Genomic DNA, 57,671 nt, shown 5'->3' with positions numbered 1-57,671 from the left:
TAAAGAGTTCGTAATGAACGCAAGAAAGGCTCAAAAAGGCGGTGCTGATAATTTTAAATTAGTTTGGGAACAACTCATTTTAAAATTAGAGGAGGTCGGTTATTTAAATATTCCGAATGCTCGAAGTGGTTACTTTCAAATTGAGCTGAATGAACAAGGAAATGGTCTAACGACAAGAACCTACCCAGGCGAGTACGGGGTTGGTAATTGGATTCAAGGGAAGAGTCGCTTTTATAATAAAACGCAGCTTTACAATATTTATCAAGGTAAACCGGGTGTCGAAAAGGGCGGTCATGATAATTATCGAAAGGCAATTGTCCAATATATGAAAGATAATTTGGGGCTAAAAGAGTATGTTGAAGTTCAACTGACGGCGCCTAAACCCTATGTTTTCATTATTGATGAAATCAACCGCGGTGAAATCTCTAAAATATTTGGTGAACTATTCTTCTCAATTGATCCGGGCTATCGTGGTGAAGAAGGGGCAGTTTCGACGCAATATACCAATTTACATGATGATCCGATGGAGAAGTTTTATATTCCGGAGAATGTTTATATTATTGGAACAATGAATGATATTGATCGATCGGTTGATAGTTTTGATTTTGCGATGCGCCGTCGATTCCGCTTTATTGAAGTTAAGGCTAATGAACATATTGGGATGTTGGCAGCTTTAGGGGATAAGCAAACCGAAGCGACCAACCGCATGTTTGCATTAAATCAGGCAATTATTGATGTGGACGAGTTGAATGAAAATTATCAAATTGGTGCAGCATACTTTCTAAAACTAGCAACAGTTTCCTTCGAACAATTGTGGTCAGATTATTTGGAACCGTTGTTACAGGACTATGTACGTGGACTCTATGATGAGGTGAAATATATGACTAACTTTAAGAGAGCGTATGATAATCCTAATAAAATGGCAGGATTGAATAATGATGCTGAAAACGACTAGGGATAATCAACGTGAATTAAAAGAACACTATAAGGATATCCCTAAACTTACAAATAAATTAGTTAATCAAACGCTAACGCAACTAAAGAATGATCACCTTTTTATTTTTCCAGAAATAATTGCCAATGCCGACGATCTTACTGCCGATCAAATGGTTCTTCGAAGTATTAATGAGGATTATCAAACCAGTAATTTAGCTGGTTTTATTGGTTATCAAGATGAGAGGCTGATTATTCAGTCTCGTTTTGAAAGATCGGCGAACAATTATTTTTTTCAGTATCTAATTGAGCGGGTGTTTGATATGCCTAACTTGATGGCGTTAAATACGGAGGCACAGCGGGATAGATTGGGGTTTGACTTATTGGCTTTTTTATTGCCACTTTATTTAAAAAAAGCGCTACGCAAAGGCCTTTTTAAAACTTATGGTCGGCGTCAATATAATGACAGTAATATACGTGGAACAATTGATGTGGCACGTCATATTAGGCAAAATAGCCCATTTATTGGAAATATTGCTTATAATCAACGTGAATTTTCATATGAGAATGAAGTAACATTGCTAATTCGCCATACGATTGAATTTATCAGAAATAAATCGTACGGGAAGGCTGTCTTAGGCAAGATATCTGATGAGGTAGCTACAATAGTTGTTGCAACAAAACATTATGAAGATTATGATCGTCGAACGATTATCACTAAAAATAAAGAAAATCCGATTCGACATGCTTATTATAGAGAATATCGAAGTTTACAACGGTTGTGTTTAATGATTTTGCAGTTTGAAAAACAACGAATTGGTGGCGGCAGTCAACAAGTACAAGGTATTCTATTTGACTGTGCGTGGCTCTGGGAAGAGTATATTAATCAATTGATTGGACCGTGGTTTTATCACCCAATGAATAAAAGTCGTGTGGGTGGACAATACTTATTCGACCGAGGCGGATTAATCTATCCTGATTTTATCAGTCGCGTCCAAGAACAGCGTATTATTGCTGATGCAAAGTATAAGCCACAAGGAAATATCGGTAACCAGGATTATTTGCAGTTAGTTGCATATATGGCACGCTTTGATGCTCAACAAGGCTATTACATCTATCCTAATCATACGGACGAACTCGTTACGCCATTGCATCTGAGACAAGGAGTAACCTATGAGGATAATGTATCAGTCCGTGAATCGGTGATGATTGCAAAATTAGGTTTGAAGATTCCTGAGGTACGGGCCGAAACAGATGATGCTGTAGGTTATCAAGCGTTTAAAGAAGCAATGAAGAAGAGTGAAGAAAACTTCCTAACGTCTTTTTTGAAGTAATATGATATGTAATGCTTTAAACTATGGAGCTATAAATTTGAATTCGCAAGTCATGGTTATTTTGGCCCGCATGAAGTATATAGTCTTGATTTAGAAACTGGTTTGATGATTGGCAGAATGGTAACGTATGAATTTATTCACCCTGAAGAAATTAGGTTTCAATTGGATGCAGATACTATCCGTCGGGTTCGTAATCGACTTTCAAGATTGCAACTTCCAAAGTGGGCTGACTATTATATTAACGAGTCTATCATTGATGGTGAGCAATGGTCAGTAACCGCGACCTATGCAGACGGAACAGTGATTGAGTCTGGTGGCTCTAATGATTATCCGCCTCGCTTTGGGACAGTTAGAAATTTGTTTAAACCAGTTCAACAACAGTTTTTAAAAGATTAGATGTGTAATGAATAAAGCCTTAGGGATTAGTTTTTCAAGCTAATCCCTAAGGCTTTATTTTTATGAGTGCTTTAGTTATTCTCGTAGTATCTTCTCCATCGTCTTCCCCTTAGCCAGTTCATCCACCAACTTATCCAGCCAGCGAATTTTTTGCATCAGTGGGTCTTCAATGGCTTCAACGCGGACGCCGCAAACCACGCCGGTGATTAGATTACAGTTTGGGTTCATCTGCGGTGCTTCTTCGAAGAACGTTTGGTAGGGGATGTCTTTTGAGAGTTGGGTTTCGAGTTCAGTTTGGGTGTAGCCGGCTAGCCAGCGGATAATCTGATTGACTTCGGCTTGGGTGCGGTTTTTGCGTTCGGCTTTTTGGACGAGCATGGGGTAGATTTTGGAAAGAGACATGTTGAAGATGCTTTGTCTGGGCATGAGAAGGCCTCCTTGGCAGTTTAGATAATTAATATATAGCATGTAATGAAAATGAATACAAAATTTAGGTCTGAGAAAGAGTGAAGTTATTTTTCACTCTTTTTCTTTTGCCCTATTTCTTTTCCGTTACTTTCTTGTTATAATCGATATCAGTTGTCCGTGTTGTAATACAGCGGACTAAATGTTATAACAGAGGAGAGTACAGATGAGTATTGGCGATATTTTAACGAAGACGTTTACGAACATGGATATTGTGAGTTCGATCACGTCGACAGTGTTTATTATTTTATTAGGATTCTACTGCCGCAAACGCGAGATCTTCACGGATAAATTTGGGAAGATTCTGTCAAAAGTCGTTTTAACGGTTGCTTTACCAGCTTTGGCATTCAACTCATTCATGCAAGATATTAATGGGAAGACTTTAAAAGAAGGCATCAACGTTTTAGTTTGGGGCTTCTTGATCTATATTATTTTAATTTTAATTTCAAAACCGTTATACTTACGCTTTAAGGGTGATCAACAAGATACATTGCGCGTGTTGACCATCTTTGGTTCAACAACGTTCTTCGGGATTCCAATTGTTGGGGCAGTTTTCGGAGCTAAAGGGGTTATGTATAGCTCAATTTTCAACATTGGTTATCGCGTGTTCTTATACTCATATGGGTACATCAAGATGAGTGGCTTGAAGATGGAATCGAAGAACTTGAAAAACATGTTCTTAAATCCAATCGTGATCGCCACATTTGCGGGGTTAATCATCTGGTTAATCCAAGGCGCATTACCACAAGTGGCGGTTGCTGGGCATTCAGTGGCTTTCTTACGAATTGATCAAACAGCGCCATGGTTGTTCAAACCAATGACGTACTTAGCTGGTTTATGTTCACCATTAGCTTGGTTAGCAATTGGGACAACGCTTGGCGAAATCAGCTTCAAAGAAGCTGCTTCGGACAAGACATCATGGATTTATAGTATTAACAAAGTGATTTTAGTACCTGCTTTAAACATCCTGTTATTGGCCATCTTAACAATGACCCACATTTTACCAGTTAGCTATATCAGTTTGGCAACGATTGTCATCATGATGGCAACGCCAACGGCAACGGTCGCCGCTGCTTACGCGATTAGTTTTGACAAGGATGCGGTCTTAGCATCGAACGCGTCATTACTATCAACGGTCTTAGCTGTTGTGATGACGCCAGTCTGGTTAGTGATTTTAGAAGTGATTAACCAAATCGGGATTTTCTAGGAAGAGGGAAATTAAATGTTTAAAATTGCTTGTTACGGCGTTCGTCCGAATGAAGTGGCGACGTTCAATAAATATAACAACTACGATTATGATTTAACGTTAATTGAAGACTTACTGACGCACGACAATATCGAAACGGCTAAGGGCCATGACGCAGTCTTGTTACGTGCCAACTGTACCGCTGATGCGCAAAACTTAGCGAAGTTGAATGAATACGGGATTCGTTACGTGTTTACCCGGACAGTCGGTTACGGTCATATCGATTTGGCCGCAGCAGGCAAGTACAACATGGAAGTTGCTCGCGTGCCAGCCTACTCGCCAAACGCGATTGCTGAATTGGCATTGACGCTAGGGATGTCATTGTTGCGTCACACCACTTACACAACGAATCGGACAGCCCATCATGATTTCCGTGTGAGCCCAGTGATGTTCAGTAAAGAAGTCCGCAACTGTACGGTTGGGATTATCGGGACTGGCAAGATTGGCTACACCGAAGCGAAGTTATACAAAGGCTTAGGTGCCAAGGTTGTGGGTTATGACTTATATCCATCAGAAATCGCTAAGGAAGTGCTTGATTTTGTCAGCTTGGATGAATTATTAGCCCAAAGTGACATTGTCAGCTTGCACATTCCATACTTCGCTGGTCAAAACGACCAATTCATCAATGCAGACTTAATCGCAAAGATGAAGAACGATGCAATCTTGGTGAATACAGCCCGCGGTCAATTGCAAGATAACCGTGCGATTATCGACGCCTTGAAAGCTAATCAACTGGGAGCTTTTGCCGCTGACGTATTACCAGCTGAAGGCGAAATCTTCTTCAAGCAATTCCCGGCAGACCAACCTGTGCCAGATGCAACCACCCAAGAATTGATTGATTTATACCCCCGTGTCTTGTTGACGCCACACGTTGGTTCAAATACTGACGAAGCACTCAAGAACATGGTCGAGATTAGTTTTGAAAACTTCCATGAAATCTTGACGACGGGTAAGACGCAAAATAGCGTCGCAACCACTGAAAATTAAAGCGGTTGTTTGTATTTTCATGAAAAATATGGTATATTGTTATCAGTAATTAGATACTTCAGAGCGAGTGAGCAGAAATGCTCACTCTTTTTATTGGAGCACGTCTAATCTGAAATATAAAAATGAATTGGAGGGAATCATTTGAGTACCGTTGTGGAAACAGTTCACGATCTGATCGTGCCGATTCTTGATCAACACCATTTTGAATTAGTGGACATTGAATTTGTTAAAGAAGGTAGCAGTTGGTATCTGCGCGTCTTCATTGACAAACCAAATGGCATTGACCTTGAAGATTGTGCCTTAGTAAACGATGCGTTAAGTGAGAAACTGGATTCAATCGACCCGGATCCAATTCCGCAGGCTTATTTCTTAGATGTTTCATCACCTGGTGCAGAGCGTCCTTTAAAGAAGGAAGCCGATTTCCAAAAAGCACTTGGCGAATACATTCATATCTCGTTATACCAAGCTGTTGATGGCGAGAAAATCTATCAAGGTACACTAAAAGCCCTTGATGATGACACTTTAACTTTAGTGATTAAAATTAAAACGCGTCAAAAAGAAGTAACGTTTAATCGTAAGGAAATTGCCAAAGCTCGCTTAGCAATTGAATTTTAGTAAAGGTAGGCTAGTTACATGAGCAAGGAAATGTTAGGTGCACTTGATGCGCTAGAACAAGAAAAAGGCGTTAAAAAAGAGATTGTTATTGAAGCCCTTGAAGCAGCACTTGTTTCTGCTTATAAGCGGAATTACGGTCAAGCACAAAACGTGGAAGTTGAATTCGATCAAAAGAAGGGGAACATCCACGTCTATGCTGTTAAAGAAGTCACTGAAGAAGTGTTTGATTCACGGCTTGAAGTGAGCTACCAAGATGCTTTGGAAATTAACAAGGCATACGAAGTGGGCGATACAATTCGTTTTGAAGTCACACCAAAAGACTTCGGCCGAATTGCAGCCCAAACTGCTAAACAAGTGATTATGCAACGGGTTCGTGAAGCTGAAAGAAGTATCATTTACAATGAATACAGTCAATACGAAAACGAAATTATGCAAGGGGTCGTTGAACGCCGCGATAACAAGTTCATCTATGTCAACTTAGGCAAGATCGAAGCTGTTTTAAGCAAGCAAGACCAAATTCCAAACGAGGAATACCAAGCACATGATCGGATTAAGGTTTACGTTTCAAAAGTGGAAAACACAACTAAAGGCCCACAAGTCTTTGTTAGTCGGACACACCCTGATTTAGTGAAACGTTTATTCGAACAAGAAGTTCCAGAAATTTATGACGGCACCGTTGAAATTGTCTCAATCGCTCGCGAAGCTGGCGATCGGACAAAGATGGCTGTTCGTTCAACAGACCCCAACGTCGACCCAGTCGGCACCTGTGTTGGGCCTAAGGGACAACGGGTTCAACTAGTTGTTAATGAATTACACGGCGAAAACATGGACATTGTGAAGTGGGAAGAAGATCCTTCAGACTACATCGCCAATGCCTTGAATCCTGCCGAAGTCATCGCTGTTCAATTTAACGGTGATAACGAACATACATGTACAGTCATCGTCCCTGATTATCAATTGTCATTGGCAATTGGTAAAAAAGGTCAAAATGCACGGTTAGCTGCGAAGCTAACGGGCTACAAGATTGACATCAAACCTGAATCTGAAGTCGAATTCGTTGATGAAGACGACAGTCAAGATGAAGGTGCAGTCGTTGAAGGTTTTGAAGAAGAAACAACAGAAGCTGTTGAAGGCTTCGAAGACCAAGCAACGGATTCTGCTGTTGATTCTGAAGAACAACCACAAGAATAAGTGAGGTGTTCATGATGAAACAAAGAAAAGTACCAATGAGAAAAGACGTTATTTCGCAAGAAATGAAGCCTAAAAAAGAAATGGTGCGGATTGTAAAGACTGCCGAAGGTGAGATTAGTATTGACCCAACTGGTAAGAAATCAGGTCGTGGCGCTTATGTTTCACTAGAACCTGATGCAATCAAGACCGCCCAAAGCAAGAAAATTTTAGAAAAGACGTTTGGGATTGACGTTGCAGAATCATTTTATACAGAATTATTCGAATATGTTGATCATCAAAAGGCTCGGCTAGAATTATTTGGAGAACGAAAATGAGTGAACAACCAGACCGTTTATTACAACTCTTAGGTATTTGCATGAGAGCACGGCAACTGGTCAGTGGTGAAGAACAAGTCCTAAAAGCCATTCAGCAGCAAAAAGCGAAATTGGTTTTTATCGGCTCAGACATTAGCCAACTGACACAGAAGAAATTGACTGACAAGAGTCATTTCTACGAAATCCCGGAAACAAAAGCGTATACCGCGGCCCAGCTAACCCAAGCAATTGGATTACATAGAGCCACCATCGCGGTTGTTGATGCCGGGTTTGCCAAAAAGATGATAACGCTACTGGGATAATAAAGGAGCGTGAAGATATGGGTAAAAAACGTATCTATGAATTAGCAAAAGAAATTAACGTTGCCAGCAAAGATCTTTTAGAAACTGCCGTTAAAAAAGGTTACGATCTAAAAAATCACATGGCAACTATCGATGACAATCAAGAAAAAGCTTTGAGAGCCATCTTCCATAAGGAAACAAAACCAGCTGCAACGACAACTGACAGCAAGCCAGCCGCAGCACCTGCTGCACCAAAGGCAAGCGAAAAAACAGATAACGGTAAGATTAAGATTAACAAAGCCGCTATCCGTCGTCGTCCAGAAGCTAGCAGCAAAACAGCACCTCGTTCAAACAACCAACGCCCACAAGGCAACCGGAATGGCCAAGTAGCAAATGGTCAAAACCGCAACAATGCCAATGGTCGTCCTAACAACAATAACGCTCGTCCTAATAATGGTCGCCCTAACAATAATGCGGCTAACCGGACAAACGGCAATGCGCGTCCAGCTGGGTCAAACCAACCATTGAGCTTGCAAGAACAAATCTCACAAGCTAATGCACGTCGTCAAAGAACACAAGAACGCATTCAACAACAACGTGAACAACGCGAAGCAGACGAAAAGAAACGCCGTCAACAAAGCAACCGCCCACGGCCAGCTGCTAAACCAAACGGTAATAACAGCAGTCGTCCAGCCGGCAACAAGCCAGCCGGCGCACGCCCAACGACAACAAATAATCGTCCTGCAAACAGCAATAACAACGGCCGTCCAGCAAACAATACAAACAGCCGTCCTAATAACAACTCGAACCAAAGTCGGCCAGTTTCGGCACAAGAAATGCAACAAAAAATGCAAGCTAATACGGTGAGTGCTGCTAAACCAGCATCAAACAATACAGCAAGCAAGCCAAAGAACTTTGGTCCAGATAAGAAACGTGGCGGCGGGTATAACAGATACGGTAACAATCAACAACGTTTCAATAAGAAACGTAAGAAGACCCGTAAGCAACAATTAGCTGAACAAAATGCAGCTAAGAAGGAAATGCCACAACGTAAAGAACGGCCATTACCAGAAGTATTAGTTTACTCTGAAGGCATGAACGTTGCGGACATCGCTAAGAAGATTCACCGTGAACCAGCTGAAATTATCAAGAAGTTATTCATGTTAGGGATTATGGTTAACATGAACCAATCACTTGATAAGGATACAATCGAATTATTAGCAACGGATTACGGCATCGAAGCAGAACAAAAAGTGGAAGTGGATATTGCTGATATCGATTCAGTATTTGAAACAGAAGCTAAGAGTGATGCTAACCTTGTGAGCCGTCCACCAGTTGTCACAATCATGGGGCACGTTGATCATGGTAAGACAACCCTATTGGATAACTTACGTAACAGTCACGTGACTGATGGTGAAGCCGGTGGGATTACGCAACATATCGGTGCTTATCAAACGAAGTTAAACGATCGGTTAATCACATTCTTGGATACACCTGGACATGCGGCCTTCAGTAACATGCGTGCGCGTGGTGCTGATATCACTGATATCATCATCTTAGTTGTTGCTGCTGATGACGGTGTGATGCCACAAACAATCGAAGCCATCAACCATGCCAAGGCTGCTAAAGCCCCAATCATCGTTGCGGTGAATAAGATTGATAAACCAGGCGCAAACCCAGATCACGTCATGGAACAATTGATGGGTTACGGCCTTGTTCCTGAAGACTGGGGTGGCGATACCATCTTTGTTAAGATCTCAGCTAAGACTGGTGAAAACATTGATGAATTACTTGAAATGGTGCTTCTTGAAGCCGACGTGCTTGAATTGAAGGCTAACCCAGATCAAAAAGCGGTTGGGACAGTTATCGAAGCCCGTCTTGATAAGGGTAAAGGACCTGTTGCATCACTCTTGATCCAACAAGGGACATTGAAGATTGGTGATCCAATCGTTGTTGGGAATACCTTTGGTCGTGTCCGTGTCATGACAAATGATCGCGGTCGTCGTGTGAAGGAAGTCTTCCCATCAGAACCAGTTGAAATTACTGGGTTGAATGATGTGCCACAAGCAGCTGACCGTTTCGTTGTCTTTGAAGACGAAAAAACAGCTCGTGCTGCTGGTGAAGAACGTGCCAAACGTGCGCTCTTGAAGGAACGTAGCCGTTCAAACCCAGTCACATTAGATAACTTGTTCGAAACAATGAAACAAGGCGAATTAAAAGAAGTTGGCGTTATTATCAAAGCCGACGTACAAGGTTCAACAGAAGCCTTGGCTGGTAGTTTACGGAAGATTGAAGTCGAAGGCGTGCGCGTGAATATTATTCATGAAGCCGTTGGTGCGATTAACGAAAGTGACGTCACATTAGCTGCTGCAAGTAACGCCATCATCATCGGGTTCAACGTTCGTCCAACACCACAAGCTAAGATCCAAGCCGATGCTGAACAAGTTGATATTCGTTTACACCGAATCATCTACAAGGCAATCGAAGAAATCGAAGCTGCTATGAAGGGTATGTTAGAACCAGTTTACGAAGAAAAAGTAACGGGTCAATTAACTGTTCGTGAAACATACAATGTTTCTAAGATCGGGACAATTGCCGGTTGTATCGTTGACACTGGCGTTATCCAACGTGATAGTGGTGTCCGCTTAATTCGTGACGGTATCGTGATTTATGAAGGTAAACTTTCAAGCTTGAAACGTTTCAAAGATGACGTTAAAGAAGTCAAAACTGGCTTTGAATGTGGTGTGACAATCGAAGATTACAATGATATTAAGATTGATGATCAAATTGAAGCCTACGTGATGGAAGAAGTACCTGTTAAATAATTAATTTACAGGAGGACAAGCAATGAAACATCGTGTTGGTCGGGTTGAACAAGAAATTCAACGCGAAATAAATGACATTTTATTAAAAAGAGTGCGTGATCCCCGAGTTGAAGGGGTCACAATCACTGATATTAATCTCAGTGGTGACTTACAACATGTTAAAGTTTATTACAGCATTTTATCTGGCTTAGCAAGTGACGCTGAAAAGACACAAGCTGGCTTAGATAAAGCTAAAGGATTGATTCGCAGTGAACTTGGCCAACGGATTAAGTTGTACAAGATTCCAGAAATCACCTTTGAACAAGACGGTTCAGTGCGTTATGGTGAACATATCGACGAACTTTTACGTAAGTTACACGAAGATGAAGCACAGCGTTAAACTGTGAAAAAGAGCCCCGCGAAAGCGGGGCTCTTTTTTTGTTTGAATGACCTTATGGAAACGATAATCTATTAAATTGACTTAGTCATTTGCACCATATTACTATTCTTTCAAAAGTTGATTAAATATCGACCGTTAAAATATATCGTCCAACGCTATCGGCGGCGAATTGTTAAGCGTTATACAGAGGCCTTATCAGTATCTAATCGCTGGTTGCAGTTTTATTATTATCAACGAGAAATATCCCACATTATTCCACAGATTCTTTATTATTTAGAGGCTAACCCGGCATTAGAAACGATTGATGATGCGATTGCTTATATTGATAGTCAGCCGGTTAGTTCAGAGCTGTATCAAAATAACTTAAGCGAGTTTCGTAAATAGGTTAAGCAGTTTAATACAATGGTGCTGAGTACAGCGAACAACCTGGGACAACCGTCTAGTCGACAGATTAATTTTGTCACGCTTGATGGGATACCGAATGTCTGGTATTTTGGCACCGACCCCGAAGCGCCGAAAGTCAGTGAACTCGATTTGGGGCGAGCCGCAATTTTTACGCTACCGACTAGTGAAGAATTGTGAATCACGAGTAACCGGCTCAAGGTATACCGAACTCAGTATCGTTTTAGTGATATAGCAGAGGCCTATCAAAAACAAGTACCAGGCTATGTTGAGAGTTTATCCAAAGAAGAACAGGAAAAAGAGATTATTTTTGCGATCGAATTAAAAAGTGCTAGGATCGATAGTCGGTTTCAAAATAAAGGACTCACTTTTTCTGAGTAAAAAAGGTTACTAATAAAACAACATTGAGCGAGGATGGGCAAGAGTTTCTTTTGTCCCATCTTTTTTTGTGCTTTGATAATAAATTGAGCAGCATCATAAAGCTAATCCCGTTCGACTTCACACTCTATGCTATAATAGTTTAGTTAATACTTAAAGGAGATTACTTATGGACGGCATTGTACCCTTATATAAAGAACGCGGCATGACGAGTAACGATTGTGTGTTTAAAGTGCGCCGCATTTTACACATGAAGAAAGTGGGCCATTCTGGCACGTTGGATCCCAACGTCGATGGGGTGTTACCAATCTGTATCGGTCAAGCAACGAAGGTTGTTGATCAATTGGTGCATTCTGGTAAAGTCTACACGGGTGAAATCACCCTTGGCTTATCAACAACGACTGAAGACTTAGATGGTGAAGTCGTTGAAGAGGCGCGCTTAACAGAACCTTTTTCAACTGAGAAAATCAAAGAGACCCTCGCTAGTTTTCTGGGCGATTCAATTCAGATTCCCCCCATGTTTTCAGCGGTGAAAGTCAATGGGCGGCGTTTATACGACTATGCGCGCGCTGGTGATCCAGTCGAACGGCCACAACGTTCAATCACGATTACGCAGTTTGATTTGGATGGTGAACCACAATTTGACGCAGAATCTGGGCGCCAAACATTCCGGTTCATTGTCGGTTGCTCAAAGGGGACTTATATCCGCACATTAGCTGTTGATTTCGGTCGTAAACTCGGTTTACCCGCAGTGATGTCCGATTTGACACGTCTTAAGAGTGGCGGCATTCAAATTGGTAACTGTATCACGTTGGAACAATTGGCGCAAAAAGCTGAAGCGGGCGAACTGGCAGACGTTTTATTGCCAATTGACCATGTATTTGAAGATTACAAGAAGATTGCTTTAGACGACGATCAATGGGCCAAGCTTTTAAACGGTGTGTTCTTGACATTGCCAGAACAAACCGATGAGATTGTGGCGTTGACCTATCAAGGGCATATCAAGGCGCTCTATCAAGTTGAAAAAGCAGCGCAACATCTTTATCGCCCTTATAAAATGTATTTACAAAATCAAGGGACTCATTAAAAAAAACTAGGTGAAAAATATGCGTGTCATTGAATTAATTCATCCATATTCAAAAGAACAAGTGCCAGCTGACCAAGTGGTCTTGGCGCTTGGCTTTTTTGATGGCGTACATCGAGGCCATCAAGCTGTAATTCGGAAAGCAAAACAAATTGCAGTTCAAAAAGGTTTACCATTAGCTGTGATGACGTTTGATATCCATCCTGCCATTGTTTATCGCAATGCCGATCGGGAGTCATTCCGTTATTTATCAACGGTTGAGCGCAAGCAAGAATTGATGGCGGAGTTAGGCGTTGATGTTTTCTACATCGTGCACTTTAATGAAGCATTTGCACAACTAGCCCCACAAACATTTGTCGATCAATACTTAGTCGCTTTACATGCGGATACAGTGGTGGCTGGCTTTGATTACACTTATGGTAAAAAAGAGATTGCGAATATGACGACATTGTCAGACTATGCCAAAGGGCGCTTTGCCATTGTGACAGTTGCAGAACATGACCATAATGGTGTCAAAATCGGCTCGACATTAGTACGAGAGGATTTAGATGCTGGTAAGATTGCGGAAGCTAATGAATTACTCGGTTATGTTTACCAAACGACCGGTGAAGTAGTGCATGGTGAAGCACGCGGGCGAGAATTAGGGTTTCCAACTGCTAACATCGAATCGCAACGACCAGAACGATTACCAGGAATTGGGATTTATGCGGTCCGCTTTTTAGTGCGCGGTCAATGGTATATTGGCATGGCTTCAATTGGTCGGAATGTGACGTTCCACAGCAATAACCCGGTAACGGTGGAGATTAACTTATTAGATTTCAATGGCGATATTTACGGTGAACAAGTGAAAGTGGATTGGTATCACTACTTACGCGGCGAAGTGAAGTTTGACTCCGCGGAAGCCTTGATTGACCAACTCCACCAAGACGAAGCCGATACCCGAACTTATTTTGAGAAATTAGAGGCACAACATTAATGGCAGGCGCTTATATTCACATCCCATTTTGCGAGCATATTTGTTACTACTGCGATTTCAATAAGGTTTTCATTGAAGGTCAACCGGTCGATGATTATGTCAATATGTTGATTCGCGAGTTTCAATTAGTGATGGCAGAATCCCCAGACGAACCAATTGATACGATCTATGTCGGTGGGGGGACACCAACTACTTTATCACCAGCACAACTCCAACGTTTAATCGATGGGATTCATCAATACTTACCTTATGAGGGTGGTGAGTTTACGTTTGAAGCCAATCCTAATGACTTACAAGATACTGAAAAATTGCAAGTTCTGAAGGACAACGGCGTCAACCGGTTAAGTATTGGCGTGCAGTCGTTTAATGATCAGATTTTAAAACAGATCGGGCGGATTCACCGAAGTGCGGATGTTTATCGGGCAATCGATAACGCGCGCAAGGTCGGCTTCGAAAATATGAGTATCGATTTGATTTTCCGCTTACCACAACAAAGTGAAGCGGATTTCATGGATAGTTTGAATAAGGCAATTGAACTCGACTTACCGCATTATTCGACGTACTCATTGATTCTCGAACGCAAAACAATCTTCTATAACTTGATGCGCCAAGGCAAGTTGCATTTACCATCGCAAGATGTTGAAGCACATATGTATCAAGCCGCGATTGATAGTTTCAAGCGGGCTGGCTTAGATCAATATGAAATCAGTAATTTTGCCAAGCCAGGCTTTCAATCTGCGCATAATCTAACTTACTGGCGCAATGAAAAGTATTTTGGCTTTGGTGCCGGTGCTTACGGCTATTTAGGTAAGGATCGTTACCATAACTTCGGCCCAATTCAACAATACCTAGAACCCTTAAAAGAAAATAAGGTGCCAGTCATTGAACGCCATGTTCTGCCACTGACCGAACAAATGGAGGAAGAACTCTTCCTCGGGTTACGGACGATGCAAGGCGTATCCATCAGTCATTTTCAAGATAAATTCAATTATCCATTACAAAATGTTTACGGCGAAACAGTTGCCACCCAAATTGCAAAGGGCTACCTCAAACAAGAAGGCGATTGGTTAAGACTAACTGAATCAGGTAAGTTCTTAGGCAATGAAGTCTTCCAAGAGTTTCTGCTAGATAGTTATTGAGTGCGTTCAAACCGAGGGATATTCTGAGCATTCGCCTTGTGTCGCTAGGCACAGGAATATGGTTTGAAAAGCACGTTATAAATATTCCACTTCATAAAGCGAGTCTCTTCCATCTAAGAAGCGGCTCGTTTTTTATTTTGTCCTTTGGTCCAGTAAGGCCCTCCGTCTAAGGACCGATTTTCAGTAAATCCGTAAAAAAGCCGGTGCGTTTCTTGACTTTATTTGACGTTCTTGCTATATTAATAATTGTAATTAGCACTCATGATATTCAAGTGCTAAAAAGAGGTGATGACATGCTGACCGAAAGGCAATTAATGATTTTGAAAGAAATTATTCGTCTTTTTACAGAGAGTGGTCAGCCAGTGGGTTCTAAGAAGTTAATGGCAGAATTGCCGGTACACGTTAGTTCTGCAACAATTCGTAATGATATGGCTGATTTGGAAAGTGTCGGTTTAATTGAGAAGACGCATTCGTCATCTGGACGGGTACCGTCGATGCAAGGCTATCGCTACTATCTAGACCATCTCATGCAACCAGCAACCCTCAATCCGGTTGATGTGGCAACGGTCCAACAATCATTTGGACAGCACTATCATAAGATTGATGAAATCGTCTCACAATCGGCTAATATCTTATCGAACCTAACGAGCTATACAGCAATCGCGTTAGGACCGGAAGTGGCTGAGATTCGGTTAACTGGTTTTCGTCTAGTACCGTTGAGTAATCACCAAGTGATGGCGATTATCGTGACGAGTGCAGGGACAGTTGATAATCAGGTATTTACCATTCCACAAGCGATTTCGGGTGATGAACTCGAAAAAGCCATTCGAATCATTAATGATCACCTAATTGGCTTACCGTTAACCGTGGTTAGTCAGAAGTTAAAGACGGATGTACCGGCGCTATTAGCCCAGTACATGGCTTCTCCGACCGGCTTTTTAGACATCTTCGACGATGTTTTGAAAAAGGCGAGTCAAGAGCGCTTATTTGTTGGCGGTCAGATGAACTTGTTGAATTTTTCAGAGTTCTCCGATGTCACCCAGCTGAAGTCGTTGTATAACATGATTAATCGTTCAGATGATTTAGCCAAGTTGCTAGATTTGTCCCCTGGAGGCGCCAATAGCCAAGTTCAGGTTCGCCTGGGCACCGAGATGGCCAACGATCTGTTGAAACATTATAGTCTAATGACTGTTAATTATGACGTTGGTGAACACGGACAGGGAGTCATTGCACTACTGGGCCCCACTAGCATGCCCTATTCGCGGATGATTGGGTTACTCGATTTATTCCGTGAAGAGTTAGCGAAGAAATTAATTGATTATTATGCGAATTTCGATGATGATCAATCTTAAAAGGAGCGTGTTTGTTTGACCAAGCAAGAAAAGGCTGAGAAACAAGAAAAGCCAGTAGCAGAAATGCCAGAAACAGAAACACCTAAAGAAGAAACGCCATTTGAACCTGAATTAGAAGCAGATGAAGTGATCGAAGATGCTGCACCTGACGAAGATGCAGCTAAGCCAGATTTAGCGGCTCAACTTGCTGAACTCCAAAAGAAATACGATGATTTAGAAGATAGTTTCTTACGGTCACAAGCTGAAATTAAAAACATTCAAACCCGTCATCAAAAAGAACAAGCTAGCTTGTTAAAATATGATGGGCAATCACTTGCAAAAGATGTCTTACCCGTTTTGGATAATCTAGAACGTGCGTTGGCAACTGAAGCAACTGATGATAGTGCTGAGAGTCTTAAAAAGGGTGTTCAAATGACATACGATCATATGAAACATGCTTTAGAAGATCATGGCGTTAAGGAAATTGAGGCGCAAGGACAAGCCTTTGATCCGACCATTCATCAGGCCGTGCAAACGGTCGCTGTTGATGGTGATCAAAAAGCGGATACTGTTGTACAAGTCTTCCAAAAAGGCTACTACTTGAAGGACCGCGTCTTAAGACCAGCAATGGTCGTTGTTGCACAATAAATTAAACTAAAAATCTAAAAAAAGAGGGTATTTTTTATGAGTAAAGTAATCGGTATTGACTTAGGGACAACCAACTCAGCTGTTGCCGTATTAGAAGGCGGACAACCAAAAATTATCACAAATCCAGAAGGCGCACGGACAACACCATCTGTTGTGTCATTTAAAAACGGCGAAATCCAAGTTGGTGAAGTGGCAAAACGCCAAGCAATCACTAACCCTGATACAATCGCATCAATCAAACGTCACATCGGCGAAGCAGGTTATAAAGTAACTGTTGGCGACAAATCATACACACCACAAGAAGTTTCAGCAATGATCTTACAATACATCAAGAAATTCGCTGAAGATTATCTTGGTGAAGAAGTCACAGAAGCTGTTATCACAGTACCTGCTTACTTCAATGATTCACAACGCCAAGCCACTAAAGATGCTGGTAAGATTGCCGGCTTAGATGTTAAACGGATTATCAACGAACCAACAGCTTCAGCATTAGCTTACGGTTTGGACAAGACAGAAACAGACGAAAAAGTCTTAGTTTATGACCTTGGTGGTGGGACTTTCGACGTTTCTGTTCTTGAATTAGGCGACGGTGTCTTCCAAGTATTATCAACAAACGGTGATACACATTTAGGTGGGGATGACTTTGATGAAGCCATCATGAACTGGTTAGTTGAAAACTTCAAATCAGATAACGGTATTGACTTGTCAAAAGACAAGATGGCTATGCAACGTCTAAAAGATGCTGCTGAAAAAGCTAAAAAAGATTTATCTGGTGTGACAAGCACCCAAATCAGCTTGCCATTTATCTCAGCCGGCGAAAACGGTCCTTTACATTTGGAAATGACTTTATCACGTGCTGAATTCGATAAGTTAACATCAGACTTAGTTGATCGGACAAAAGCACCTGTTATGAATGCTTTGAAAGATGCTGGTCTAGAATCAGGCGACATTGACAAGGTCATCTTAAACGGTGGTTCAACACGAATTCCTGCTGTTCAAGAAGCTGTTAAGAACTGGACAGGCAAGGAACCTGATCACTCAATCAACCCTGACGAAGCTGTTGCTCTTGGTGCTGCTGTTCAAGGTGGCGTTATCTCAGGTGACGTTAAAGACGTTGTTTTACTTGATGTGACACCATTATCATTAGGGATTGAAACAATGGGTGGTGTCTTCACGAAGTTAATCGACCGGAACACAACAATTCCTACAAGCAAAGCCCAAACATTCTCAACAGCTGCCGACAACCAACCTGCCGTAGACATCCATGTCTTACAAGGTGAACGTCCAATGGCTGCTGATAACAAGACTTTAGGTCGTTTCCAATTAACAGATATTCCTGCTGCACCTCGTGGTGTGCCACAAATCGAAGTTAAATTCGATATTGATAAGAACGGGATTGTTAATGTTTCTGCTAAAGACCTTGGCACAAATAAAGAACAAAAAATCACTATCAAGAGTAACTCTGGTTTATCAGACGAAGAAATCGATCGCATGATGAAAGAAGCTCAAGAAAATGAAGAAACCGACAACAAACGTAAAGAAGAAGTTGATTTGAAGAACGATGTTGATCAATTAATCTTCCAAACAGATAAGACTTTGAAAGAACTTGAAGGTAAAGTTTCTGACGAAGAATTACAAAAGGCTAAAGATGCTAAAGAAGAATTAGTCAAAGCACAACAAGAAAACAACCTTGAAGACATGAAGACAAAACGCGATGCGTTGAGTGAAATCGTTCAAGAATTAACAGTTAAGTTATATCAACAAGCACAAGAAGCACAACAAGCTGCTGGTGCTGAAGGTAATGCAACTGACGGTAAGTCTGACGATGGTACTGTTGACGGCGACTTCGAAGAAGTTAAAGACGACAAATAATAATGCGTTTTAAAAAAAGCCAAAACCTAGTATGGTCTAGGGCCTTGGCTTTTTTTAATCAGTCAATTATGCTATCCTTGATAGGATAGATTTAACGCGTAAGTATATGAATGGAGGCCCACAATGGCTGATAAAAGAGATTACTATGACGTCTTAGGGATAAGTAAAGACGCCTCAGATGATGAGATTAAAAAGGCCTATCGTAAACTTTCAAAGAAGTACCATCCAGATATTAACAAAGCCCCAGATGCAGAAGCCAAGTTCAAGGAAGTCACAGAAGCGTATGAAGCATTAAGTGACCCACAAAAACGGGCAGCTTATGACCAATACGGTCATGCTGGTATGAACGGTGGTTTCGGCGGCGGCGCAGGCCAAGGCTTCGGTGGCGGCTTTGGTGGTGCTGAAGGCTTCGGCGGTTTCGAAGATATCTTTAGTTCATTCTTCGGTGGCGGCGGTGCTCGGCAACAACCAAACGCTCCTCGTCAAGGTTCAGATTTACAATATCGGATGGATTTGAAGTTCGATGAAGCCATTTTCGGCAAAGAAACCAAGATTTCTTATAACCGTGAATCAGAATGTCACACGTGTCATGGCTCTGGTGCTAAACCAGGAACAAGCGCCCAAACGTGTCACAAATGTCACGGTGCAGGTCAAGTCCAAGTTGAACGACAAACAGCTTTCGGCCGCATGATGGCTCAAGAAGTCTGTGATGTCTGTGGCGGGACTGGTAAAGAAATTAAAGACAAGTGTGAAACATGTCATGGAACAGGTCACGAAGATGAACGGCATACTGTTAAGGTTAAAGTGCCAGCAGGTGTTGAAGATGGTCAACAAATGCGTCTTCAAGGCCAAGGTGAAGCCGGCACAAACGGTGGCCCTTATGGCGATTTATTCATCGTCTTCCGCGTGGCACCAAGTGCTGAATTCAAGCGCGATGGCGCACAAATTTATTCAGAAGTCCCAATTAGCTTTGTTCAAGCTGCTCTAGGGGATGAAATTGAAGTCAACACAGTCCATGGTCCTGTTAAACTAAAAGTGCCAGCGGGGACTCAAACGAATACCGTCTTCCGTCTACGTGGTAAGGGTGCGCCTAAGCTCCACGGGACAGGTAATGGGGATCAAAACGTTACAGTTAACATCGTGACACCAAAGACCCTCAACAGTAAACAACGTGATGCGCTAAAAGCATTTGCAGTCGCAAGTGGTGACTCAGTTAATCCACAAGACAACAACTTATTCGACAAGATTCTGAACAAGAAACACAAAAAATAGAAGTGCGTCAAAAGTGGTTATCCTGTGAGGATTAGCCTAACAGGGCGAATGATTGCTGTAAGCAATCGTTTGACTTGTGTAGCTAACCGGAATAGGATGCTTTTGAAAGTACGTTAAAAATAGAAGTGCGTTCAAGCCGGTTATACTTTGAGGACTAGCCTAGTTTCGTGAATGGGCGACGGAGTCGATCGTTTGCGGGACGTAGCTAGCCGCAGAAGTATGGTTTGAAAAGCACGTTAAAGCCCCTCTAATCCACAAGATTAGAGGGGCTTTTTTTGTTGGAGTGGATAGGTGGGAGATTTTTGAAAAATTCTGTTATAATGGCGGTAATAAATTAGGACGGAAGGTGAGTTTCATGGATGACAAAGACAAATTAGAACTCGAAATTGCACGCCTTAAGATGGAAAATGAGAATTTACGGTTGAAAACTGAGGTTGAACAGCGGAAGAATAATAAGTACTGGTTGTGGGCATTAGTGCCAATTGTCGCGATTCTTGCTGGCAACATGACCTCATTTTCACGGATGTTCATGCATTTTTGTAGATAGTTCACGATAGATTGGATAGAAATAGGCGTTAAGCAGATTATGAAAACTGCTTAACGCCTATTTTTTATTGGCGACTGTGACGGTAGCCGTAACTGAAGTAAATTGTTAGGCCAATCACCAACCAGATTAAGAAGACAATCCAAGTTGTTAGTTGTAACTGGGTCATGAGTAGTAAGCATAAGCCACATGAAAGTAAAGGAATCCATGGGAATAGTGGCACTTTAAACCCTTGTGGCAATTCATTATAAAATGGTAACTTGCGCAGGAAGATCACACCGAGAGAAACAGTTGCAAAGGCGAATAACGTGCCAATGTTGACCAACTCAGCAATCTTATCAAGCGGCACCACCACTGCGACGATGCTTGTGACGATGGCGAAAATCCATGTATTCGCAACCGGCACATGTGTTTTTGAACTGACTTTGGCAAAAACGGGTGGCAATAGCCCATCGCGACTAATGGCGAAGATCAGACGTGTTCCGCCATAGGTCATAACGAGTAGGACAGTTGTCATACCAGCAACTGCTCCCAGGGCAACAATCCCAGCAACCCAGTTTTGATGCATCAATTGAAGCGCAAAAGCAACGGGGTCACCGACGTTTAATTTCGTGTAGTGCACAACGCCAACGAGGACAGTCGCAACTGCGGCATACAATAATGAAGCAATCAATAATGAAGCGATAATCCCGATTGGCATATCACGTTGCGGATTGACAACTTCTTCTGATGCGGTTGAAACGGCATCAAAGCCGATGTAGGCGTAAAATGCTAAGGCTGCCCCAGAAAGAATGCCACCAGCACCAAATGGTAAGAACGGTTTGAAATTGGTTGGTTTCACATAGAAAATGGCAACGCCAAGGAAAATTACGATGACAGCGACTTTCACACCAACCATAATCATATTAATCCGTGTTGATTCGCGTAAGCCACTTGATAGTAAGAACCCAATCAATAACGTAATTAAACCGGCGATTAAATTAATACCACCAGGGTGGCCAGGCGTCCATGCAGTCGATAAGAAGGTAGGTAATTGTAATCCAAAGCCAGCAATTAGATTTTGGAAGTAGGCTGACCAACTGACGGCCACTGAGGCGACTGCGAAGAGGTATTCGGAAATAAGCGCCCAACCTAGAATCCACGCGATTAATTCACCGAAGACGGTGTAGACGTATGTGTAGGCACTACCGGCCAAGGGAATTGTAGAAGCGAATTCTGAATAACAAAGGGCAGCCATTGCACAGACGACTGCGGCGAGCAGGTAAGACAGCATCGCACCGGGTCCAGCATATTTAGCGGCGATAATCCCTGGTGTGATAAAAATACCGGCGCCGACGACTGCACCAACCCCCATGGCGGTTAAACCAAAGGCGGTTAAATGGCGTTCTAGTGTACTGTTTTTAAATTGGTTCACGTCGATTTGTTTTTTGGCAAAGAGTGAATGTTGTGTCATTAGTAACTCCTTTTTAAGTGAGATGATTCTAATTTTAATCGGTCTACTGAGAAGTGTCAAGATAAAAAAAGCGCCATGACAGTGATTGAGCCGTCATGGCGCGGATTAGTTAAGTGATTAAATTAAGCCCCAGTGGCGTAAACCTTCAATAATGCCACCTTCAGTATTCTTAGAAGTAATGTATTTAGCCTTGGCTTTAGCTTCCGGAATACCATTGCCCATAACGGTGGGATAGTCTACGAAGTCGAGCATTGGTAAGTCGTTTGTACCATCGCCAAACGCATAAGTTGGGATGTCCGTTAAGTTTTGTGAGCGAATCAATTCTTTAATACCGGTTTGTTTTGAACAATCTTTTTCAACCGTATCAATTGAGTTCGGTGTGTTGCGGTAGAATGTTAAGTCGGTACTTAGTGTTTCTGTATAGGCCTTGTCATTGCCGTTTGTTAGAATCAACATCATGTAGACTGGATGATTCAAGTAATAGTCTGGATTAACTTCGGGGACGGGGGCGTTGACAAACTTGTAGGCATCTTTGCCGGGTTGAGTTACAGCCGTAATCCGGATTGCTTCTTCATTATAAAAAGCGATGGCTTCGTCAGCAGCATTAGCAATTGCGACGGTTTTTTCAATCACGGGCGTTGGAATAGTGCCTTTATAAACAGGTTGACCTTCATATTGAATGAAGCTCCCATTTAAACAAATGAATGAATCGATGCCGGTTTTTGCAAGTGCATCTTGAATTTCAAGCGGTGAGCGACCGGTCGCAATGATTGGTAGGTAGTTGTTGGCGCGTAATTGGTGGAGTGCAATCGCAACAGCTGCATCTACTTCAGAATGTTCGTTGTAAAGTGTACCGTCAAGATCGAAAAATACTAGTCCTTTATAAGTCAAAATGGGGCCTCCTAAATAATGATATCTGCTTAACATGCTATCATGCTTAGCGATACCATGCAAACGGGAACCGTGATGTGTTTGATTTTCATCACTTCTTCATATATTATTCATCCGTAATTGGTTTATCTACTGTATAATATAGACATAGCAACGTAAAAAGAGAAGGAATTCTAATGAAAATTTTAATGGTAGAAGATAACAAATCCGTATCAGAAATGATGAGTATGTTTTTCCAAAAAGAAGCTTGGGATGCCCATTTCGCTTACGACGGCAATGAAGCAGTGGAAGCCTTTAGTGTCGATCCAGAGAGTTGGGACATTATCACGCTTGATTTAAATTTACCGGGTTTAGACGGAATGCAAGTCGCCCAAAAAATCCGCGAGTTGTCGAAGACAGTACCAATTATTATGTTGACGGCGCGCGATTCTGAAAGTGATCAAGTGCTTGGCCTTGAACTCGGTGCTGATGATTATGTGACAAAACCCTTTAGTCCAATCACACTGATTGCACGGATTAAAGCCTTACATCGCCGTGCTGAGTTGATTGATGAACAAGTCGAAGCAGCTGAAGAAAACTTACAACAAGCGGCTGAAAATTCAGATTTTGATGTACAAACAACACACTTTAAGTTGAGTTCTAAAACGCGTGAGACTTATTTATTGGACAAACCAATTTTAGATTTAACGCCAAAAGAATTCGATTTATTGAAGACGTTAGCTAAAAATCCCCGTCAAGTTTTCTCACGGGAACAATTATTAGAACTTGTGTGGGATTACCAATACTTCGGTGACGAACGAACAGTTGATGCGCATATCAAGAAGTTACGTCAAAAGATTGAAAAAGTAGGACCACAAGTGATTCAGACCGTTTGGGGTGTCGGTTATAAATTTGATGATTCAGACGCAGCGCGCGAATGAAGCTTATTTATCAATGGATGTTGGCATTTTTCGGCGTCATTATGACGACCATTATTATTGTGGGGATTGCGTTTACGCAATATTCGACAAGGACCGCTTATGAGAGCACCTGGGATCAACTAGAAGGTTACGCGGATGTGATTGAACGTGAAGCTTTCAAACAGGGGTCTCAAGCGGCCTTGTCGACCCAATTCATTATTGATAGTCAACAAATCCTTTCCCAACAACACGTTGGGTTTAATTTCTTTAACGCCGAAAACGAGATGGTGTATCCTACCCCGGATCCTAAAGTTTCGGTCAAGAAACAATATTGGAAACATTTAAAGAATGGCCAGATTCAACGGCTGAGCTTAAGTCGTGATTCGCACCAAGTGAATAACAATAAGCAAGAACAGTTAGTGGTCTTCAAACCCGTTTTTTACAATAACAAACTGATTTACGTGATTGGGGTGGCAGCACCACTACAAACCGTTAAATCTGGTTTGACAACGATGCGCAAGAACCTCTTGATTGCCTTTTTACTATCGACAATTGGTGGGATTCTGTTGAGTTACGTCTTAGCACGGTATCAAATTTATCGGATTAATCGCTTACGAAATGCGACCCACCTAGTTGCTGAAGGAGATTTTAATGTTCAGATTAAGAATCCTGGTAAAGATGAATTGGATGATTTGGCCACCGATTTTAATGAGATGGTGCATTCGTTGAATGAATCTGAAGAGGAAATTAAGCGGCAAGAAGATCGCCGGCGGCAATTCATGGCCGACGCTGCTCACGAAATGCGGACGCCTTTAACGACCGTTAAGGGTCTGTTAGAAGGGTTGCAATATGATGCGATTCCAGAAGAGATGCGCGCCAAGAGTATTTCATTAATGCAAAATGAAACCAACCGACTCATTCGCTTAGTCAACGAGAACCTGGATTATGAAAAGATTCGGACTAACCAAATTAAATTGAACCCGCAAACGTTTAATGCGGTGGAAGCTATCCAGAATATTCAAGAGCAACTCGAGAAGAAGGCGACTGAAGCCGGTGATACGCTCATCTTGGACGCCCAAGAGAATGTCCCAATCTATGCCGACTATGACCGTTTTGTCCAAGTGATGTTTAACATCATGCAAAATGCCATTCAGTTTACAGAAAATGGGCAAATTACGGTGACTGCGGAAGCTGGTTTCCACGAAACAATCTTAACGATTAGCGATACCGGTATCGGAATGACGGACGAACAAGTCAAAAATATTTGGGAACGGTATTACAAAGCAGATCCATCACGTAAGAATACCAAATATGGTGAATCTGGTTTAGGGTTGGCGATTGTCCACCAACTCGTTCAGTTACATCATGGGACGATTGAGGTTCAAAGTATTCCTGAACAAGGGACCACTTTTACCTTAACTTTCTCAGATGAAACGATTGTGACAAGTGAAAGCTAAATCAATTTAAATAGGCGTCACGACAAGGATTAAATTGTCATGACGCCTATTTTTTTAGATTAAATATGCAATTGCGTTTGAGCTGGTTGGGTTTCACTGATGATTTGGCCAGCGTGCATTGAGAGGGTAACAGCGGCGCGCTTGTTAAGTGCCTCGTAGAAGTTGTCGCTATCCATTAGAATCAGGTGGGCGGGTTTACCCACTTCGAGACCATATTGGTCAAGGACGTGCATTGCACGAGCACCATTGTAAGTAATGAAGCGATAGGCATTCATGATTTCAGTATAACCCATGATTTGGGTTGCCAGTAGGCCACTATACAACACATCAAGCATGTTGCCATCGCCCATTGGGTACCATGGATCTTGAATATCATCTTCACCAAAAGCGACGTTTAGCCCGTTGGCAGTCAGTTCTTTTACGCGCGTCAAACCACGGCGCTTCGGATAAGTGTCAAAACGGCCACCGAGAAATAGGTTGACAAGTGGGTTGGCGACGAAGTTCAAATCCGCCATTTTTAACAGCCGCATCAATTTGTACGTATAGGCATCGTTGTAACAGCCCATGGCAGTTGTGTGTGAAGCCGTCACTTTGTCCTTCATCCCCGTTTCAAGGGCGAGAGTCGCAACTGTTTCAAGACTACGTGAATTGGGATCATCAATTTCATCGGTATGTGCGTCGAATAATAAATCATATTCTTGAGCGAGTTCAAAAGCAAACTTCAAAGATTCGACGGCGTATTCGCGATTAAATTCGAAATGTGGAATAGCACCGATTGCATCAACCCCTAATTGGGCAGCTTTGGTCATTAATGCTTTGCCATTTGGAAAAGAAAGAATCCCTTCTTGAGGAAAGGCTACCAGTTGCAAGGTCATCCAATCTTTGACTTCTTCGCGAACCTCGATTAAGGCTTTGAGCGCAACTAAGTCTGGATCAGTCACGTCAACGTGTGAGCGAACGAATTGAATCCCATGGCTGGCTTGTAATTTCAGTGCTTGGATTGCGCGGCGTTTGACGTCGTCGTGGGTTAAGTCCTTTTTGCGTTCGGACCAAATCCGAATGCCATCAAACAAGGTTCCAGATTCATTCCATTCAGGCTGGCCGGCGGTGAGGGTTGAATCGAGATGGACGTGAGGATCAACAAATGGCGGTAATGCCAATTGACCATGTCCGTCGATGACTTGCTCATTAGGATGCGGTATTAGCTGTGCCTCAATTGCTGTAATGATCCCATTTTCAATTCTGATTGACTGCAATGATTCTTGATTCTCAATGTGCACGTTTTGAATGAGCATTTTATCCAACCTCGCTTTTTTTATTAGTGAGTATAACAATCATGAGTTGACTTTGGCAAGTAAGTTTAATACAATGCTTATAAATATAAATCCTTTTAAGGGCAGTCCAGTGAGGCTGACAAAGGAGCGGTTAACAAGTACATTAGTGGACCTGCTCTGTCTAGGAGTAGGTCTTTTTTTAATGCAATTAACCAAGTGGAGGGTATCAAAATGACAAAGCAACAAACAATTCATGCAGTATCCAAGGACGCACGAACGATGGGCAGTTGGGATTTGTTCGCAACTTGGATTGGTGCAAATGCGAATAACGGTACTTGGTTTATCGGCGGCATTATTGCGGCAACTGGCTTGATTCAAGGGTCTACGTTGTTACTAGTTGTTGGCTGTTTATCGTACGTCTTGCTCGCACTGGCCTCCTACATGGGGTATCAAACTGGTGTGGGGGCGATGGGGCTAACGCGGGCCTCATTTGGCGTGAAGGGATCCATCTTGCCATCAATTATCAATGTGGTGCAATTCATCGGTTGGGCTGCGGTGAATACGTATATTGCAGCCACTTCAGTGAGCTTCATCATCAAGGAAATTATGGGCTGGTCGGGCAACGATGCAGCCACTAACCGGATGAGCTTGATTGTTGGGATTCTAATCATGTCTGTCCTGCATTTAATCAGTATTTCACTCGGTGAAAAATCCGTCCGCTGGATTGAACGAATTGGCATCATCTTAGTGATTATCTTAGTCACTTGGGAATCAATCATTGTCTTCAAAATGGTACCGTTCAAAGACTTAGTGGCGTGGCGGCCAGCCAGTAACTTGCGGCTTGAATTTGGGAAGGCGGTCGATATCCTAGCAGCGTTTAACCTTGCATGGGTAACCGCTGCTGCGGACTTCAGTCGTTTTTCAAAGAACAAGAAAGCAGCCACTGGCTATTCATTCTTAGGCGCCAATATTGGCTTGTTCTGGTTTGCTTTCATCGGGTTAACGGCGACAATTGCCACAGCGATTACGTTAAATCATTTTGACCCGAACAATGCGGATCCAAGTACCATTGCGGCCAAATTAGGGTTAGGTGTTTTAGCGTTATTAGTGATCGTGATTACCAGTACGACAGCTAACGCGGTGAATCTAATGGCTGCGGGATCGGCTTTAACCAATATTTTTCCGAAATTTAAATTAACGCCGGCATTGTGGGTCGTGACGTTATTGGCAACGGTGATGACCTTTATCTCAGTCTATGTTGCCTCATTTTTAACCACTTTCGAAACCTTCCTTGATAGTATTGGGATGTTCTTAGGGCCTGAAATCGCAGTTTTCTTGGTGGATTACTTCATTATTAGACAGCGGCACTACAATGTTGGTGCGCTCAATGAAGTTGCTGGACCATACTGGTACACCAAAGGGTATCATCTGACAGCAATGATTGCGTGGGTCATTGGAGTGGTCAGCTACTTGGTCTTAAATCAATTCGCGATTATTCACGCTTATACGGGGGCAACGTTTATCGCAATGGGGCTGACAGCACTTGTTTATTGGTTAATGATTCAAAGAAAAGAAAAGACAATTTAAGGGAACTAAAAAAACGTCTTAATTAAGGCGCTTTTTTTAATTTTTACCACAGAGTTCATATAATTTTCATACTTTAGTTTTACACTATCTTTATTAGGAGGTGGGTCATGTTCTTCATTAAATCAATTCCAGCTAATATTCGGTATTATTTACGCCAATCTTTGTTAATCTATCTCGTGGATTGCCTCTTTTTAGGCGTCATGCTGATTGCGCTGAGCTTGATCAGTTTAGAACGACATGACCTCAACCAGTTGAAAAAGCAATTAGCCAACTTTAACACAACTAAAGAGGGGACTAACCCCCTGACACATCTGGTTCAGAGTAAAGAAATTTTACTAGGACGCTATCAATTTATCGCGGTAGTGCTGACTATTGTTATCACACTTGTGATTGGTATTTTGACTTGGCAAGCGTTTAAGAAGATGCGTCAGGATATCGATACTTTCACTAGTGCGAATTGGTCGCGACATACAATTGTCAATTATTATACGTTAACGGCGCTTTGCTTACTAATCAGCGCAAGCGTGACAGTGATTTTAGGTTGGTTATTAGTCAATTCCTACTATTGGCGCGGATTAGAGCTGATTAATCAACAGTGGCTACAAAAGCCGCTGCGACCAATACAAGGTCCCCGAGCATTTCAACCGTTATTTAAAAATCATCTGACTGACTTTAGTAGTCATTCGTTATTGAATCCGATTTTGCATGAGAGTACAAAGCAGAATTTAACCAATCAAGTATTCGCCCAACTATGGGCACCATTTATCAGTCTAATTGCACCAGTTTACATTATTGGTTGGTGCCAAGTTACTCGCTTTAGGAAAATGAGAAAGGCGTGATTGAAATGCTAAATAAACAACCCTTAGCACTTGGACAGGTCTATTTTAGTCAACCGGAGATGATTCAGCAGAGCCTTGAATCACCTGAACCCCCATATGTCATTGATTATGAGGCGCCTAAGATTCTACCCTTTATGTCCGGTTGGGATAACTTGTTGCTTCCTAAAAAGCAGCTTGCACCAACGTTAAAAATGTTGATTGAACAGCATTTAAAGCGCAGTCGGAGTTTATTGGGCACCGAATTACCGCCAGTCGATCAGTTCTGGATTCAATTGATTCGCGGTTTAGCAAGCCACCAGCAACTCGTGGTGGTCAAGCATTTCTTAGATGAACTTCCACCAACGGATGCTCGCCAATTATTAAATGATGTCAGAGCGGTAGCAGCGCAGTTTCAAATTATTGTAATCATGACAACGACTCAGGAATCCGTTTTTAATAGTTTTCAATCGCAGGTGATTAGCTAACGTCAAAAAAACGCAAGGACAATATATGTTGTCCTTGCGTTTTTTTTTGACGATTATTCCGCATCGTTAGTTGCTGTTGCATCAGACTCTTTTTTCAGGGCCTTTGATTTTGGCACTTCCGTGAGGCTTGATTGATCATCCGCTAATTCTGGAGCATCGGTTTTAAAGAGCCCAACAGTCGATTGATCACCATTTTGCGAGAATAAACTGGTTGAATTAGCCCCTAATTTATTTTGAATATCGACAAGCTGTTGATAGCCAGTCAGATAGTTATAATCGGCAGGGTTCACTGGTTTAAAACCTTGTGGTGTATAGAAACGTAATAGGTTCTTTTCGTTAACTGAATCCGACAAACTCAATTCGCGGTTCACTTGTTTCTGCCAAACAGCGACTTGTTTTTGTAACTTAGCTGTTGGTTCAGTTACTTCTGTCCCATCCTGATTATTGTAGATGGTGCCATCGAGCACTGTGTAATCAGGGGTGACAAAGTTATGGTTTCGGAAAGCCACGACTTGATCATGTTGTGGTGATAATAAATCGGTGCCGAATTGGACGTAATTTTTATTATCAATCCCGAGTAAGTGAAGCATTGTTGGTAACGCATCGATTTCGCCACCATATTGTTTTTGGATACCGCCTTTTAAACCGTTCATGTGAATCATGTAAGGCACACGCTGCAGTTGGGCGTTATCGTAGTCGGTCCACGTTTCTGGGTCGCGGCCTAGTACACTGAGTAAGGCCTTATTATCAGAATTCGAAAGACCGTAGTGATCACCATAGAGGACAATCATTGAATTATCATAGAGCCCAGATGCTTTAAGATAATTGAAGAACTCTTCTAAGGATTGGTCAAGATAATGGGCGGTCGCAAAATAGTTATTGACCGCTGTATTATCAGTTGTGGCACGGGGGAAGTCACCGTCTTTTTCGGGTAATGGGAATGGAAAATGGTTGGTGACGGTGATGAATTTCGTGTAGAACGGCTGTTGTAGCTGTTCGAGATACTTAATCGATTCACCGAATAATAATTTGTCCTTCAAGCCGTATTGTAAGACGTTATCAGGATCGGTGTTAAAGTAGGAAGAATCGAAGAAGTAGTTGTAGCCGAAGTTCTTGTAGACGTTATTGCGGTTCCAGAAGGTGCCCACATTACCATGGAAAACGGCACTCGTATAGTCACCGTTTTGCTTGAGGATTGATGGGGCAGCTTGGAAGGTGTTATCCGAACCAAGCGTTGTAAAGACTGAGCCTTGTGGTAGACCGTAGACGCCGGTTTCCATCATGTTTTCGGCATCACTGGTTTTACCTTGGCCAACTTGATGGAAGAAGTTTTCAAAACCTAATGTATTTTGATCATGATAGAGGCTATTTAAAAATGGCGTTACTTCGCGGCCTTCGAACTTAAAGTCGATTAGGAATTGTTGAAAACTCTCTAAATGAATGACAATGACGTTCTTGCCCTTGGCAACGCCTGCGTATTCAGCGTTCGGTGCAGCGTAATGCTCTTTCATAAAGTCGAGCACCGGATCTAAGTCGTAACTCTCAGCCTGGGCGCGCACTTGATTATTCTGAGTAGTCTTGAAAGCATCGTAGACGGTGAAGGTGTCGATGCCGAGGTACTTAACGATGTAGTTCCGATCAAACGTCCGTGATAAAATTTGAGGTCGGCTGATTTCACTTAAGCCAAGGTTGATGCCAAATAATAAGACGGCCAATGAGGTAATACTGAAGGCCCACCGCCGATTAAATGCGTGTTTGTCGATCTTGATGACCTTGGTTAAAATCAGCAAGGCTAAGACGATAATATCAATCCAATACAGCGCATCATGCCAGTTCATGAGGGCCAGTGAACTTTTGCTGAGCCCAGCCGAAACTTTTGAATACCCTAAGATGGTGTTGATGGTCATGTAATCGGTGAATTGCCGGTAATAGATGACATTAAAATATAAAAGAGCGGTGTTGGCGGCATAGATAATCAAGCTCAACCAATAACTGAGATGCGGCTGGCGAACATAAAGAATGATGCCGAATAAAAGGAGCGTCGTCGCGACCGGATTAAAGATTAAAATAGCAATTTGTAAGAAGCCACTAGCTGCGAGGTTAAAATCGGTGAAGTACCCGAATAACGTTTTTAGCCAAAATAAAAAGACTAACAAACTCATGAAGCCTAATCTCGTGGATAGGAATGATTTAATTTTTGTGAGTTTCAAATAATGTGACATCCTTTCAAAAAACAGAACTAAAAGAGCGCTAATGCCTTATTTTAACCCGAGGGCGGCATTAGCGCAAATAGCAGTTTAAAGTTTAAACAGAAACTTAACGTTTCGCGGGCCGCATGATGGCATCGTACTTTGGATTCAGTTGATCTGGCGCCAAAACATGTTGATAAACGGCTTGTAATTCATGGCCGACTTCTGTAATACTCTTAGACTGCGCAGTTTGGTAGCCTTGAGCTGTTAAATCGGGAACGGCATTAGTGACCATCGCTTGGATGAGTTGACTGAATTCTGCGTTAGTGTGACCCATGTAGCAGTTTTGTTGATCGGCAAGCCAGCCATGGTAAACCGGAATATCGCGCACCAATACTTTTTGATGACTTGCAAGGGCTTCTAAGACGACAATCCCTTCAGTCTCTTCATAAGAAGGGAAGAAAAATAAGTCAGCATTGGCATACGCGCCTTCGATAATATCGCCTTTGATATAACCAGGGAAGATGACGTTGTCGGGATGATCCTGTTTGACAATCCGGCGAATATTTGCTGGAATACTGTACATGGGTACATCTCCAAACCAGATAAAGGTGTATTCGGGTAGACCTTTGGCGATTTCGACAAAATCGAGAAGCCCTTTGCGTTTAAAGAAGAGGCCGACGCAGATAATCACTTTTTGATCAGGCTTTAAATGGAAGAAATTCCGAAAAGCGGCTTCTTTAGCTGGTGTGGCTTGATACTTGGCTAAATCAATGCCGTTTGAAATGGGAGCGATAGGGTTGGTTAGACCATAGCTTTCCAATAATGATTTTGAATAAGGGGTGGGGGTGATTAAGTGGTCGGCTTGTTGATAGAGGCTAACGAGGTACCGTTTAACAAATGGAGCGAGTTGATTGGAACCAACAAAGGAGTTGCGAAAATCTTCTTCGGTCGAATGTGCATGATAAATGACGGGTTTCCCCATTTTACGAGCCTTCTTGATGACACTGCGGCTTTTGAGTCCGTATGTATTGATATGTAAGATATCGTAATCTTGATCATTCGGATCAAGCGTATAGTCAATCCCCATTTCGGTTAACGCGCGTTTTTGATGATCCAACGCCCGCCCAATTCCAGATTTAGCGAGTAATTTTTCACTTTCAAAATATAATAGAACTTTCATAAAAGGCTCCTGTTTCAAGTTATAGTAATTTCTATTATAGCATAGCACAGTAGGCACACATCGGGCTAAAGTTGGGCAGTCGATACCTAATAGTTTAAGATTCACTTTAGTCGAGTAATTAAGCGTTATTTATTGAAAAAAAACAGCTATAATGGACTTAATTACTCATTGAATAATGAACAGATAGGTTAAATTAGTGGAATAAGTGAGGTTGGTTTTTTGGTATTTCTTGGGCGTATTTATGAACAATGGATCCTCCCTTGGGGGGAACAGTATAATCATTTACCACTCATCAAATTGACGGTGGAGAGTTTAGATAAGACGATTTTGTATTGTTTGGTTTTTATTGTGTGCCGGTTGGGGTACTTATTAATGAAACGACGCAAAATACAGCTTCTCCCAGAACTGAAACTATTGTTATTTGTGTTTTATATTGCCTTATTGGTCTCGTTAACGGTTTTACGGCATATTTATTATCCGTGGCAAATGCAGTTCCATTTGCAACGACCACTTAGCCAAATTAATTTGACACCGTTTGTTGAGACTTTCAAGTTACGGCAAGCGCCCGCCCAGATTGATTATTGGTATAACTTCTACGGGAACATTGCGTGGTTTATCCCGTTTGGTTTATTGCGACGGTCATTGACACAGCGCAAAGGGGATCGGTTGATTACGATTATTGAAGGGGCTCTGTTATCCCTGTGTATTGAATCCGCCCAGTTTGTTTTAGGAACTGGCATGGCAGATATTGATGATCTCATGTTTAATACATTAGGGGTGATGATTGGCGTCCTGTTATATCAAGTCCTACAACATGCAAAGCGAAAACATTAAGGCTATCAACGGTAAGAAAACGCTTATCGTTGATTTTTTTTACTAAAAAAACGCTTTTTTACGTAAAATTTACGTAAGCGCAATCACGACTGGGACAGTTGCTTACATAACGGTAGTGAAGGCTAGTAACGATTGAATGGTGCCGTTTTCCTACTAGCCAGCGGATATAAAACTATGTATAATGGATTCTTGTACTTTAGAGAAGAAGAGGAATTTATAAATGGCTATTTTAATTGCATTAATCCCTGCACTTGCATGGGGTAGTATCGGGTTAGTGAGTGGCAAACTTGGCGGGAATGCCTATCAACAAACCTTAGGAATGACAATTGGTGCGCTGGTTTTTGGAATCGGTACCTTTTTAGTATTACAACCCGCTTTAAACTTACGGATTATGGTAATCGGTATCATTTCCGGTTTATTCTGGAGCATTGGTCAAGGACAACAGTTCCAATCAATGCAAGCGATGGGTGTTTCTAAGACAGTCCCATTATCAACCGGGATGCAATTGATTGTAAACACTTTAGCAGGTGCTTTGTTATTCCATGAATGGAAGACAACGCACGATTACATCTTCGGGATTACTGCATTAGTGATCTTAATCGCTGGTGCCACGTTAACTTCAATGAAGGATCCGAAGAGCAGTGTTGCTGCTAAAGAAGATACACAATTTGCACGTGGTTTTAGAGCATTAATCTTATCAACAATCGGTTATGGTGGTTACACAATCATCGTTAACTGGTCACACATTGGCGCAACATCAATTGTTTTACCACAAGCAATTGGAATGTTCGTCGGTGCTGCAATCTTTGCCGGTGTTGGCATTGGGACAGCGGTCTTCAATAAGAAAACAGCACTCAACATTAGTACTGGTTTATTATGGGGTCTTGGGAACTTATTTATGTTGATTTCAATGAATGATATTGGTCTAGCAATTAGCTATTCATTATCACAATGTGGTATTATCATCTCAACAATCGGTAGTATTTACCTATTGGGTGAACAAAAAACGAAAAAAGAAATGGTTTACGTCACACTTGGCTGTTTATTAGTCATTGTCGGTGGGGTCACCCTCGGTATGATGAAGTAAGCAACTTACTAATAAGTCACCTAGACAAATTGTCTGGGTGGCTTATTTTGTTTAGAGTGTGTATTATTCTATAGAAAAGGCAAAAGAAGTGAGTCAGATGAAGAGAACAAATAAAACAGCTGTCAGTTACTATTTATTAAGTGTGCTAGTTCCCATGTTATTAATGGTGGGGCTATATGCAATGCTCCAAATAGTGCCATTTGGACGGCATAATTTATTGATTAGTGATCTCGGTACCCAATATATGCCCTTTTTGGCAGAGTTTAAACGGCAAATGGCCCAGATGAATTTCAGTACGTATTCATTTTCGCTTTCACTGGGTGGCGATATATTACCGCTAGCGGCTTATTATTTAATCAGTCCTTTTAATTTACTGCTCCTATTTTGGTCGAATAGCCAGTTGCCAGTGGTGGTTGGGTATGTCATTATTTTGAAGATTGGGGCAATGGGTTTAACGATGGCCCATTTTCTAAAGACGCGTCAGCCTGAATATCATTTTTCCGCGCTAATTTTTGCAACAGCTTATAGTTTAAGTGGCTTTGTGGCAATGAACTTTTATAACCTAATGTGGTTAGACGCTCTGATTTTCCTCCCACTGGTCATCTTAGGATTAGAACGGCTATTTTTAAAAGGGCGTCCTGGCTTATATATCTGGATGTTGGTTGCCACTATCTTTACCAACTATTACTTGGGTTATATGTCATGTCTATTTGCCGTTTTGTATGCAATTAGTTTGTTAATCAAATGGAAACAACCCCAACAGTCTTGGTGGCAACTAGTGGTTCACTGGCGGCAGGCTATCTGGCAGTTTTGTTGGGCCTCATTGATTGCGGGGGGCACAACAGCAGTTGTATTATTGCCGTCGTTACTTGGAATGTTGAAGACTGGGAAAAAGACAATCGCTGCAACCAGTTTTTATCCAACCCCGCAGTTTGGCTGGGAAGTTTTGAGCCAATTTCAAGTCGGCGGCAGCCATTATACGCAACGCTTAATTCATGAACCAACTTTATTTATCAGTACATTAGCGCTGTTATTTGCGGTCTATTATTTCTGTCTACCAACCATTCGACGGCAAGCAAAGTGGTCGAACGGCTTTTTAATTGTTAGTTTAGCGTTAAGTTTCTGGGTAACGACATTTAATACGATGTGGCACATGTTCCAGCAACCAGAAGGGTTTCCATATCGGAATACCTATTTGATGGCATTTGTTCTCATCAAAATTGCCTATGAAGCAAGTATTGAACCAATCGGTAAACGTCAAACGAAACGCCTGGTTATTTTGATAGTCGGTTGCTTGCTCAGCATTGGCCAGTTGGCGCTCTACTATGGGCCACATGTACGTGGTGTGCAGAAACAATCGCTCTGGTTGTTAATCGGACTAATGGTTTTGGCTAGCGTTATTTTTGCAGCGTGGCAAAAAGGAGCACGTTGGCAACCGTGGGTGATTGGTCTGGGAGCCGTATTGACGTTTAGTGAACTGGTGATTAATGGCCGCTTGACGACCACTAAGTTACCGATGGGCGATCAAGTTGTTTATGCGCAACAATACCAACGCCAAGCAGCACTCTTTGAACAGCTTGAACGGCAAACACCTGATTTCTATCGCGTTAATAACCAAGCGATTCTCTTAAAAAAAGCGTTTAAGGAACCGTATTATGGGTACAATGATGCGTTGACCTTTGGACAGTATACATTAAACAATTATTCTTCGACACTTGATGAGCGGATGCGGACGATGTTGGTTAATCTCGGTTTTTATAGTAAGAATGCCCGGCGGATTAACGGGATTGGGCATACTGTGCTGACTGACCTACTATTTGCCAATCAATATGACCTAATTGCTAAGCAAGGACAGGTTGTGACACAACCCCATAAAACGTTAGGCTTAGGGTTTGCGGTTAATGACCAGCTAGCACACGTGGCTTTGAAAGCACATGAGCCGTTTGAAAATCAAGATCGAATTATGCAAGCGATGACGGGACAAACGACACCATTTTATCAATATAATCAATTAGATTTACAAGCGCAAAAACGTCGGCAAATTACGTTTACAACGCAAGTTAAGACAAGTGGATATGCTTATCTATACTTGCCGCAACAAAACTTATCAAAGCTGAAAGTGAAAATTAATGGCCGAACACATAAAGTACCGATTGAATTGAATGGGACCACGATTATTGGTTTGGGTCGCTATCAAAAAGGGCAACAACTAACGCTGACAATTACCAGTCGGCAACCTAAAGCCTTTCGTAAGATTCAGGTGGCTAGTTTAGACCAGGCTCATTTCGATCAAGCTTTTGATCAGTTGGCACAACAACGCTTAAAGATCGACCTAAAACAACTGTCGGCAGATAATGGTCGGATTGCTGGTGTAGTACCAGCTAAGACCGCTGATCAATTACTTTATCTAAGTGTGCCATATGACAGTGGTTGGCATGCGCAAGTCAATCATCAAACAGTTCGTACACGACGAGTCATGGGCAATATGCTTGCAGTGCCACTTGAGAAAGGGACTAACCAAGTTCGCTTAGTCTATCGTGCGCCGGGACTAATTATCGGCGCGATCATTTCAACATTTAGTTTAATGACATGGGGACTTATCTTAATTAAGCAACGCCGGCATTAAAAAAGCAGGTTAACGATGACAATCATCATCGCTAATCTGCTTTTTATTGTGGCTTATTTGGGGTGTAGTTGAGTGGCTAAGCCAAGACCAATTAAGGTCAGGCCGAGCAAACTAATAAATACGACTTGGTAACCGGCGACACTTAAAAGGAGAGTTGCAAGGGTGACGCCCAGCGCGCCCGCAATTTGACGAATCGTGGTTGTGACGGCAGTGCCGTCAGCGAGCACTTGATCCGGCAGGCTATTAGCACCAAGTGTAACAGCAGGCATCATGACAAATGCGTTGCCGCCTTCGATGAAACAGGCACACAGGATCATCAATGGTAATGACAGCCATTGGTAGAAGCCAATCAAAGCTAGCCATCCAATGCTAATCATGGTTAGGCCAACGAGTAAGGTCGGTTTAAAGCCAATTTTATCAGCTAACCGGCCCGCGAGTGGATTCAAAAGGCTTAACACAACGGCAGCAGGGACCAATGCTAATCCTGAAAGAAGCGGCGTCAACTTCAATTGAGCTTGAAAATATAATGGGTAGATGACTGTGGTGACAATCAATGAAATATAGGAAATAGCAGTCAATCCGACCGCAATATCGTAGTTAAGGTAACCGAGAATATGTAAATTAAGAAGTGGCGTTGTCTGGGTGAGTTGCCGGTAGACAAAATAACCCAGTGCTAGGCAGCTCACTAATCCGATACCCCAGAGTCCGATTGGGTTGATAGTAGGATGATTAGCGCTACTGATGACATATAATAAACCGATTAATCCAGTTGTACATAAAACGGAAAGACCATCAAGGTGATAGGGCTTAGCCGGCATAATATCAGAAATAGTGAAGTTAGCTGTTGCTAACACGGTTAAGATAATCAGAATAAAGGCGATGAATAGTCCTCGCCAGCTGAAGTAGTTGAGAATAATCCCTGAAATAATCGGCCCACAAGCTAGTGCAGAGCCCATTACTAAACCAGCCAGGCCCATAATTTGGCCCCGTTGATTTTCAGCAGTAATGGTTAATAAGACAGTTTGAAACGATGGAAATAAAACACCTACTGCGATGGCTTCCAACGCCCGCCCGAACAATACCCAACCGAACTGATTAGCGAAGACAATTAATAGCGTTCCAATAGTAAATAAACTTAAAATCCCCATGTAGAGTCGTTTGAATGGGATGTTGTTTAATAACCAAGGACTAATCGGCATCATGACACACATTACGAGCATAAAACCGGTTGTCAGCCATTGAACAGTTGTGGCTGATAAATCAAAATAGGCCATTAAGGTTGGATAAGTAGTTGAAAGGGCAGATTGGCTGATAGACATTGTGAACGTGCCGGTTAGTAGGGTGAATGTAAATAGTTTTAGTGCTGTTCCAGATAGATAACGTTGGTTGGACAAGTAATCAGATCCTTTTTTTGGCTTACCTTAACTATAGGACGTCATGTTTTATTTGTAAAATGAAACGCAATTTGAAATCGTTATCGGTAACAAAGGCTAATAATTAGCCTTTTATCTATACTTAGTATATATTTATACTCATGATAAGTATTTAGATATTATATTAAAGGGGGAACGACCATGAGTGTCAAAGCGGATCAACTATCGACTCAGGAATACATCGTACGGTGGAATCAATTTTTAGAACGGTTTATCGTGTTTGAAACAGTATTTAGTGAGTACACCCAGACCAGCAAGAACATCACCAAGGGGCGCTGTCTGGTGGGCGAAAATTTGGAATCGTTAAACGAATATTTTCAACGTAACTTACGGGTTTTTAAACAATTTATTGATCAAGTCACATTACTAAACCCGCCAAAAGAATTACGAGAAATTAACCGTCAGTTACAATTAGTAATGACTGATTACGTCTCGTCCGCTGAAGCCATGGTCACCGCCTTCAACGAGGGTGATGAGTTAAACTTATATCAGAAACTCACAACGAGCCGTCAACAACAAAAGAGTCTTCGAATACGCATTAGTGAACTTTTAAATCAAATCGCTGTTTTTAAAACACAGGCGGTCAAATAAAAAAAAGACACCCATCTGGCAACTCTCAGCCGGTAGGTGTCTTTTTTTTGACTAGATAATTTTACGCCTTATGATGCCGTGATTGCAGAAATCGGGACAGAGTTTGCTGGCGAAGATGAAACGGCCCAAGTTGTGGCTGTAACAACGCGCCAACAAAATTTAACGCCATGGGGCCATGTTAAAGAAGCCTTTAATCAATTAATCGGCGTGATTACCGGTGCGATGAGTCCGATTGTCGGTATCTTAGCTGCTGGCGGGATTTTAAAAGGTGTCTTGGCGATGCTAACGATGCCACAACTTGGCGCGTTATTAAGTGCTAAGAGTGAAGCGTACATTGTCTTAAGTACGATGGGTGATTCTGTTTTCTACTTCTTACCCATGTTGGTTGGGTTCACTGCTGCTAAGAAATTAAAAGGTGATCCAGTTTTAACCGCTGTCATCGGTGGTGTTCTGGTGCATCCTTCATTAGTGGCTTTAAACGGGAAATCATTGCTTGAAATTGGGTCATTAAACTTCCCAATGGTCAACTACACATATTCGATTTTCCCAATGATTCTCGCTGCTTGGTTGGTTGCTAAATTAACCAAATGGGTTAAAGGCTACTTACAAATTATCTTTACACCATTGATTGTGATAGCAGTCGTTTCTGCCATTACGCTTTACATCACAGGGCCTGCTATTATTTGGTTATCAAATGGTTTAGCATTCGGGATTCAATTCTTATTATTAAAGAGTGGTTGGTTATCTGGGTTATTAATCGGTGGATTCTATCAAGTGCTTGTTATCTTCGGATTACACTGGGGGATTTTACCAATTATTGCCAACGATGTTGCCGCAACGGGTCACAGTTACTTGAACGCGATTTTAAGCACAACAATGATTGCACAAGGGGCCGCTGTTTTAGCTGTTGCGATTAAGACCCGTAAAACAGCTTTAAAAGAATTATCATTTGCTGGTGCGATTTCAGCATTCTGTGGGGTTACAGAACCTGCTATTTATGGGGTCAACTTGAAGTTCCGACGCGTCTTCATTGCCGGTTTACTTGGTTCAGCCGCTGGCGGATTTGTCAGTGGGTTATTCCACGGTAATATGTTCGGTTTCGCGGGTTCGTGGATCGGCTTTGCATCATTCTTAGATCCAAAACACCCAGCAGATTTATCAAACTTATGGATTTTCATCGCATCATCAGCGGTTGCAACGATTGTGCCATTTATTGTAACGCTCGTTTGGGGTTATAACGATCAAATGACAGCTGGTGAAGCAATGGCTAAACCACAAAAACCAGGAACAGCAAAATAAACGACTGAAATAGGAGAGATATCGCATGGCATGGTGGCAAAAAGCAACAGTTTATCAAATTTATCCGCGGAGCTTTCAAGATTCCAACGGTGACGGAATCGGGGATATCAACGGCATTATTCAACGGTTAGATTATTTACAAAATCTTGGGATTGAATTGATTTGGTTGACGCCAATGTATGTTTCCCCCGGTCGTGATAACGGTTATGATATTGCGGACTATTACCACATTGATCCCATTTTTGGTGATTTAACCGATTTTGAACGACTCTTAAATGAAGCCCACAAACGTGGGATTAAAATCATGATGGATATGGTGGTCAACCATACTTCTGATCAACACCGCTGGTTCCAAGAGAGTCTCAAAGGCAAGGATAATCCGTACCATGAATATTATTTGTGGCGTGATCCAGTGGATGGACACGAACCAAATAATTGGTTATCCAAGTTTAGTGGCAGTGCTTGGGAATATGTGCCAGCACTTGATCAATATTATCTTCACCTATACGAAAAGAGCATGCCAGATTTGAACTGGCGGAATGAACACTTGCGGGCCGAGATTTTTAAAATGATGCAATTCTGGGCAGACCTTGGGATTGATGGGCTACGGTTAGACGTAATTAACAATATCTCGAAGGATAAAGACTTCCCGAATGATACGTTTAAAACGCCAAGCGACGATGGGCGCAATTTCTATACGAATGGACCACATGTGCACGAATACATTCATGAAATGTACGAAAAGGTCTTTGGCCCGAACCAATTTGTCACGGTTGGGGAACTTTCCTCAACCCCAATTGATGAAGCGATTCGTTATACCAATCCAGCCCGTGAAGAGTTATCGATGGCGTTTACCTGCCATCATGTGAAGGTTGATTATACCGGTGGCAAAAAATGGACACTAGGCGATTATCGGCTGTCTGATCTAAAACGGGTGCTTAGTGATTGGCAAACGGGGATGGCTGCCGGTGGTGGTTGGAACGCATTATTCTGGTCAAATCATGATCAGCCGCGTGCCGTTTCGCGCTTCTTGGATGACGGTCAATACCGCGATCAATCCGCTAAATTATTAGCATTAGTCGAATTTGACTTACAAGGTACACCGTATATTTATCAAGGGGAAGAAATTGCGATGAAGAACGCGAACTTCACCGCCATTGACCAATATCAAGATGCTGAATCCATCAATGCTTACCAGCAAATGTTGAGCGACGGGATTGATGAAGCGTTAGCGATTAAGATTTTACAGCAGAAATCACGCGAGAACTATCGAATTCCGATGCAATGGGATCAAACGGCGCATCACGGGTTTACGACTGGGACACCATGGTTAATGCCGGTTGAGCACGATGATTACTCAGTTGCCGCTAAGATTCATGAACCCAATAGTGTCTTTGCATTCTATCAAGAATTAGTGCGAATGCGTAAGCTTATGCCAGTTTTAATTGAAGGGGACTACCAATTATTTGAACCAGAGGACGAAGCGGTTTACACTTATCAACGACACCTAGATACTGAAACGATTCGCGTGATGGCTAATTTTACTGGTCAAACACAAGTCCGTTCAATACCACACGTCAAGGACGTGCTCATGGATAATTACGAACAACCGCAGTTTGATGGTCAGCAAATCACTTTACGCCCTTATGAAGCTATCATGATGCGGGTTTAAGAAAAGAGGAAGAACGATGTTTAATTTTTTGAAAAAAGGACCAGTTGGACAGGTAACAGCCCCCGTTGCTGGCAGTTATTTACCAATTGAACAAGTTACCGATGAAGTATTTGCAAGCAAGGCAGTTGGCGATGGCTTTGCCATTACCCCTGATGAACGGCAAACAACGATTAGCGCACCAATTGACGGTGTTGTTAGTTCGATTTTCCCCACTAAACACGCCATCATGATTACAACAAAGCAAAATGTTGAGATTCTGATTCATATGGGGGTTGATACCGTTGAATTGAAGGGCGCGCCATTTACGATGCACGTTGAAGCGGGTGATCGTGTCAAAGCTGGCGAAGCGATTGTTGATATTGACTGGCAACAACTAGCAGCCGCCCAAAAGGCAACGACTATCATGGTCGTCAGCAGTAACGCCACCTTTGTACCAGCAGAGCCACTACCAACAACAGTTACGACTGACACCATTATTGGACAGTTTGACTTAGCGGCAGAATAGGTGGGTTAAGATGCAACCAATCATTATTGAATCTGATGATTTCGGGATGACCATACCGATTTCGCGCGCAATCATTACTGGCTTAAAAACTGGCGTGATTTCTACCACTAATGCGCAAGTGACATCGCCTCATTTTGAAATGAGTGCGGCGCTCGCCCAGCAACATGGGATTACGGCAATGGGATTGCACTTGGTCCTCGACAAAGACCGCCCAATTAGTCAGCCACTGACGATTCCCAGCTTGGTAACCCCGGCTGGGTTTTGTCATGCTTATCAAACCTTACAAACTCATCCAAAACAGTTGGCCATTGCTGATGTTAAGCGTGAGTTTCAAGCGCAGATTGACCGCTTTTTGGCGAGTGGGTTACAACTCACGCATTTGACATCGCACCATTTTGTGGCAACGTTAACGCCTGAAATCTATGCAATTGTTCTAGAACTAGCGCAAACGTATCATGTCCCTGTTCGCAATGAAACGGCGCATTTAAGACCGACAGAACAAGCGGCCTACCTGCTATTAATGTCGGAATATGCCGTTTTAACGACTGGGACGTTGATAACGGCGCAACAAACACCGTATTTAACGCCACAGGAAATCAAACGGCAACTGACGCAGAAAAATTTGGTAGGTACGCCGGTGATCTTAAGCCATATTGGGTATTTATCGGCAGAGTTACGGCATAAGAGTCGTCTGACGACGAATCGGCTAGCCGAATTCAATGCGCTTAAAACATTAAAGCAAACCAATTATTGGGATCAATTTAGTTGGCAACTGACGGATTACTCAGAATTAGGAGCGAAGTAGCAAATGACACAATATCAACATTTAACGGTACTTGGTGATAGCATCACGGATCAACGTAATCATTACGCACACAAATGGTACTACCAGTGGTTAGCAGAATGGCTCACAATTCCCACAATCACCAATCTCGGAATTTCGGGGTCGACGATTGCCCAACCGTATGATCCGATGGTTGAACGCTGGCAAGCCATTCCTGAATCAACGGATTTATTATTGATTTATGCGGGTATGAATGACTTTGGTCGTGATGTACCACTTGGTCAATTTGGTGATCAGTCCACAGTAACATTCTACGGCGCACTACAAAAATTACTTGGGCAGATTACGAAACGTTACCCACAAGCGACGGTTTATTTTATCTCGCACGTTCACATTGGGACTGACTTCTTTTCGACCGTCAATCAAGGCGGTTATCAGCAACAAGATTATGAACAAGCGATTGCGCAAGTGACGGACTTGTTTGGCGTTCAGCATATCAGTTTGTTTAACGAATCAGCGTTGTCATTTGCGGATCCACAACAAGCGGCTGAGCTGAGTTTAGACAGTCTCCATCCCAACGATGCTGGCCATGAAAAAATTGCCCAGTTCTTGAGAACTAAAATTAGATAAGCAAAAAGGCGTCGAGCTAAAAGTTAATTTAAGCTCGACGCCTTTTTTTGTGGCTGAATTTAAGTTAAATTAGAACAAATGATGACGGATTTCTTTAGAAGAGTTGGCCAATCCCGTAGTGAATGGCCATTGTAATTAAACCAATTAGGATGTTCCGAATAATGGAGACTTTGACTTTGCCATCGCCCAGTTTAGCGCTGATAAACGCGGTAATGGAAACCGCGATGGTGACGGCAATGATTGTGCCGGTCATCTTGTAGGCTTCAGGCAGTAGAATCATTGTCACAAGGGGGAAGACGCCACCGAAAGCGGCTGAGAAGAGGGATGCAAACGCTGCGGCCCACGGGTTCATATAATGGCCAAGCTCAAGGTCATATTTAACATTAACAATTGTTGCTAAAGGCTTCTTATGCATTAAGTCCTTAGCGATTGCGAGTGCCGTTTCAGAAGTGACACCTTTGGCTTCGTAAAAAGCTTGGACTTCTTTAATTTGATCATCTTTAGCTGTTTTTAAGCGTGCTTGTTCAATGGCAACAGCGGCTTTTTCCGTGTCACTTTGCGAACTAACTGAAGCATATTCACCCGCCGCCATTGAAAAAGCACAGGCTAATAAATCAGCAAGTCCAGCGATAAAAATGGTGAAATTATTGGTTGTTGCGGCGGCAACACTAAAGAGCACACCAACAACGGTTAGAATCCCGTCATTAGAACCTAGAACGCCGGCTCGAAGGGTATTCATCTTTTCTTCCATCGTTTGATGGGGTTTTTCAGTTGTTTTGAGTGGGGCTTTAAGAGTGGTCATAAAAAAATCCTTTCTAAGCGATTATTGTTTGAATAATGTCCCAATAGCGTAAGTGACTACCATGGTTAATAATCCGGAAATCACATTGCGCAACATGGCTTTTGAACGATTCGCTTTGCCGAGAGCGGCTGCACTGTAGCCGGTTAGCGCAAGGGCAATCATCACTGCAATGATGGTGGCTTGCACGCGAATGGTTTGGGGTAATAAGGTGATTGCGGCTAGTGGCAAAATAGAACCGATTGGAAATGAGATGAATGACGCAACAGCGGCTGCGTAAGGACTGGTAAAAGCAGTCGGGACAAACCCATATTTTTCACGTACGACAGTCGTCAACGGATCAGCAGTCATCATTTCGTGTGTAGCCCGATCGGCAAGTTCAGGATCAATCCCAGTGTTGACGTATTTTTGCCGAACAAAAGCCATCTGAGACGCATAATTACTGTTTAAATTCAATTTCGTATTAATGATTGCCATTTCCTGTGCGTCTTTTTGCGTGCTGACAGAGACGTATTCGCCCATCGCCATTGAGATCGTTCCAGCAATCATTCCGGCAATTCCCGAAATGAAGATGGCGAAGCTATTGCTTGTAGCGCCGGCAACACCGATAACAATTCCGGCGACGGATAAAATCCCATCATTGGCACCCATGACGCTAGCCCGCATCACGTTAATTTTTTGGGCGAGTGATATTTTTTTTGACAAGGTGAAGCCTCCAATACTTTTTATTACTTTATAATGATTATAATTAATAACAACTTTCATTTTAGTCAATTTAATTTGAAAGTCAAGTAGCAACCTAGACCAATTAAATTTGAAAAATGGCTTGCCTTCGAGTGTACTTTAAGGAATATGCTAAAGACATTGAAGAAGGGGTGATTAAAATGAGTCGCATTTTAGTATTAGGGGCAGCCGGACAAGTGGCCCAGTTAGTTATTGAGCAACTGTTGAAAGAAAATCAACATGAGCTCGTGCTATATTTACGGCACGCTGAACGGCTAAGCGCATTAGCACAAAATCCACATGTCACGGTTATTGAAGGTGATGTGTTGGCTCAAGAGCCGTTGGCAGACAGTTTAGCTGGGGTCGATATCGTTTACGCAAATTTAGGCGGGCAGTTCGAACCATTAATGCAAAACGTTGTCGCGACAATGACTGCAGCGGGCATCAAACGATTAATCTATATCAGTGGATTAGGCTTGTATCATGAAGTGCCAGGTGCTTTTGGTGAGTGGAATGAACAAGTAGTCGGCCATGAAGTCATGGAAGACACGCGGCGGGCGGCGAAGATTGTTGAACAATCTTCGCTTAACTATACCATTTTACGTTGCGCCTATATGACCAATGAAGATCGGATCGATTACGAATTAACTGAAAAGGGAACACCGTTTAAAGGGACGATTATTTCACGACGGAGTATCGCGCAAGTTGTTGTTGATTTAGTTAATCATCCTGAAAAAGGAATTGGGGCAAGTTGGGGCATTAATCAGCCGAATATTGATGGCGATCGTCCTATTTATTAAAAAACTTGCCTTATAGTATACTCTAAGGTATAAGCTATTTTTGTAGGAGGGATGTCGATGGCACAAGAGCAGTACAAAATCGGCGAGTTTGCTAAATTAGTTGGTTTGTCGACTTACACATTACGTTACTATGAAGACCAAGGCTTGATTATGCCGCAACGCGATGCGGCCGGTGTCCGCTTTTATACATTAGAGGACGTTAAGTGGGTCGGGTTTATACTCCATCTAAAAGGGACCGGTATGCGGATTACAGAATTAAAGCAATATGTTGCATTGCGGGCTCAAGGAGACGCAACGATTGAAGCGCGCAAAGCTTTATTGCAAAAAACAAAGGCTCAAGCTGAAGCCGAATTGGCTGAGCGCCAAGCAAATTTACAGATCCTAACGCGTAAAATTGATTGGTATGATGGTAAATTGGATCAGAGTATCGATCAAGCAGAGAGTTTTGAAACGTATTTACAACGATTTGAATCCTAATAAAGTGAGGTTATTAGAATGGTTAAGAATGAACAATTAAAAGAAAAACAATTATTCCCAGTTGGAGAAGCTAATGTGGCTTATCAAGACTTCTTCGTCGGTCAAAGTTATTTATCAATGTTAGTGAACGAACCAGACGTGAATGTCGGTGTCGGGAATGTCACGTTTGAACCTGGTTGTCGGAACAATTGGCACATCCATCATGCTGGGTACCAAATTCTATTGGTGACTGGTGGCGAAGGCTGGTATCAAGAAGAAGGTAAAGCAGCACAACACTTAGTCCCAGGAGATGTGATTGTTACTAAAGACGGCATCAAACACTGGCATGGGGCCACTAAGGATAGCTGGTTTAGTCATGTCGCCATCACTGCCGGCACACCAGAATGGTTAGAAGCTGTTTCAAATGCGCTTTATGACGCACTTTAATTCAGAAAGGGGTTTTTAAAATGGCAAAGAAACAAACAGCAGGCCGCGATCTATTGGGTGATTTTGCACCTAAATGCGCTGAATTAAACGACGATGTTTTATTCGGGTAAGTTTGGTCGCGTGAATCAGAGTTACCAGCACATCAACGGAGTTTAATCACCATCAGTGCCTTGATTTCAGGTGGTAATTTTGAACAATTACCAGCGCATTTAAAGATTGATAAGGAAAACGGCATTACTGAAGCTGAAATTGTCGAAGTGATTACGCATTTATCATTTTATGTCGGCTGGCCTAAGGCATGGTCGGCGATGAACGCTGCTAAAGCGGCTTATCGACCAGAATAATTAATCAGGGATTAGGACAGATAAGATTGTCCTGATCCTTTTTTTGATGGTATGATAGACAAACAAATCAGCATCAAGAAGTGGAGGAAAGGCCTTGAACGAGCCACAAAAAAATTATACCAACGGTGTTTTAATGACTTTATCAGTGATTGGAATGAAATGGAAACCGTTGATTCTCTGTCATCTTGTGGCAGGACCTCAAAGACCGGCCGAACTTAAAAGAGTCGTTCAGGGAATTTCAGCCAAAGTTTTAACCGATCAATTACGTGAATTGGAACGAGATGGCATCATTACTCGAAAAGTTCTTAACGAAGTACCCCCACACGTGGAGTATGCGATTTCTGCGTACGGCAAATCATTGGTTTCCGTCCTAGGAATGATGGCCAAGTGGGGCGAAGATAGAATCGACTTTCTACAGAGCAATGGTGATGATGTGCAGTTGGATTATCGAGACCATGAAAAATACGATATTTAAAGAAGGCGATAACATTTATTCAAAAAGAATGTTGTCGTCTTTTTAGTGATTTCACAAAACTTACTTTGAGGTGCGTTAGTTAGTTGAAAGTGCGTAATTGTTTATTACGAAGTACCCGATATACTAACCTTATCAACTAAAAAGTGAGGGGAAAAGAAATGAATGATATTCAAAATAAAGTCGTTGTGATTACCGGTGCATCAAGTGGGATTGGTAAAGAGACGGCCACCTTATTAGCAGCCAAAGGTGCAAAACTTGTTTTAGCGGCTCGACGAACAAGTGCGTTGGCGGCGTTGGCAACGGCGTTAACCGCTCAATACGACACTGAGGTTATTTACCAGCAAACGGATGTGACGCAATTAGCAGACATGCAAGCCTTAATCGAATTGACAATCGCTAAATTTGGTAGAATTGATGTGCTATTCAATAATGCTGGCTTAATGCCCGTCTCAATGCTACGCGATGGTAAAGTCGATGAGTGGGAGGTTATGATTGATATTAATATCAAAGGTGCGCTATATGGCATTAAATATGCCTTACCTTTAATGGAACAGCAAAAGAGTGGTCATATCATTACCACGGATTCAGTTGCCGGTCATTTCACTGGTGAAGGCTTATCCGTTTATTCAGCCACTAAATATGCAATGCGCGCGGTGATGGAAGGGTTACGTGTGGAAGAAGTTGGAATGGGCATTAAATCAACGTTAATCTCTCCAGGACATGCGCAAACCGAATTAGCCAGCCGGATTAGTGATCCGCAATTACGAGCAGCTGTTCTCAAGAGTGAAACTGAAACTGGATTAACAGCAACCGATGTCGCTAATGCCGTAATGTACGCCATCGATACACCAGATAATGTGGGCATTAATGACGTCATTCTCCGGTCAATTGATCAAAGAGACTATTAAGACATTGGTCAAAGATTGAATTGAGTCTTGACAACGAACGCTAAAAATAAAAAATATTTTCGAATGGTCTAGTTCAGCGCTTGCAATCGTAAGTTAACGGCACTTTCAAAAAGGCTTTAAAATCAGCTACCACAAATTGAATTAAATACAAGAGTTTAAATTAGAATGCTTAGCGTGTACCATATATAGTGTTGTTTCGTCAGATGGCACATCAATATATGGAAAATGGTGTTGACAATCTGGAGTGATAATTAAATTCATATAAAGAGGGGTTCAGTTCAATGCAGGACAATCGTGCAATCACCAGTGTATTTAATCCTAAGTGGTACATTCAACAGATGAAAGGGTGGACAACATCCAGTTATGGTTTGTTGATGTTTGGGTTAGGCTTTATTTTAGCTGCTACTATTTCCGGTGGTCCAATGACTGGCGTGTCGTTTTTAACGATGCTCGCGGGGATGTTAGGCTTCACCTGTACTATTAGTATTACGAATACGAAACCTTTAAACGGTGTCTTTGGTGTCATCTCTGCATTAATCTACATTATTGTGGCTTATAATGCTAAAAACTATAACGATATGGTATTACAAACCGTCTACATTATTATGTTAGACATCCCAGTCTTATTAATGCCAGATTGGGCGCAAAACGTTGATAAAAAAGTCCGGGGGCTTGCTACTCGTGGTAAAGGACTTCGTAATTGGGCGTTGACGCTATTGTTCTTTGTTGTATCAGTTGGGTTATTATATCTCTGGGAAAGCAATATGACGGACAGTCCACGACCATTGATCGATAGTATCGCCGCTTCAGTTGGGTTTACTGGCGCACTGTTGACCACATTACGGTTTAAAGAAAGCTATTACTTCTGGTTCATCCAAAGTATCGTATCAATCACGTTGTGGGGCATTACAGCAATGCAGGGTGGCTCAAATTGGGTCTTATTCTTCACCTATATCTTGTACTTATCAAACGACTTAGTCTCATTCTTCGACAAGAACGTCGTTTGGTTCCATCCTAAAGAAGCCATTACCAAAAATTAAATCAATAAAAATAGCGTCCCAACACACCGCAATGTGTTGAGACGCTATTTTTATGATGGCCGGGTTGTTTTATAGTTCAACACCGTTTTCTTCAAATAATTCTGGTAATGTCTTCAGTGATTGACCATCGTATTCTGCGAAGAAATCAGTCACGCTGTATTCTTTGCCAGCAGGACGAGAAGCATCATAGCTTGCGCTAATTGTTTCTGTTAACTTACCATCTTTAATGGTTAGTTCTAATTCTTCAACTGGAATACTCCGTTTGTCAGTGATCTTAGCATCAATTAAGAATGGTCGGCCAGCTTTTGTGACTTCAAGGGCTTTGTCAAAGGCAGCGGGTAATTCTTTAGAAGAACGAACGGTGATTGATTCAATGCCCATTGCTTGCGCAATCATGGCAAAATCTTGATCTTCAATGAAGATTCCTGAGTAATCCATTGGAATATCATCTTGTTCACTCTTGATGAAGTTTAATGCGGCATTTGATGTGATGATATTAATGATTGGTAATTGGTATTTCTTTTCAGTGATCAAGTCTTGCATGACCATTGAAAAGGCACCATCACCCGAGATGTTGAAGACTTGGCGATCTGGGTAGCTCAATTGACCAGCTAAGGCACCAGGAACGCCTGAACCCATTGAAGCAAAGAGGGCAGAAATCACCCATTTGTTCTTAGGCGTTAAGTTCAAGTGACGGAAACTGTTGATGATATTATCACCAACATCGATTGAAAAGACAGCATCGTCTTCAGCAATCCGGTTGATTTCTTTGTAGATTGGTTCGAATTCAAGCGGATCAGAGTCGCGGTTCGTTAAAACATCAAGGTAGGCTTGCCAGTTTGCCATATCAGCAACAGCAGCTTTGAAGAATGGTGTTGGGGCAACCGTTTCACTTCTGGCGATTACTTTTTCAACAAAAGCAGTTGCATCTGACCAGATTCCGAAGTCTAAGAAATGGTGACGGCCAAATTGTGCTTCATCGTTATCGATTTGGATAAACTTGAAGTCATGTGTCCGATAAATTAAGTTGGCAAATGGGAAGTCAGCACCGATGGCAATCACAAGATCACTAACGGCCATGATTTCATCAGCCGCTTTAGAAGCAGCCCGGTTAGCCATGCCTAAGTTACCTTCATAACTATCAGGCACTAACCCTTTAGCAAGCCCAGTCATGACGATTGGAATTTGAAGTTTCTTTGATAATTCAACGAGCTTGTCGCCGCCGTCTTTAATCCCACGACCAACGTGAATTACAGGGCGTTTAGCGTCTTTAACCATTGCTAAGAATTGATCAACTTCTTCGTCTGTTGCGACTGGACCAGCCACTTTTTTACGATCTGAAGGTGAGCTTGAGCTATATGGTGCATCTGGAATTTCAACGTAGCCGAAGTCATTTGGAATAACAACCACTGCGACGCCATTGTGTTTGTAAGCTTCACGGATTGCTTTATCAACAACGTATGGCAAGCTTTCAGGTGTCATAACGAGGCGGTTATAAACAGCAACGTCAGAGAACATTGGGTTTTCAGCGAATTCTTGGAAGTAGTTGTAGTTCATGTTCTTGCTTGGTACTTGACCAATCAAGGCTAAAACTGGTGCATGATCTTCTTTTGCATCATATAAACCAGTTAAAAGGTTAGTTGCACCAGGGCCAGCTGAACCAAAAGCAACCCCGATTTTACCAGTTAATTTAGCGTCAGCAGCTGCGGCAAGGGCCCCAACTTGTTCGTGACGAATTTGAATATATTTTAAACGATCCTTTTCAATATTAAGAGCATTCATTGTTGAGTTAAATGAGCCACCAGGGTAACCAAAGATATGATCAACGCCCCAAGATTCGATAACTCTAAGCATAGCAACACTAGCTGGAATAGTTTTTTGAGTAGTAACTGTCATTATACAGATCTCCCTTAAATCAATAATTAGGTTGCGCACAACCTTATGGGAATAATTTAGCACACTTAGAAAACGATTACAAGTGTTAAACGTAGGTTAATCGTATCCTTAACTAATTAACCGCTGATAAATTGGTGCTTGATAAGATTGAATGGATTTAAGCAGCAAAAACCGCGCTATCCGAAAATGGTTAGCGCGGTTTGATTAGTTTAAATAGTCTAGTAAAGTATCGACAGTTAATGCTTGCTTTTCAGTCGCGTTCAAGTCGGCAATCAGTTTACCGGCTTTTAACACCAAGAGTCGATTGCCATATTGCAACGCATCCTCTAAATCATGCGTAATCATTAGGCAGGTGAGTTGGTTATCGCGAATTGTTTGATTGGTAAAAGTCATCAATGCTTGGCTGGAAACTGCATCTAAAGCAGATGTGTGTTCATCTAATAACAGCAATTCAGGTTTTTGAATCGTCGCCATCAAGAAGTTTAACGTTTGTCGTTGGCCACCTGACAAGTTACTAACCGGGCGATTGAGTTGTTGATCCAAGTGATTCGGGAGTGTCTTGGCGAGCGCTTTGATTTGTGGGAGTTGTTGCTTGAGACGCCGGGGAAATAAGCGGCGGCGTTGGCCACGGCGCATCGCCAACAAAATATTTTCGGCAACGGTCATATCAGCTGCGGTGCCCAACTTAGGATCTTGGTAGACACGACTAATGAGCCGTGTGCGTTGTTGGGCGGATTGCTTCGTAATGTCGTGGTCGTTGAATAGTAGTTGCCCACTTGTGGGGGTTAAATCACCCGCAATGGTATTAAAAAAAGTCGATTTACCCGCACCGTTTGCGCCAAGGAGGATGACAAATTCACCAGGATTAATCGTGAGATTTAAATCATTTAAGAGTTGTTTGGGTTCATTATTATCAGTAACTTCAAAATTGAGGTGGTTTAAAGTCATACGCGGGGTCATTTGGTAGTCAGTCCTTTCTTTTGTTGTGGTGCGATGATGAAGATGGCCAGAATGACGGCCGAGAAGAGTTTGAAATCATTGGCGTTAAAGCCGAGTTGTAAGACAAGGAGTAAGATGAGGCGGTAGACGACGCTTCCTAGGATAATGCTAATTAGTTTGGCGATGAAATGCTTGCCGACAAGGAGCCGTTCACCAATGATGATCGCGGATAACCCAATGACCATCACACCGATGCCCATGTTGACATCAGCAAAGCCGTTATATTGTGCAACGAGCCCACCTGCAAGGGCGATCAAGCCGTTTGACAGCACGATCCCAATCGTTTTCGTCCGCTTTACGGCAATCCCTTGTGAGAGGGCCATCGTGGGATTATCACCAGCTGCAATCAGGGATTGACCGAATTCGGTGTAGAGTAAGCCAGCCAGTAATAATAGGGCAATCAGCATGATGACTAGGTTAATGACTAAGAGCCGTTGATCGAGCGTTAATTGATGGAATAGCGGCAGTTGATATAGGTTGTGTTGATCACCAATTGCCATGTTGGCTTTGCCTAAAATCCGCAAGTTGACGGAATACAAACCGGTTAGCGTTAAAATCCCGGCTAACAAACTCTGGACATGGAAGTAGTTGTATAAAATTGCCGTCACGAGTCCGGCTAAACAGCCACCGATGAATGCGACTAATAGGGAAAAGGCAATGTTATGTTGTTGCAACATTAAAGCGCTGAGGGCTGCGCCTAACGGGAAACTGCCTTCAACGGTCATGTCAGGGAATTTTAAGATTCGAAAGGTGATGAAAACGCCTAGGCTTAGTAGGCTCCATAATAATCCTTGGTCAATGGTTGAGATAATAAGATTCATTTGAGAACAGATCCTTTTTGATTAGCGATTTGCATTAAACTCTGCGGAATTGTGATGTGGAGGGCTTTTGCTTTTTTGAGGTTTAAGACTAAATGTCCTTTGCGTAAATACCGAATTGGAGTGGTTGCGGGTTTTGAACGACCACTTAAAACGGCGGCGGTCATCTTACCGGTTTCAACGCCTAAGTCGTATTGGCTTAGGCCGACGGTTGCGAGCCCACCATCTTTAACCATCGTTTCAGCGGATGGAAAGACTGGCGTTTTGGTTTTGTCGGTCACATGGACGAGGGTGCCCATTGCACTAGCAATCGTATTATCGGTGGGAACGTAAATTGCATCGACTTTTGGGACTAGATTCTGGCTGACTTGTTCCAGATCGTTGACTGAACTAAGACTGGCCTCAACAACGGTCAGCCCTTTTTGTTCAGCAAGTTGTTTGAATAAGTGCATTTGACTGGTGGCAGAGTTATCACTGCTTGAATAGAGAATGCCGACGGTTTTCAGTTGCGGCATGATGGTTTGCATTAATGCCAATTGCTTTTGAATCGGGGCTTGATCGGATACGCCGGTGATATTGGCACCAGGATGGGCGTTGTTCTTAACGAGATTGGCACTCGCCGGATCAGTCACGGCGCCTAAGATAATCGGTAATTGCTTAGTAGCATTGGCTAAGCTTTGTGCGGCAGGGGTGGCAATGCCGACCGTTACTTTGGCTTTTTCAGTGACGAATTGATTGCTCATCAGACGTAAATTACTTTGATCGTTCTGCGCATTTTGAAAATCAATTTTGATATTACGGTTGTTATGATAGCCTTCGCTTGCCAGACCAGCGACAATCCCGCGATGAATTTCATCAAGTGCGGGATGAGATAAGGGTTGTAAAATCCCGACAATTGGCAATTTAGGTTGGTTGGCTTCTTTGATTTTTTTGATACCAAGTAGGGTGAGCAAACTCCCAAAAATTAGAATGAGGGGTAAAAAACGTTTGAGTTTAGACATGGCGAAAGCTCCTTTAACGTGCTTTTTGAAACTGACTCTTGTGCTTAACTACATTTACCAAACCGGTGATTACATCACCAATTTGGTAAATTAGGTTAATGCTCAGAGTCAAACCGTTTCAAACACACTTCTATTTTTTAACGTGCTTTTCAAACCGTATTTCTGTGCCTAGCTACGTCGCACAAACGACCGACTGCGTCGTTCATTCGCACCACTAGGCTAGTGTTCGAAATATACCCGGTTTGAACGCACTCATTATTATCAAACAAAAAAGTCCCCCACATGACAGTCATGTAGGGGACAGAAAAAGCCTACATGGATTTCCTCGAGTTAAAATCCATGTAGGCTTAAAATTCAATCGATTACTGATGAATGGCCGCATGGATACAATCAAAAGACTGTATCCATAACGGCATACAATCTCACTTAGCGGCTTTGCCAACGAATATTCAATTGTACTAAGTGAGTGTTTGTCATTTTCAGTAACCTCCGTTTTATTTGATGATTTGAAGTATAGCGGGATGGGTGAAACAAGTCAAGGACTTTGAGTAATTTTCTTTTGAAAATAAAGGTGGTCTAGTCTGAAAAAGCGGTCGATCTGGCTTGCTTTTTAGCGCTAAAAAAGCTAAAGTTATTAACGTATACTTGTGTTTAAAAACAGGAGGAATAAGACAAATATGGCACATATTTCATTTGATACATCCCGTTTGGACAAATTTGTCCAATCAAACGAACTTGCAGAAATGCAAGCAATGGTTAATGCTGCAGACTCACAATTACGTGAAGGCACTGGTGCAGGCAACGACTTCCGTGGTTTCTTAGATTTACCAGTGAACTACGATAAGGACGAATTCGCCCGCATTAAGAAAGCTGCTGCTAAAATTAAGAGCGATTCAGAAATTTTCATCGCAATTGGTATCGGTGGCTCATACCTCGGCGCCAAAGCTGCAATTGATTTCTTGAATAACACGTTCTACAACATGTTACCAGCAGAACAACGTGACTTCCCACAAGTATTATTCGCCGGGAACTCAATCAGTTCAAGTTACTTAAACGACTTAGTTAACTTGATCGGCGATCGCGATTTCTCAATCAACGTTATCTCAAAATCAGGAACAACAACTGAACCTTCAATTGCTTTCCGTGTTTTGAAAGACAAGTTGATCAAGAAATATGGTAAAGAAGAAGCTAAGAGCCGGATCTACGCAACAACTGACCGTGCTAAAGGCGCTTTGAAGACAGAATCAGATGCAGAAGGCTACGAAGAATTCGTTGTGCCTGATGACATCGGTGGCCGTTTCTCAGTATTAACAGCCGTTGGTTTATTACCAATCGCCGTTGCTGGTGGGGATATCGACCAATTGATGAAAGGTGCAGCTGATGCCCGCACTGAATACACAGATACAGACGTTATGAAAAACGATGCATACAAATATGCTGCTTTACGTAACATTCTTTATCGCAAAGGTTACACAACCGAATTATTAGAAAACTACGAACCAACATTGCAATATTTCTCAGAATGGTGGAAGCAATTGATGGGCGAATCTGAAGGTAAAGACCAAAAAGGGATTTATCCTTCAAGTGCTAACTTCTCAACTGACTTGCATTCATTAGGTCAATACATCCAAGAAGGTCGTCGTAACTTGATGGAAACAGTTGTCAACGTTGTGAACCCTAACAGCGACATTGATATTCCAACTGACGAAAAGAACTTGGACGGTTTAGGCTACTTAGAAGGCCACACAATGGACTTCGTTAACAAGAAAGCTTACCAAGGTGTTGTCTTAGCACATACTGATGGCGGCGTCCCTGTTATGTCAGTTAACATCCCAGATCAAACAGCCTACACATTAGGCTACATGATCTACTTCTTCGAAATGGCTGTCTCAATCTCAGGTTACTTGAATGGTATCAACCCATTCAACCAACCAGGTGTTGAAGCTTACAAGAAGAACATGTTTGCTTTATTAGGCAAACCCGGCTTTGAAGAATTAGGCAAAGAATTAAACGAACGCCTATAATTCAACGTTTATAAAGATAAAATTCGACTTTTATTAAAGCATTTAGTCTATTGATTTTATGAAATGGTGCAGTATTTGGTGCATTGTTCTAAAATAAATGGATTAAATGCTTTTTGTTTAATACGGATAAAGAATAAAATATATAAATTACTTATTTTTAGTAAGCGAAGTATAATGACCTTATCAAAGATGACCAATTCATCAATAATATTAAAAGTAAAAATGGAGATGATGGCAATGTTAGTCATTCAATATGTCAACGGTCAAACGAACGCTGAAAAGGTTTATCAAAAAGCGGCTGAATTTGTCGCAAATCAACAACTGGAAGTACCCGATTTCGAAGATTACGTCGCAATTAAGCAGGTGACGTTGGATGGGCAGCCATTAACGTTGGCGGATGCGACCATGCGCGGCTTATATAATTATTTAAATCAATAAAGTTAATCTGAAAGAAAAACGTCGCTCAAGAGAGCGGCGTTTTTGAGTTAGGCAAATTCTATAATTAATCCGAACAGAAATTAAAAAGCCCAAAGCAATCACTTACAATGGTAGTAGCTAATTCCAACCAATATAGGGAGTGATTACTTTGGGTACATCTACTTTATCACGTTTTCAACGTGGCGCACTAGCAC

Annotated in this window: 55 protein-coding genes and 1 pseudogene (1 of these 56 running past the window's edge); 43 read left to right on the top strand and 13 right to left on the bottom strand. The window is 42.1% G+C overall.

Annotated features, from left to right (window positions below; all coding sequences use genetic code 11):
• From ACF1X7_RS00280 to ACF1X7_RS00270, 3 genes are all read left to right on the top strand, one after another.
• A protein-coding gene (locus tag ACF1X7_RS00280) for an McrB family protein (RefSeq protein WP_411162324.1) crosses the window boundary here: on the top strand, nucleotides 1–955 show its 3' portion. Its footprint begins 695 nt before the window's first position; the window shows 955 of its 1,650 coding nt (coding positions 696–1,650); its start codon lies off the left edge, out of view; it ends in the stop codon at nucleotides 953–955.
• Nucleotides 936–2,267: a 5-methylcytosine restriction system specificity protein McrC gene (locus tag ACF1X7_RS00275; RefSeq protein ID WP_136904098.1), complete on the top strand. Its 1,332-nt coding sequence runs from the start codon at nucleotides 936–938 to the stop codon at nucleotides 2,265–2,267. The genes ACF1X7_RS00280 and ACF1X7_RS00275 overlap by 20 nt, the downstream gene beginning before the upstream one ends.
• Nucleotides 2,268–2,372: 105 nt before the next feature.
• Nucleotides 2,373–2,663 carry a hypothetical protein gene (locus tag ACF1X7_RS00270; protein ID WP_411162323.1) on the top strand — a complete coding sequence of 97 codons (291 nt, stop codon included), beginning with the start codon at nucleotides 2,373–2,375 and terminating at the stop codon, nucleotides 2,661–2,663.
• Nucleotides 2,664–2,738: 75 nt separating this feature from the next.
• Here the strand turns inward: ACF1X7_RS00270 and ACF1X7_RS00265 are convergent, their stop codons facing one another.
• Entirely contained in the window at nucleotides 2,739–3,089 is a 351-nt protein-coding gene (locus ACF1X7_RS00265; RefSeq protein ID WP_035146129.1) for a DUF2200 domain-containing protein, read from the bottom strand.
• A 205-nt stretch (nucleotides 3,090–3,294) separates the two neighbouring features.
• Here ACF1X7_RS00265 and ACF1X7_RS00260 point away from each other — a divergent pair, with 205 nt between their 5' ends.
• The 17 genes from ACF1X7_RS00260 to ACF1X7_RS00180 all read left to right on the top strand — a co-directional run bounded on the left by ACF1X7_RS00260 (nucleotide 3,295) and on the right by ACF1X7_RS00180 (nucleotide 20,615).
• The gene (locus ACF1X7_RS00260) at nucleotides 3,295–4,335 is read left to right on the top strand and encodes an AEC family transporter (protein WP_069468105.1); all 1,041 of its coding nucleotides are present in this window, start codon (nucleotides 3,295–3,297) and stop codon (nucleotides 4,333–4,335) included.
• 15 nt (nucleotides 4,336–4,350) lie between these two features.
• A complete protein-coding gene (locus ACF1X7_RS00255; RefSeq protein ID WP_004270060.1) occupies nucleotides 4,351–5,361 on the top strand; it encodes a 2-hydroxyacid dehydrogenase in 1,011 nt (336 codons plus the stop codon).
• Between the two features lie 141 nt (nucleotides 5,362–5,502).
• Entirely contained in the window at nucleotides 5,503–5,976 is a 474-nt protein-coding gene (gene rimP / locus ACF1X7_RS00250) for a ribosome maturation factor RimP (RefSeq protein WP_004270055.1), read from the top strand.
• Between the two features lie 18 nt (nucleotides 5,977–5,994).
• Nucleotides 5,995–7,167, top strand: a complete 1,173-nt coding sequence (gene nusA, locus ACF1X7_RS00245) for a transcription termination factor NusA (protein ID WP_069468107.1) — start codon at nucleotides 5,995–5,997, stop codon at nucleotides 7,165–7,167.
• 14 nt (nucleotides 7,168–7,181) lie between these two features.
• Complete coding sequence (gene rnpM, locus ACF1X7_RS00240) at nucleotides 7,182–7,481, top strand: RNase P modulator RnpM (RefSeq protein WP_035186055.1); 300 nt, start codon at nucleotides 7,182–7,184, stop codon at nucleotides 7,479–7,481.
• Nucleotides 7,478–7,783, top strand: a complete 306-nt coding sequence (locus ACF1X7_RS00235; protein ID WP_004265406.1) for a L7Ae/L30e/S12e/Gadd45 family ribosomal protein — start codon at nucleotides 7,478–7,480, stop codon at nucleotides 7,781–7,783. The genes rnpM and ACF1X7_RS00235 overlap by 4 nt, the downstream gene beginning before the upstream one ends.
• A gap of 17 nt (nucleotides 7,784–7,800) precedes the next feature.
• The gene (gene infB, locus ACF1X7_RS00230; RefSeq protein ID WP_411162322.1) at nucleotides 7,801–10,587 is read left to right on the top strand and encodes a translation initiation factor IF-2; all 2,787 of its coding nucleotides are present in this window, start codon (nucleotides 7,801–7,803) and stop codon (nucleotides 10,585–10,587) included.
• A gap of 22 nt (nucleotides 10,588–10,609) precedes the next feature.
• The gene (rbfA, locus tag ACF1X7_RS00225; RefSeq protein ID WP_004270040.1) at nucleotides 10,610–10,966 is read left to right on the top strand and encodes a 30S ribosome-binding factor RbfA; all 357 of its coding nucleotides are present in this window, start codon (nucleotides 10,610–10,612) and stop codon (nucleotides 10,964–10,966) included.
• Between the two features lie 117 nt (nucleotides 10,967–11,083).
• Complete coding sequence (locus ACF1X7_RS00220; protein ID WP_198929587.1) at nucleotides 11,084–11,350, top strand: hypothetical protein; 267 nt, start codon at nucleotides 11,084–11,086, stop codon at nucleotides 11,348–11,350.
• 565 nt (nucleotides 11,351–11,915) lie between these two features.
• Nucleotides 11,916–12,833 carry a tRNA pseudouridine(55) synthase TruB gene (gene truB / locus ACF1X7_RS00215; protein WP_039098747.1) on the top strand — a complete coding sequence of 306 codons (918 nt, stop codon included), beginning with the start codon at nucleotides 11,916–11,918 and terminating at the stop codon, nucleotides 12,831–12,833.
• A gap of 19 nt (nucleotides 12,834–12,852) precedes the next feature.
• Nucleotides 12,853–13,806, top strand: a complete 954-nt coding sequence (gene ribF / locus ACF1X7_RS00210) for a riboflavin biosynthesis protein RibF (RefSeq protein ID WP_004270074.1) — start codon at nucleotides 12,853–12,855, stop codon at nucleotides 13,804–13,806.
• Nucleotides 13,806–14,945, top strand: coding sequence for a radical SAM family heme chaperone HemW (hemW, locus tag ACF1X7_RS00205; RefSeq protein ID WP_411162321.1), 1,140 nt, complete (start codon nucleotides 13,806–13,808; stop codon nucleotides 14,943–14,945). The genes ribF and hemW overlap by 1 nt, the downstream gene beginning before the upstream one ends.
• 293 nt (nucleotides 14,946–15,238) lie before the next feature.
• Nucleotides 15,239–16,297 carry a heat-inducible transcriptional repressor HrcA gene (gene hrcA, locus ACF1X7_RS00200; RefSeq protein ID WP_004270039.1) on the top strand — a complete coding sequence of 353 codons (1,059 nt, stop codon included), beginning with the start codon at nucleotides 15,239–15,241 and terminating at the stop codon, nucleotides 16,295–16,297.
• Between the two features lie 15 nt (nucleotides 16,298–16,312).
• Complete coding sequence (grpE, locus tag ACF1X7_RS00195; RefSeq protein ID WP_004265440.1) at nucleotides 16,313–16,924, top strand: nucleotide exchange factor GrpE; 612 nt, start codon at nucleotides 16,313–16,315, stop codon at nucleotides 16,922–16,924.
• 36 nt (nucleotides 16,925–16,960) lie between these two features.
• Nucleotides 16,961–18,796: a molecular chaperone DnaK gene (gene dnaK, locus ACF1X7_RS00190; RefSeq protein ID WP_411162320.1), complete on the top strand. Its 1,836-nt coding sequence runs from the start codon at nucleotides 16,961–16,963 to the stop codon at nucleotides 18,794–18,796.
• A 123-nt stretch (nucleotides 18,797–18,919) separates the two neighbouring features.
• Nucleotides 18,920–20,068, top strand: a complete 1,149-nt coding sequence (gene dnaJ / locus ACF1X7_RS00185) for a molecular chaperone DnaJ (protein WP_056966840.1) — start codon at nucleotides 18,920–18,922, stop codon at nucleotides 20,066–20,068.
• A gap of 355 nt (nucleotides 20,069–20,423) precedes the next feature.
• Nucleotides 20,424–20,615, top strand: coding sequence for a hypothetical protein (locus ACF1X7_RS00180; RefSeq protein ID WP_039098752.1), 192 nt, complete (start codon nucleotides 20,424–20,426; stop codon nucleotides 20,613–20,615).
• A 64-nt stretch (nucleotides 20,616–20,679) separates the two neighbouring features.
• On the opposite strand, the gene ACF1X7_RS00175 is transcribed toward ACF1X7_RS00180, so the two are convergent.
• Both ACF1X7_RS00175 and ACF1X7_RS00170 read right to left on the bottom strand, forming a co-directional pair.
• The gene (locus ACF1X7_RS00175) at nucleotides 20,680–22,065 is read right to left on the bottom strand and encodes an APC family permease (RefSeq protein ID WP_221276477.1); all 1,386 of its coding nucleotides are present in this window, start codon (nucleotides 22,063–22,065) and stop codon (nucleotides 20,680–20,682) included.
• Between the two features lie 117 nt (nucleotides 22,066–22,182).
• Complete coding sequence (locus tag ACF1X7_RS00170; protein ID WP_411162319.1) at nucleotides 22,183–22,956, bottom strand: Cof-type HAD-IIB family hydrolase; 774 nt, start codon at nucleotides 22,954–22,956, stop codon at nucleotides 22,183–22,185.
• A gap of 176 nt (nucleotides 22,957–23,132) precedes the next feature.
• On the opposite strand from ACF1X7_RS00170, the gene ACF1X7_RS00165 reads away from it, so the two are divergent.
• Nucleotides 23,133–23,876: a response regulator transcription factor gene (locus tag ACF1X7_RS00165; protein ID WP_004271200.1), complete on the top strand. Its 744-nt coding sequence runs from the start codon at nucleotides 23,133–23,135 to the stop codon at nucleotides 23,874–23,876.
• A complete protein-coding gene (locus ACF1X7_RS00160; RefSeq protein WP_411162318.1) occupies nucleotides 23,873–25,312 on the top strand; it encodes an ATP-binding protein in 1,440 nt (479 codons plus the stop codon). Before ACF1X7_RS00165 ends, ACF1X7_RS00160 begins: the two co-directional genes overlap by 4 nt.
• A 59-nt stretch (nucleotides 25,313–25,371) precedes the next feature.
• Here ACF1X7_RS00160 and codA read toward each other — a convergent pair whose 3' ends face one another.
• Nucleotides 25,372–26,607, bottom strand: a complete 1,236-nt coding sequence (gene codA / locus ACF1X7_RS00155; protein ID WP_069468111.1) for a cytosine deaminase — start codon at nucleotides 26,605–26,607, stop codon at nucleotides 25,372–25,374.
• Nucleotides 26,608–26,817: 210 nt separating this feature from the next.
• Here codA and ACF1X7_RS00150 point away from each other — a divergent pair, with 210 nt between their 5' ends.
• The 3 genes from ACF1X7_RS00150 to ACF1X7_RS00140 all read left to right on the top strand — a co-directional run bounded on the left by ACF1X7_RS00150 (nucleotide 26,818) and on the right by ACF1X7_RS00140 (nucleotide 29,476).
• Nucleotides 26,818–28,173 (top strand): cytosine permease, encoded by a 1,356-nt coding sequence (locus tag ACF1X7_RS00150; protein WP_411162317.1) that lies wholly within the window; start codon nucleotides 26,818–26,820, stop codon nucleotides 28,171–28,173.
• A gap of 107 nt (nucleotides 28,174–28,280) precedes the next feature.
• Nucleotides 28,281–29,012: a hypothetical protein gene (locus ACF1X7_RS00145; RefSeq protein WP_064777266.1), complete on the top strand. Its 732-nt coding sequence runs from the start codon at nucleotides 28,281–28,283 to the stop codon at nucleotides 29,010–29,012.
• A gap of 5 nt (nucleotides 29,013–29,017) precedes the next feature.
• Nucleotides 29,018–29,476 carry a hypothetical protein gene (locus ACF1X7_RS00140; protein ID WP_035186045.1) on the top strand — a complete coding sequence of 153 codons (459 nt, stop codon included), beginning with the start codon at nucleotides 29,018–29,020 and terminating at the stop codon, nucleotides 29,474–29,476.
• Between the two features lie 53 nt (nucleotides 29,477–29,529).
• On the opposite strand, the gene ACF1X7_RS00135 is transcribed toward ACF1X7_RS00140, so the two are convergent.
• Together ACF1X7_RS00135 and ACF1X7_RS00130 are read right to left on the bottom strand one after the other, a co-directional pair.
• Entirely contained in the window at nucleotides 29,530–31,698 is a 2,169-nt protein-coding gene (locus tag ACF1X7_RS00135) for an LTA synthase family protein (RefSeq protein WP_269465799.1), read from the bottom strand.
• 94 nt (nucleotides 31,699–31,792) lie between these two features.
• A complete protein-coding gene (locus ACF1X7_RS00130) occupies nucleotides 31,793–32,848 on the bottom strand; it encodes a glycosyltransferase (protein ID WP_039098759.1) in 1,056 nt (351 codons plus the stop codon).
• Between the two features lie 372 nt (nucleotides 32,849–33,220).
• On the opposite strand from ACF1X7_RS00130, the gene ACF1X7_RS00125 reads away from it, so the two are divergent.
• The 3 genes from ACF1X7_RS00125 (at nucleotide 33,221) to ACF1X7_RS00115 (ending at nucleotide 37,395) form a co-directional block, all read left to right on the top strand.
• Entirely contained in the window at nucleotides 33,221–33,682 is a 462-nt protein-coding gene (locus ACF1X7_RS00125) for a VanZ family protein (RefSeq protein WP_235601658.1), read from the top strand.
• A gap of 220 nt (nucleotides 33,683–33,902) precedes the next feature.
• On the top strand, nucleotides 33,903–34,769 hold the full coding sequence (locus ACF1X7_RS00120) for a GRP family sugar transporter (RefSeq protein WP_004270033.1): 867 nt from the start codon (nucleotides 33,903–33,905) through the stop codon (nucleotides 34,767–34,769).
• 97 nt (nucleotides 34,770–34,866) lie between these two features.
• Nucleotides 34,867–37,395, top strand: a complete 2,529-nt coding sequence (locus ACF1X7_RS00115; RefSeq protein WP_411162316.1) for a YfhO family protein — start codon at nucleotides 34,867–34,869, stop codon at nucleotides 37,393–37,395.
• Between the two features lie 53 nt (nucleotides 37,396–37,448).
• Here ACF1X7_RS00115 and ACF1X7_RS00110 read toward each other — a convergent pair whose 3' ends face one another.
• Nucleotides 37,449–38,789: an MFS transporter gene (locus tag ACF1X7_RS00110; RefSeq protein WP_146955434.1), complete on the bottom strand. Its 1,341-nt coding sequence runs from the start codon at nucleotides 38,787–38,789 to the stop codon at nucleotides 37,449–37,451.
• A 180-nt stretch (nucleotides 38,790–38,969) separates the two neighbouring features.
• Between ACF1X7_RS00110 and ACF1X7_RS00105 the strand changes: the two genes are divergently transcribed.
• The 6 genes from ACF1X7_RS00105 (at nucleotide 38,970) to ACF1X7_RS00080 (ending at nucleotide 44,309) form a co-directional block, all read left to right on the top strand.
• Complete coding sequence (locus ACF1X7_RS00105; RefSeq protein WP_052202718.1) at nucleotides 38,970–39,419, top strand: hypothetical protein; 450 nt, start codon at nucleotides 38,970–38,972, stop codon at nucleotides 39,417–39,419.
• 78 nt (nucleotides 39,420–39,497) lie between these two features.
• Nucleotides 39,498–40,718, top strand: a complete 1,221-nt coding sequence (locus ACF1X7_RS00100; RefSeq protein ID WP_411162315.1) for a PTS transporter subunit EIIC — start codon at nucleotides 39,498–39,500, stop codon at nucleotides 40,716–40,718.
• Nucleotides 40,719–40,743: 25 nt separating this feature from the next.
• Nucleotides 40,744–42,390, top strand: coding sequence for an alpha,alpha-phosphotrehalase (locus ACF1X7_RS00095; RefSeq protein ID WP_411162314.1), 1,647 nt, complete (start codon nucleotides 40,744–40,746; stop codon nucleotides 42,388–42,390).
• A gap of 16 nt (nucleotides 42,391–42,406) precedes the next feature.
• The gene (locus ACF1X7_RS00090; protein WP_411162313.1) at nucleotides 42,407–42,895 is read left to right on the top strand and encodes a PTS glucose transporter subunit IIA; all 489 of its coding nucleotides are present in this window, start codon (nucleotides 42,407–42,409) and stop codon (nucleotides 42,893–42,895) included.
• A gap of 10 nt (nucleotides 42,896–42,905) precedes the next feature.
• Entirely contained in the window at nucleotides 42,906–43,700 is a 795-nt protein-coding gene (locus ACF1X7_RS00085; RefSeq protein ID WP_146955431.1) for a ChbG/HpnK family deacetylase, read from the top strand.
• 3 nt (nucleotides 43,701–43,703) lie between these two features.
• Nucleotides 43,704–44,309: an SGNH/GDSL hydrolase family protein gene (locus ACF1X7_RS00080; protein WP_039098767.1), complete on the top strand. Its 606-nt coding sequence runs from the start codon at nucleotides 43,704–43,706 to the stop codon at nucleotides 44,307–44,309.
• 94 nt (nucleotides 44,310–44,403) lie between these two features.
• On the opposite strand, the gene ACF1X7_RS00075 is transcribed toward ACF1X7_RS00080, so the two are convergent.
• Nucleotides 44,404–45,111 carry a VIT family protein gene (locus ACF1X7_RS00075; RefSeq protein ID WP_039098768.1) on the bottom strand — a complete coding sequence of 236 codons (708 nt, stop codon included), beginning with the start codon at nucleotides 45,109–45,111 and terminating at the stop codon, nucleotides 44,404–44,406.
• Nucleotides 45,112–45,132: 21 nt separating this feature from the next.
• The gene (locus tag ACF1X7_RS00070) at nucleotides 45,133–45,813 is read right to left on the bottom strand and encodes a VIT family protein (protein WP_411162312.1); all 681 of its coding nucleotides are present in this window, start codon (nucleotides 45,811–45,813) and stop codon (nucleotides 45,133–45,135) included.
• Between the two features lie 116 nt (nucleotides 45,814–45,929).
• Between ACF1X7_RS00070 and ACF1X7_RS00065 the strand changes: the two genes are divergently transcribed.
• The 7 genes and pseudogenes from ACF1X7_RS00065 (at nucleotide 45,930) to pnuC (ending at nucleotide 50,301) form a co-directional block, all read left to right on the top strand.
• Entirely contained in the window at nucleotides 45,930–46,631 is a 702-nt protein-coding gene (locus ACF1X7_RS00065; protein ID WP_411162311.1) for an NAD(P)H-binding protein, read from the top strand.
• A 57-nt stretch (nucleotides 46,632–46,688) separates the two neighbouring features.
• Nucleotides 46,689–47,108, top strand: a complete 420-nt coding sequence (locus ACF1X7_RS00060; RefSeq protein WP_004270020.1) for a MerR family transcriptional regulator — start codon at nucleotides 46,689–46,691, stop codon at nucleotides 47,106–47,108.
• An 18-nt stretch (nucleotides 47,109–47,126) separates the two neighbouring features.
• Nucleotides 47,127–47,534, top strand: coding sequence for a cupin domain-containing protein (locus ACF1X7_RS00055; protein ID WP_039098772.1), 408 nt, complete (start codon nucleotides 47,127–47,129; stop codon nucleotides 47,532–47,534).
• A gap of 20 nt (nucleotides 47,535–47,554) precedes the next feature.
• Nucleotides 47,555–47,878 (top strand): annotated as a pseudogene (locus ACF1X7_RS00050) (carboxymuconolactone decarboxylase family protein).
• 94 nt (nucleotides 47,879–47,972) lie between these two features.
• Complete coding sequence (locus ACF1X7_RS00045) at nucleotides 47,973–48,353, top strand: winged helix-turn-helix transcriptional regulator (RefSeq protein WP_411162310.1); 381 nt, start codon at nucleotides 47,973–47,975, stop codon at nucleotides 48,351–48,353.
• A gap of 158 nt (nucleotides 48,354–48,511) precedes the next feature.
• Nucleotides 48,512–49,261, top strand: coding sequence for an SDR family oxidoreductase (locus ACF1X7_RS00040; protein WP_411162309.1), 750 nt, complete (start codon nucleotides 48,512–48,514; stop codon nucleotides 49,259–49,261).
• A 281-nt stretch (nucleotides 49,262–49,542) separates the two neighbouring features.
• On the top strand, nucleotides 49,543–50,301 hold the full coding sequence (pnuC, locus tag ACF1X7_RS00035; RefSeq protein ID WP_039098775.1) for a nicotinamide riboside transporter PnuC: 759 nt from the start codon (nucleotides 49,543–49,545) through the stop codon (nucleotides 50,299–50,301).
• 69 nt (nucleotides 50,302–50,370) lie between these two features.
• Here the strand turns inward: pnuC and spxB are convergent, their stop codons facing one another.
• The 4 genes from spxB to trpX all read right to left on the bottom strand — a co-directional run bounded on the left by spxB (nucleotide 50,371) and on the right by trpX (nucleotide 55,015).
• Entirely contained in the window at nucleotides 50,371–52,197 is a 1,827-nt protein-coding gene (gene spxB / locus ACF1X7_RS00030) for a pyruvate oxidase (RefSeq protein ID WP_411162308.1), read from the bottom strand.
• A 204-nt stretch (nucleotides 52,198–52,401) separates the two neighbouring features.
• A complete protein-coding gene (locus ACF1X7_RS00025; RefSeq protein WP_271260159.1) occupies nucleotides 52,402–53,157 on the bottom strand; it encodes an ABC transporter ATP-binding protein in 756 nt (251 codons plus the stop codon).
• A complete protein-coding gene (locus ACF1X7_RS00020; RefSeq protein ID WP_411162307.1) occupies nucleotides 53,154–54,017 on the bottom strand; it encodes an ABC transporter permease in 864 nt (287 codons plus the stop codon). Before ACF1X7_RS00020 ends, ACF1X7_RS00025 begins: the two co-directional genes overlap by 4 nt.
• Nucleotides 54,014–55,015, bottom strand: coding sequence for a tryptophan ABC transporter substrate-binding protein (trpX, locus tag ACF1X7_RS00015; protein WP_411162306.1), 1,002 nt, complete (start codon nucleotides 55,013–55,015; stop codon nucleotides 54,014–54,016). The genes ACF1X7_RS00020 and trpX overlap by 4 nt, the downstream gene beginning before the upstream one ends.
• 677 nt (nucleotides 55,016–55,692) lie before the next feature.
• Here trpX and ACF1X7_RS00010 point away from each other — a divergent pair.
• Together ACF1X7_RS00010 and ACF1X7_RS00005 are read left to right on the top strand one after the other, a co-directional pair.
• Nucleotides 55,693–57,039, top strand: a complete 1,347-nt coding sequence (locus tag ACF1X7_RS00010) for a glucose-6-phosphate isomerase (protein WP_064777253.1) — start codon at nucleotides 55,693–55,695, stop codon at nucleotides 57,037–57,039.
• Between the two features lie 237 nt (nucleotides 57,040–57,276).
• Entirely contained in the window at nucleotides 57,277–57,477 is a 201-nt protein-coding gene (locus ACF1X7_RS00005) for a hypothetical protein (protein WP_035186022.1), read from the top strand.
• Nucleotides 57,478–57,671: the final 194 nt, after the last annotated feature.

The organism is Latilactobacillus sp. VITA-14 (assembly GCF_046580785.1).
Taxonomy (GTDB): domain Bacteria; phylum Bacillota; class Bacilli; order Lactobacillales; family Lactobacillaceae; genus Latilactobacillus; species Latilactobacillus curvatus.
The sequence above is the reverse complement of the archived record's forward strand: the minus strand, read 5'-3'. Positions and strand labels throughout refer to the sequence as shown.

Excerpts from the sequence above, each read along its gene's own strand:
- ACF1X7_RS00275 (WP_136904098.1), top strand. The coding sequence starts at position 936 with ATGATGCTGAAAACGACTAGGGATAATCAACGTGAATTAAAAGAACAC.
- ACF1X7_RS00270 (WP_411162323.1), top strand. The coding sequence starts at position 2,373 with ATGATTGGCAGAATGGTAACGTATGAATTTATTCACCCTGAAGAAATT.
- ACF1X7_RS00265 (WP_035146129.1), bottom strand. The coding sequence starts at position 3,089 with ATGCCCAGACAAAGCATCTTCAACATGTCTCTTTCCAAAATCTACCCC.
- ACF1X7_RS00260 (WP_069468105.1), top strand. The coding sequence starts at position 3,295 with ATGAGTATTGGCGATATTTTAACGAAGACGTTTACGAACATGGATATT.
- ACF1X7_RS00255 (WP_004270060.1), top strand. The coding sequence starts at position 4,351 with ATGTTTAAAATTGCTTGTTACGGCGTTCGTCCGAATGAAGTGGCGACG.
- nusA (WP_069468107.1), top strand. The coding sequence starts at position 5,995 with ATGAGCAAGGAAATGTTAGGTGCACTTGATGCGCTAGAACAAGAAAAA.
- rnpM (WP_035186055.1), top strand. The coding sequence starts at position 7,182 with ATGAAACAAAGAAAAGTACCAATGAGAAAAGACGTTATTTCGCAAGAA.
- ACF1X7_RS00235 (WP_004265406.1), top strand. The coding sequence starts at position 7,478 with ATGAGTGAACAACCAGACCGTTTATTACAACTCTTAGGTATTTGCATG.
- infB (WP_411162322.1), top strand. The coding sequence starts at position 7,801 with ATGGGTAAAAAACGTATCTATGAATTAGCAAAAGAAATTAACGTTGCC.
- rbfA (WP_004270040.1), top strand. The coding sequence starts at position 10,610 with ATGAAACATCGTGTTGGTCGGGTTGAACAAGAAATTCAACGCGAAATA.
- truB (WP_039098747.1), top strand. The coding sequence starts at position 11,916 with ATGGACGGCATTGTACCCTTATATAAAGAACGCGGCATGACGAGTAAC.
- ribF (WP_004270074.1), top strand. The coding sequence starts at position 12,853 with ATGCGTGTCATTGAATTAATTCATCCATATTCAAAAGAACAAGTGCCA.
- hemW (WP_411162321.1), top strand. The coding sequence starts at position 13,806 with ATGGCAGGCGCTTATATTCACATCCCATTTTGCGAGCATATTTGTTAC.
- hrcA (WP_004270039.1), top strand. The coding sequence starts at position 15,239 with ATGCTGACCGAAAGGCAATTAATGATTTTGAAAGAAATTATTCGTCTT.
- dnaK (WP_411162320.1), top strand. The coding sequence starts at position 16,961 with ATGAGTAAAGTAATCGGTATTGACTTAGGGACAACCAACTCAGCTGTT.
- dnaJ (WP_056966840.1), top strand. The coding sequence starts at position 18,920 with ATGGCTGATAAAAGAGATTACTATGACGTCTTAGGGATAAGTAAAGAC.
- ACF1X7_RS00180 (WP_039098752.1), top strand. The coding sequence starts at position 20,424 with ATGGATGACAAAGACAAATTAGAACTCGAAATTGCACGCCTTAAGATG.
- ACF1X7_RS00175 (WP_221276477.1), bottom strand. The coding sequence starts at position 22,065 with ATGACACAACATTCACTCTTTGCCAAAAAACAAATCGACGTGAACCAA.
- ACF1X7_RS00165 (WP_004271200.1), top strand. The coding sequence starts at position 23,133 with ATGAAAATTTTAATGGTAGAAGATAACAAATCCGTATCAGAAATGATG.
- ACF1X7_RS00160 (WP_411162318.1), top strand. The coding sequence starts at position 23,873 with ATGAAGCTTATTTATCAATGGATGTTGGCATTTTTCGGCGTCATTATG.
- codA (WP_069468111.1), bottom strand. The coding sequence starts at position 26,607 with ATGCTCATTCAAAACGTGCACATTGAGAATCAAGAATCATTGCAGTCA.
- ACF1X7_RS00150 (WP_411162317.1), top strand. The coding sequence starts at position 26,818 with ATGACAAAGCAACAAACAATTCATGCAGTATCCAAGGACGCACGAACG.
- ACF1X7_RS00145 (WP_064777266.1), top strand. The coding sequence starts at position 28,281 with ATGTTCTTCATTAAATCAATTCCAGCTAATATTCGGTATTATTTACGC.
- ACF1X7_RS00140 (WP_035186045.1), top strand. The coding sequence starts at position 29,018 with ATGCTAAATAAACAACCCTTAGCACTTGGACAGGTCTATTTTAGTCAA.
- ACF1X7_RS00135 (WP_269465799.1), bottom strand. The coding sequence starts at position 31,698 with ATGTCACATTATTTGAAACTCACAAAAATTAAATCATTCCTATCCACG.
- ACF1X7_RS00130 (WP_039098759.1), bottom strand. The coding sequence starts at position 32,848 with ATGAAAGTTCTATTATATTTTGAAAGTGAAAAATTACTCGCTAAATCT.
- ACF1X7_RS00125 (WP_235601658.1), top strand. The coding sequence starts at position 33,221 with ATGAAACGACGCAAAATACAGCTTCTCCCAGAACTGAAACTATTGTTA.
- ACF1X7_RS00120 (WP_004270033.1), top strand. The coding sequence starts at position 33,903 with ATGGCTATTTTAATTGCATTAATCCCTGCACTTGCATGGGGTAGTATC.
- ACF1X7_RS00115 (WP_411162316.1), top strand. The coding sequence starts at position 34,867 with ATGAAGAGAACAAATAAAACAGCTGTCAGTTACTATTTATTAAGTGTG.
- ACF1X7_RS00105 (WP_052202718.1), top strand. The coding sequence starts at position 38,970 with ATGAGTGTCAAAGCGGATCAACTATCGACTCAGGAATACATCGTACGG.
- ACF1X7_RS00095 (WP_411162314.1), top strand. The coding sequence starts at position 40,744 with ATGGCATGGTGGCAAAAAGCAACAGTTTATCAAATTTATCCGCGGAGC.
- ACF1X7_RS00090 (WP_411162313.1), top strand. The coding sequence starts at position 42,407 with ATGTTTAATTTTTTGAAAAAAGGACCAGTTGGACAGGTAACAGCCCCC.
- ACF1X7_RS00085 (WP_146955431.1), top strand. The coding sequence starts at position 42,906 with ATGCAACCAATCATTATTGAATCTGATGATTTCGGGATGACCATACCG.
- ACF1X7_RS00080 (WP_039098767.1), top strand. The coding sequence starts at position 43,704 with ATGACACAATATCAACATTTAACGGTACTTGGTGATAGCATCACGGAT.
- ACF1X7_RS00075 (WP_039098768.1), bottom strand. The coding sequence starts at position 45,111 with ATGACCACTCTTAAAGCCCCACTCAAAACAACTGAAAAACCCCATCAA.
- ACF1X7_RS00065 (WP_411162311.1), top strand. The coding sequence starts at position 45,930 with ATGGCTTGCCTTCGAGTGTACTTTAAGGAATATGCTAAAGACATTGAA.
- ACF1X7_RS00060 (WP_004270020.1), top strand. The coding sequence starts at position 46,689 with ATGGCACAAGAGCAGTACAAAATCGGCGAGTTTGCTAAATTAGTTGGT.
- ACF1X7_RS00055 (WP_039098772.1), top strand. The coding sequence starts at position 47,127 with ATGGTTAAGAATGAACAATTAAAAGAAAAACAATTATTCCCAGTTGGA.
- ACF1X7_RS00040 (WP_411162309.1), top strand. The coding sequence starts at position 48,512 with ATGAATGATATTCAAAATAAAGTCGTTGTGATTACCGGTGCATCAAGT.
- pnuC (WP_039098775.1), top strand. The coding sequence starts at position 49,543 with ATGCAGGACAATCGTGCAATCACCAGTGTATTTAATCCTAAGTGGTAC.
- spxB (WP_411162308.1), bottom strand. The coding sequence starts at position 52,197 with ATGACAGTTACTACTCAAAAAACTATTCCAGCTAGTGTTGCTATGCTT.
- ACF1X7_RS00025 (WP_271260159.1), bottom strand. The coding sequence starts at position 53,157 with ATGACCCCGCGTATGACTTTAAACCACCTCAATTTTGAAGTTACTGAT.
- ACF1X7_RS00020 (WP_411162307.1), bottom strand. The coding sequence starts at position 54,017 with ATGAATCTTATTATCTCAACCATTGACCAAGGATTATTATGGAGCCTA.
- trpX (WP_411162306.1), bottom strand. The coding sequence starts at position 55,015 with ATGTCTAAACTCAAACGTTTTTTACCCCTCATTCTAATTTTTGGGAGT.
- ACF1X7_RS00010 (WP_064777253.1), top strand. The coding sequence starts at position 55,693 with ATGGCACATATTTCATTTGATACATCCCGTTTGGACAAATTTGTCCAA.
- ACF1X7_RS00005 (WP_035186022.1), top strand. The coding sequence starts at position 57,277 with ATGTTAGTCATTCAATATGTCAACGGTCAAACGAACGCTGAAAAGGTT.